Raw genomic sequence first — 55462 nt, 5'->3', positions numbered from 1 at the left:
CGATCCGGGAGTCACGGATCGCCGCCTTGTGCGCCGCGGTGAAGCGGCCCGCGATCGACGCACCCGCCAGATGGACGACCGCGTCGACGCCGTCGAGCAGGTCGGGGGCGGGCGCCGACGGGTCCCAGCGACGCTCGTCCTCGCCGGCCGGCGCATGCCGGACCAGCCTGATCACCCGATGGCCGCCCGTGGTGAGGAACGGGACCAGGGCTCGCCCGACGGTGCCATGAGAGCCGGTGACCGCGATGGTGAGCGCCCTGCCCGCTGCGTACGTCCTGCGGTGGGCCGCGAGGTCGGCGGCCAGCTGGGCGTGGCGGTAGCCGAGCATCCGGTCCACCATCCGTCCGACCACGTTGGTCTCGACCCGGTCGGTGACCAGCGTCGCCTCGCCGTCGGCGGCGAACTCGTGCCGATGGGTCCACGTCAGCGGCCGCAGCGAGGCGAGCCGGTCGGTGAACAGGTGCGGCGGATCGTAGGCGTCCGGATCGTGACGGGCGATCCAGTCCACGCCGCGCCCGAGCGAGATCACCGCCGTCCCGTCGGCGAGGTCGGTCGCCTCCACCCGCACCTCCCCCGGCGTCCACGGCGGCGTCAGCCGGTGGATCGCCCCGGGACGCCGGTGCCAGCCGAAGACCTCCTCGACCGGTGCCTCGACACGTGTCGTCAGCGAGTGGACCCGGACCAGCGGCGACCTCATGGCTGAAGCCTTGCGCGGATCGGCCGCGTGGACAACCGCCTCAGGCGCTGAAGAAGTCGGGCCGTCTGCGCTCCAGGAAGGCCGCCCGGCCCTCCGCGAACTGCGGGCCGGAGAGCAGGTCGACCTGGAGGTCGGCCTCCGCGGCGAGTACGCCGTCGAGGCTCTGGTCGGGCTGGTCGAGGAGGCGCCGGGTGCCGGCCACCATCGGCGCCGAGAGCTCGGCCAGCCGCGAGGCCAGCTCGACCGAGTGGTCGAGGGCGGTGCCGTCGTCGACGACGGTCTCGACCGCGCCGATGCGCTCGGCCTCGGCCGCGTCGAAGGTGCGTACGGTCAGCAGCAGCTCGCGTGCCCTCCCCTGCCCGACGCGCCGCGGGAGCGTGTAGGCGAGCCCGGTGTCGGGGCCGAGCCCGATCTTCCCGAACGACGTCGAGAAGGTCGCCGAGCGGCCCGCGACCACGAGGTCGCAGGCGGCGGCCAGAGCGAGCCCGAGCCCGTAGGCGCCGCCCTCGACCGCGGCCAGGACCGGCAGCTCGCCGGTGACCAGCTGGCGTACGACGGCGTTGACGACCTCGAGCCGCTGCCGGGCGACGTCACGGTCCTGCGACATCGACCGGATGTCGCCGCCGGCGGAGAACACCGGGCCGGCGCCGGTCAGGACGACGGCGCGCGCCTCCACCTCGGCGGTCCGGAGCGCGGCGAGCAGGTCGATCCGGTCGGCGAGGTCGAGCGCGTTGCGGCGCTCGGGACGGTCGAGCGTGAGGATCCGGACGTGGCCACGGTCCTCGACGCGGACCGCCTTGGTGCGCGGCGCCGAGCTCACCCCTGGAACTCCTTGACCATCTGCTTGGCGATGATCAGCTTCTGGATCTCGCTGGTGCCCTCGTAGAGCCGGAACAGCCGCGCGTCGCGGTAGAAGCGCTCGACCGGCACCTCGCGCATGTAGCCGAGGCCGCCGTGGATCTGGACCGCGCGGTCGGCGATCCGGTCGACCGCCTCGGTGCAGAACAGCTTGCACAGCGACGGCGCCGTCCGGCGGTCGCTGCCGTCGTCCCAGCTGCGGGCGGCCTCGAGCACCATGGCGCGACCGGCGTACGCCTCGGTCCGGCTCTCGGCGAGCATCGCCTGGATCAGCTGGAACTCCGCCAGCTTCTGGCCGCCCTGGCCGTTGGTCGTGGCGTGGCGCAGGCTCTCCTCGATCAGCCGGTCGGCCAGGCCGACGGTCAGCGCCGCGATGTGCAGCCGGCCCTTGGCCAGCGACCGCATCGCCGCGGAGAAACCCTCGCCCTCGACCTCGCCGACCAGGTTCGCGGCGGGCACCCGGGCGCCGTCGAAGAAGATCTCCGAGGTCACCGCGCCGCGCTGGCCCATCTTGTGGTCGCGCGGGCCGATGGTGACGCCGGGGGTGTCGGTCGGGACCACGAACACCGAGATGTTCTTCGCGCCCTCGCCGTGGTCGCCGGTGCGGGCGAAGACCATGAGCAGGTCGGCCCAGATCGCGTTGGTGATGAAGCGCTTCTGCCCGCTGATGACGTACTCGTCGCCGTCGCGCACCGCGCGGGTGCGCAGGCCGCTCGGGTCGGAGCCGGCCTCGGGCTCGGTGAGCGCGAAGGAGGCGACCAGGTCGCCGCTGGCCAGCCCGGGCAGGTACTGCTGCTTCTGCCGCTCGGTGCCGCAGTTGACCAGCACCTGGCCGGCGATGCCGTTGTTGGTGCCGAACATCGAGCGGAACGACGGCGTGGTCCAGCCGAGCTCCATCGCCAGCCGGACCTCCTCGGACATGGTGAAGCCGAGACCGCCGTACTCCTCGGGGATGGCGTAGCCGAACAGCCCCATGGCCGCGGCCTGCTGCCGGAGCCGGTCGGGGATCTGGTCGGTCTCCTCGATCTCGTCCTCCGCGGTGACGACCTCCTTGCGGACGAACGCGCGGACGGCGTCGAGGATCGAGGTGAACTCGTCGGGCTCCATGGGTGCTCCTTCGTGCGGGATCAGGGCGTGGGAACGGGTACGCCGGTGGGCCGGCCGACCACGCCGCCGACGGCGAGCCGGTCGATCGCGCCGGCGTCGAGGCCGACCTCGGCGAGCACGGCGTCGGTGTGGGCACCGAGCTCGGGGATCGGGCCCATCGGCAGCTCGACGTCACGGAACGTCATCGGCGGCAGTACGCCGCGGACCGGCCCGGCAGGGGTCTCGACCTCGCGCCACCGGTCGCGGCCGGTGAGCTGCGGGTGCTCGACCAGGCCGGACATGTCGTTGATCTGGGCCGCCGGGACGCCGGCGGCGGCGAGCCGGGCGTCGAGGTCGACGGTGGCGAAGCCGCGGGTGTGCTCGGCGACGACCGCGTCGCACTCCTCGCGATGGGCGACCCGCAGCGGGTTGGTGGCCAGCCGAGGATGGTCGGCGAGGTCGGGCCGGTCGAAGACGTCGGTCACCAGCGCACGCCAGCCGCGGTCGTTCTGTACACCGATCAGGATCTCCCCGTCGGCGGTCGGGTAGGCGTCGTAGGGTGCGATCGAGGCGTGGCTGAGCCCCATCCGCGGGATCTGGCGGCCGCCGTACATCTGCATGTACATCGGGTGCCCGAGCCACTCGACGGTGGCGTCGAACATCGAGATGTCCACGATGCCGCCCGTGCCGGTGCGCTCGCGACGGAACAGGGCCGCGACGATCGCCTGGCTCGTGTAGAGGCCCGCGGCGATGTCGGCGCTGGGGACGCCGGTCTTGGTCGCCGTCTCCGGGGTGCCGGTGACCGAGATCAGCCCGGACTCGGCCTGGATGAGCATGTCGTACGCCTTGCGGTCCCGTAGCGGGCCGCCGGTGCCGTAGCCGGAGATGCCGGCGACGACGAGCCGCGGGTGCCGTTCGGCGAGCTCCTCCGCGCCGAGCCCGAGCCGCTCGGCGGCGCCGGGCGCGGCGTTCTGCAGGAACACGTCGGCGCGGGCGACCAGCCGGCGCGCGAGCTCGGCGCCCTCGGGCGACTTGAGGTCGAGCGCGACCGACTCCTTGCCGCGGTTGAGCCAGACGAAGTGCGAGGCGAGGCCGTGCACCGCATGGTCGTAGTTGCGGGCGAAGTCACCCTCGCCCACCCGCTCCAGCTTGATCACGCGGGCACCGAGGTCCGCGAGGTGACGGGTGGCGAGCGGGGCCGCGACGGCCTGCTCGAGGGCGACCACGGTGATGCCCTCCAGCGGCAGCAGGTCGGTGGTCATGCAGCAAGCATCCCGCGACTTCTTATGCTCGTCCAATACCTAATCCTTGGATGATTGTTCCAACTGATGCAAGAGTTGTCCTCATGGACCTGCACCATCTCGAAGCGTTCCTCGCCGTGGCCGAGGAGCTCCACTTCGGCCGGGCGGCCGAGCGGCTGCACATCGCCCAGCCGCCGCTGAGCCGCACCATCAAGCAGCTCGAGCGCGACCTCGGCGCCCAGCTCTTCGACCGCACCACGCGGAGCGTCCGGCTGACCTCGGCCGGCGAGGCACTGGTCCGGCCCGCCCAGGAGGTGCTCGAGGGCATGCGCACCGCGCGCCGGGCGGTCCGCTCGGCCGGCCGGGGCGAGACCGGCCGGGTCCGGATCGGCTTCGCCGGCCCCTCCTCCCACGTGCTGGTCGGCCAGCTGGGCAGGATCGTCCGCGAGCAGCATCCCGGGATCGAGCTGATGCTGCAGAGCACGACCTACAACTACGAGGCGCTGCGCTCGCTGCAGGACGGCGAGCTCGACCTGGCGATCGCGCGGTGGCGGATCGAGCCGCAGGGTCTGGCGCACCGCGTGATCGCGGTCGAGCACTACGTGCTCGCCGTACCCGCCGGCCACCGGCTGGCCGGGCGCGAGGAGGTCAGCATGGCGGAGTGCCGTGACGAGCCGTTCGTGGCACTGCCCGCCGACCCCGGCTCCAGCGTGCGCGACGCCTTCATCGAGACGGCGTCCCAGGCCGGGTTCGTGCCCAACATCGTGCAGACCGCGCCGGACAGCTGGACCGCGGTCGCGCTGGTAGCGGCCGGGGTCGGTATCACCTTCACGCTCGACACCGCGCTCGCCAACGTCGTGCAGACCGGCATCGAGGTGGTCAGGATCAGCGAGTGCGACCGCCCCACGTTCCAGCAGCTCGCCTGGCGGCAGGAGGACCGGAGCCCGGCGCTGCGCGCGGTCCTGCGCGCCTCGGAGGAGGCGCTGCCGACGCCGGACCTGCCGAACGGCCCGCCCGCCTGACCCCCGGTCAGCCGACCGTGGAGACCTTCACCAGACCGACCTGCGACGCGGTGGCGACGTGGCGCCCGGCGGCGTCGAACAGCTCACCGACGCCGTGGGCACGGCCGTGGGAGATCGACTCGACCCGGCAGTCGAACTGGTGCCAGTCGGTCAGGTCGGAGGCGGCGTGGAAGGTCAGCGCGTGGGTCAGGCTGAGGATCCGGGCGCCGGGCCGGTGCCGAGCCGAGCCGAGGGCCAGGAACGACGCCTCGAGCACGCTCATGTCGCTCACGTACGCCACCAGCGCTGCCCGCAGGACCGGGTCCTCCGGCAGCGGGCCGGTCGCCCGGAAGAAGGTGGTCTGTCGGTCGTTCGGCTCGGCGACGGTGAAGTACGGCGGCGCCACCGCGTGGCGGAAGTGGACCGGTCGCTGCAGCCGCCACCAGGGCGGGATCCGTTCGTCCGAGCCGAACCGGTCGGCCAGGTCCGGCAGCGTCTCGGGGTCGGGAGCGGGCGCAGGCCGGGCCGAGCTGTAGGAGGGCAGGTCGGCCCGCACGGTCGCCCAGCGCGTGACCGCGCCGAAGAGCTCCTGGCCCGCCTCGTCCACCAGCCGGCTGCGCCGGGTCGCCAGCGACGGGGCGTCGGAGACGACCGTGACCTCCCAGCGCAGCGGACGGTCCGTCGGCACCCCGCCGACGAAGTCGGCCTGCAGGCTGATGACCCGCTGGTCGGCACCGACGCCGCGGCCGGCGGCGACCAGTGCCTGCGCGAGGAGCAGGCCGCCGAAGATCCGGTCGGCAGGGTGCGCCTGCGGCTTCCCGACCCAGTGGCTCACCGGTCCGGAGGGGTCGTCGGCACAGCTCAGGTCGAGCAGCTCGAGCAGCTCGTCGAGGGTCACGGCGGCACGGTCGCCGGCGGCAGGAGAGGCAGTGTCCACCCGGCTCATTGTGCCGTCGTTTGTCGTCACTTTCGATATCTGTCTCGAACTATTCATACGCATCCGTCAACAGTTGGCGGCGGAAGAAGTATTGGAGTTCGGCACGCAGCTGGCGGCAGGCTGGGACCACTGACCCACCCCGTCCCGAGGAGCACCCATGGCCGCGCCCGACAAGGTCACCGATCTCACCTCGGCGGTGGCCACCCACGTACGGGACGGCATGACGGTCGCGCTGGAGGGCTTCGGCCACCTGATCCCGTTCGCCGCGGGCCACGAGATCATCCGACAGGGCCGTCGGGACCTGACGTTCTGCCGGATGACCCCCGACCTGCTGGCCGACCAGATGATCGCCGCCGGCTGCGTCTCCAAGCTCGTGGCCTCGTTCTTCGCCAGCGGCTCGGCGGGCTCCCTGCACGAGGTCCGGCGGCGCGTCGAGAGCGCCGACCCGGAGCCGCTCGAGGTCGAGGAGTACAGCCACTACGGCATGGTCTGCCGCTACCAGGCGGGTGCCGCCGGGCTGCCGTTCTTCCCGCTCCGCTCCTACGCCGGCAGCGACCTCCCGAAGCTCAACCCGCTGATCCGCAAGGTCGCCGACCCCTACGGCGGCCCGGACATCTACGTCGTGCCGCCGCTGCGCCCCGACGTCACGATCGTCCACGCCCAGCGCGCCGACCGCTCCGGCAACGTCCAGATGTGGGGCATCGTCGGGGCCCAGCAGGAGGCGGCGTACGCGGCCGAGTCGGTGATCGCGACCGTCGAGGAGATCGTCGAGGAGGACGTGGTCCGCTCCGACCCGAACCGCACCGTCCTGCCCTCGCACGCGGTCACGGCGGTCGTCGAGTGCCCCGGCGGCGCGCACCCGTCCTACACGCAGGGCCACTACGACCGCGACAACGCCTTCTACCGTGAGTGGACGCCGATCAGCCGTGAGCGTGAGGCGGTGCTCGGCTGGCTCGACGAGTGGGTGCATCGGGTGCCGGACCGCGCCGCCTATCTCGCCAAGCTCGGCGAGGAGCGCTGGGCCGGGCTCGGTGTCGCGCCCCGGCTCTCGCAGCCCGTCGACTTCGGCCGCCGGGTCGCCCAGGAGGCGTCATGACCTTCTCGGACGTGGCTCCGTCCAGCACCGAGTTCCTCGCCGCGGTCGCCGCGCGTCAGCTCGCCGGCAAGCACCGCGTCTTCGCCGGTGTCGGGCTGCCGACGCTGGCCGTCGACCTGGCGCGGCGCACCGTGAACCCCGACGTCGAGCTGGTCTACGAGTCCGGGATCTGTGGCGCGCAGCCGGAGGGCCTGGCCGAGGGCATCGCCGACTCGGTCCTGGTCTCCGGTGCCGCGGCCGTGCTGAGCATGCCCGCGCTGTTCGGCTACGTGCTCCAGCGGGGCCACGTCGACGTCGGCTTCCTCGGCGCCGCCCAGGTCGACCGCTGGGGCAGCCTCAACACCAGCTTCATCGGCGACTGGGACAAGCCCAAGGTCCGGCTGCCCGGGGCCGGCGGCGCCGCGGAGATCATGCCGAACGCCGGCGAGTGCGTCGTGGTGCTGCGCCGCCACGACCCCGGTGCCCTGCCGGCACAGCTCGACTTCTGCACCTCGCCCAGCCCGGTGCGCGCGCACGAGGAGGACCCACGGATGGTGCCTCCCGGCCACGGGGTCTCCACCGTGATCACCCCGATGGCGGTGCTGCGCCGCCCCGACAAGCTCGGCGAGCTCGAGGTCAGCGAGGTCCACCCCGGCCTCACCGTCGACGACGTCCGCGCCGCGACCGGATGGGACATCGCGGTCGCCGATGACGTACGCGAGACCGCCCGGCCGACCGTCGAGGAGGTCAGGCTGCTCCGCGACGAGATCGACACGGTGCGGCTCTACCTCCGATGAGCATCACCAGGTTCGAACCGCGACGCTCGGCGTACGTCGCCCTGCTGGCGTGCTCCACGCTCGGCACCCTGTCGAGCACGATCATCAGCGCGCCGATCAACGTGATCGCCCACGCGATCGGGGCCTCACCCCGCGGGATCGTCTTCGCGGTCAGCGCCTTCACCCTGGCGATGGTCGTCTTCGCGCCGATCTCCGGCTGGATGTGTCAGCGGTTCGGCTCGCGCCGGGTGCTCGCCGGGTCGCTCCTGCTGATGGTGGCCGCCCAGGCGGGCGCTGCGTTCAGCCAGGGGCTCGGGTTCCTGGTCGTGATGCGTGCCCTACAGGGTGTCGCCTGCTCGGCGGTACCGCCCGCGATCCAGCAGGTGCTCGGCCGCCACTGGGCCGGCAACCGGGCCCGGGTGATGGCCGCCTGGGCGGCCGCCATCGGCGTCGGCCAGGCGCTCGGCCCGCCGCTGGGCGGCCTCGTCGCCGACACGCTCGGCTGGCGCTGGGTGTTCCTCACCCATGCCTCGCTCAGCGCCGTGCTGCTGGTGCTGTGCCTGACCGTGGTGCCCGACGTCCCCGCCTCCTACGCCCCGCTCCACGTCAGCGGCATGGCGACGCTTTTGGTCGGGATCGGCGCGCTCGTCGGCGCCGTCAGCTGGCTCGGGCAGCACGGCGAGGTGACGGTCGCCGCGGGGATGGCGGCCGTGGGCGTGCTCGCCCTGGTCGTGCACACCCGGCTCGGACGCACCAGCGCCGGACCGTTCGTCCCGCCCGGCCTCCTCACCGAGCGCAGGTTCGTCGCGAGCACGATGGCCGCCGGGACGGTGATGGGCTGCCTCGGCGTCGCGATCGTCGCCACGCCGCTGCACCTGGGCCGCGACCTCGGCCTCGGGCCGGGGAAGATCGGCGTCACGATGCTCGCGCTCGCCCTGGCGATGACGCTGGCTGCGCCGCTCTCCTCCCGCGTCACCGAGCGGTTCACCGCCCGGCGCACGCTGCGCGGCGGCCTGGTGCTGCTCGCGCTCGGCCTGCTCGCGCTGCCCCTGGCCGCGACCGCCGCCGAGCCCGGCACCGTCATCACGCTCACCGTGGTCGCGCTCGTGCTGACCGGCGCCGCGATCGGTGTCGTGCAGGCGACCTCGGCGCTCGGCCTGATGACCTCGCCGGCCGCCGCCGACGGGGTCGCGCTCGGGCTCCACAACATGCTCCGCTTCACCGGGCTCGCGGTCGGCTACTCCTGGGTCGCGATCGCCTATCCGACCGGAAATCTCACGCTCGTCTACGGCGTCCCGGTCGCCGCGGTCGCCCTGACCTGGGCGACGGCCGGCCCCTCCGCCACCTCTCGGCCCGCCACAGAAAGGGTGTTCCATGACCACCGCTGACCCCACGCCTGACCCCACGCCCGGACCGCTCGCGGGCCTGCGGGTGGTCGAGGTGTCCAGCTTCGTCGCCACGCCGCTGTGCGGCACCACCCTGGCGCAGCTCGGCGCCGAGGTGATCCGCGTCGAGCCCCTCGAGGGCGCGCCCGACCGGACCCGCTGGCCGCTGAGCGAGAGCGGTGCCAGCCTCTACTGGAACGGGCTCAACCCCGGCAAGAAGGCCATCGCCGTCGACTGCACCCACCCGGAGGGACGAGAGCTGGTCGCGGACCTGGTCGTCTCGGGCGGCCCGTCCGGCGGCATCGTGGTCACCAACACCGAGCGCTGGGCCGAGCTCGGGTACGCCGCGCTGCGCGCCCGTCGCGAGGACGTCATCCACGTGCTCCTCACCGGGCGCCACGACGGCGGGACCGCCGTCGACTACACCGTGCAGGCCGGCACCGGCTTCCCGCTCGTGACCGGCCCGGAGGAGCATGCGGCACCGGTCAACGGCGTGGTCCCGGCGTGGGACCTCGCCGCCGGGCTCCACCTCGCGACCGGCCTGCTCGCCGCCGAGCGCCGGCGCGCGGTCAGCGGCGAGGGCGCCGAGGTGCGGGTCGCGCTGGAGGACGTCGCGCTGGCCGTCGCCGGCAACCTCGGCTACCTCGCCGAGGCGCAGCTGAACCCGGCCGGCGAGCGCGGCTCGACCGGCAACCACGTCTACGGCACCTTCGGCCGCGACTTCACCACCGCGGACGGCGACCGCTTCATGCTGGTGGCCCTCACCCCGCGACAGTGGTCGGACCTGCTGGGCATCACCGGCCTCGGCGAGGCGGTCGCCGCGCTCGCCCGCGCGCTCGACACCGACTTCTCCGAGGAGGGCACCCGGTTCCGGCACCGCACCGTGCTCGGCGGCCTGGTCGCGGCCTGGTTCGAGCAGCACGACACGGCGTACGTCACGACGGCGCTGGCGCAGACCCGGATCCTGTGGTCGCCCTACCGCAGCTTCCGCGACCTCGCCGCCGACGACGCCCGGCTGCTGCGCGAGCACCCGCTCTTCTCCACGATCACCCAGCCCGGGGTCGGCGACCTGCTCGCCCCGGGCGCGCCGATCAGCGTCGACGGCCACCGGAGCGCGGCCCGACCGGCGCCCGCCGTCGGGCAGGACACCGGCGAGGTGCTCGCCGGCACCCTCGGGCTGGCCCCCGAGAGGCTCGACGACCTCGTCGCCCGCGGCGTGATCGGCACCCGAGAGGTGGTGGCCCGATGAGCACCGCCGAGACCGCGCGGACCTGGCTGTTCGTCCCAGGGGACCGACCCGAGCGGTTCGCCAAGGCTGCCGCCGCCGGCCCCGACGTCGTCGTCCTCGACCTCGAGGACGCCGTCGCCCCGGCCCACAAGGACGTAGCCCGCGACCACGTCACCGACTGGCTCCCCGGGACCGAGACGACCGTCGCGGTGCGGATCAACGCCGCCGGCACCACCTGGCACGACGCCGACGTCGCCGCGCTCGCGGCCCTCGACCTGCCGAGCCTGGTCGTGCTCCCGAAGGCCGAGAGCCCCGAGACCGTGGCGGCCGTCCTGGCGGCGCTCCCTGACGGCTCCGCCGTCGCGGCCCTGGTCGAGACCGCGCTCGGCGTCACCCGGGCGATCGACCTGGCCCGCTCCCCCGGAGTCGTACGCCTCGCCCTCGGCAGCTACGACCTGGCCGCCGAGCTCGGCGTCGACCCCGACCACGCCCCCGCCCTCGCGCCCGCGCGCGGCCACCTGGTGCTGGCCTCCGCCGTCGGCGGTCTGGCCGGCCCGATCGACGGGGTCACCGGTGACGTACGCGATCACGAGCGGCTGACCGCAGACGTCACCGCGGCGGCCGCCCTCGGGTTCGCCGGCAAGCTCTGCATCCACCCCGGCCAGGTGGCTCCGGCCGCCGCGGCCCTGGCGCCCACCCCCGACGAGGTCGCCTGGGCCGAGCGCGTCCTGGCCGCCGCGACCGAGGACGGGGTCGCGCTCGTCGACGGCCGGATGGTCGACGCCCCCGTCGTCGCCCGCGCCCGCCGCATCCTCTCCCTCGACCGACCCACCCCAGGAGCAACCAGATGAGCAGCCTGACCCCCGACGAGCAGGACATGGTCCGGCTCGTCGCCGACTTCGTCGACGAGCGCGTACGCCCCCGGGTGCGCGAGTTCGAGGCCGACGACCGCTACCCCGCTGACCTCATCGAGGAGATGAAGAAGCTCGGCTTCTTCGGCCTCCTGGTGCCTGCCGAGCACGGCGGCGTCGACGTGAGCACCGCCTGCTTCGCGCGGGTCACCGAGGAGCTCGCCCGCGGCTGGATGAGCCTGGCCGGCGCGATCGGCGGCCACTCGGTGATCAGCTACCTGGTCCGCCACTTCGGCACCCCGGAGCAGCAGCAGACCTACCTGCCCCGGATGGCCGACGGGAGCCTGCGCGCCACGATGGCGCTGACCGAGCCGTCCGGCGGCAGCGACCTGCAGGGGATGCGTACGTTCGCCGACACCGATGGCGACGAGCTGGTCATCACCGGCTCGAAGACCTGGATCTCCAACGCCCAGCACGCGGGCCTGATCGGGCTGCTCTGCATCACCGACCGCTCGGCGAAGCCTGCCCACCAGGGGATGAGCGTGGTGCTGGTCGAGCCCGGCGACGGCCTCACCGTCTCGGGCAAGATCCCCAAGCTCGGCTACCGCGGCGTCGAGGCCTGCGAGCTCACCTTCGACAAGATGCGGGTCCCCGCGACCGCCGTCCTCGGTGGCACACCCGACCTCGGCTGGGGCCACATGATGCGCGGTCTCGAGGTCGGCCGGATCCAGGTCGCCGCCCGCGCCGTCGGCGTCGGCCAGGCCGCGTTCGACGACGCGCTCTCCTACGCCCAGACCCGGGAGAGCTTCGGCAAGCCGATCTGGAAGCACCAGTCGGTCGGCAACCTGCTCGCCGAGATGGGCACCAAGATGCGCGCGGCCCGGCTGATGACCCTCGACGCGGCCGAGCGGCTCGACGCCGGCGACCGCGCCGACATGGAGGCCGGGATGGCCAAGCTCTTCGCCTCGGAGGCGGCCATGCAGATCGCCCTCGACGCGGTGCGGGTGCACGGCGGCTACGGCTACTCCAAGGAGTACGACGTGGAGCGCTACTTCCGCGACGCCCCGCTGATGATCGTCGGCGAGGGCACCAACGAGATCCAGCGCAACGTGATCGCCGCCCAGCTGGTGGCGCGCGACCAGAAGGGAAAGAACTGACATGGCACTTCTCGAGAACCGGACCGCGGTGATCACCGGCGGGGCCCAGGGCATCGGGCTCGCCGTCGCCGAGCGCTTCGTGGCGGAGGGGGCACGGGTCGTGCTCGCCGATCTCGACGGCGCCGCCGCGGAGGCAGCGGCCAAGGAGCTGGGCTCGGACGTGGCCACCGGCGTGGTCTGCGACGTGGTCAGCGGTGAGGACGTCGAGCGCGCCCTGGAGACGGCGGTCGCGACGTACGGCTCGCTCGACATCGTCGTCAACAACGCCGGCATCACCCGGGACGCGACGATGCGGAAGATGACCGAGGACCAGTTCGACCAGGTGATCGCGGTGCACCTCAAGGGCTGCTGGCACGGCACCCGGCTCGCCGCCGCCCGGATGCGCGAGCAGAAGTCCGGAGCGATCGTGAACATCTCCTCGATCTCCGGCAAGGTCGGCATGGTCGGGCAGACCAACTACTCGGCCGCGAAGGCCGGCATCGTCGGCCTCACCAAGGCCGCAGCCAAGGAGATGGCCCACCACGGGGTCCGGGTCAACGCGATCCAGCCCGGGCTGATCCGCTCGGCGATGACCGAGGCGATGCCGCAGCGGATCTGGGACGAGAAGATGGCCGAGATCCCGATGGGGCGCGCCGGCGAGCCGGCCGAGATCGCGAACGTCGCCCTCTTCTACGCCTCCTCGCTCTCCTCCTACATGACCGGCACGGTCGCCGAGGTGACCGGCGGAAGGTTCATGTGAGCTGGCGACCGCGGCGGGTGACGTCGGCCGAGACCCTCGAGGCGGGTCCGGTCGCCGCCCTCGGTGCGCTCCTCGACAGCGGCGCTGCGGTGCCGGCCGCCGGGGACGTACTGCCGCCGTTGTGGCACTGGGTCGCGCTCCCGCGCTGGCCGGCGTCCTCGGTCATCGGGGTCGACGGCCACCCGCGCCGCGGCGACTTCCTGCCCCCGATCGACCTGCCCCGGCGGATGTTCGCCGGCGGCGAGGTCACCTTCCACGGCGACCTCCGGGTCGGCGCCGAGGTCGTCCGCGAGGCCGAGGTCGTCTCCGTCGAGGAGAAGGAGGGCCGCAGCGGGAGGCTGGCGGTCGTCACGGTGGACACCCGGCTCCTCGACGCCGGCCGGGACGAGCTGCTCGTGGAGGAGCGGCAGGACCTGATCTACCGCGACGCCGCTCCGGCACCGTCGTCGTTCGCTGGTCCCGAGCCCGCCGCGGCGATCGCCCCGGCCGGCCCGCCGCTGGTCGCCGAGGACGACGGCTGGCGGCTCGTCACCGACCCGACGCTGCTGATGCGGTTCAGCGCCGCGACCGCCAACCCGCACCGGATCCACTACGACTGGCCTTACGCCACCCGGGTCGAGGGCTATCCCGGCCTCGTCGTCCACGGTCCCTTCACCACCCTCGCGCTTGTCGAGGCGCTCCGGCTGACCCACCCCGAGCGCCGCGTACGCCGCCTGCGGCACCGCAACACCGCGCCGCTGTTCTGCGGAGACCCCGCACACGTGCGGATCGACGCGCCCACCCCCGACACGGCCGAGGTGGCGCTGCGGCGCCCCGACGGCACCGCGCTGGTCGGCCTGAGGGCCGAGCTGGCCACCATCACCCCTGAAAGGCATCAACCATGAGTGACACCGCCCGCGACGTGGTCATCTGCGAGCCCGTCCGCACCCCGATCGGCCGCTACGGCGGCGTCTTCAAGGACCTCAGCCCGGTCGACCTCGGCGTCACCGCGCTGCAGGGCCTGCTCGCCCGCACCGGCATCGACCCGGAGCGGATCGACGACGTCATCCTCGGCCACTGCTACCCCAACGCCGAGGCTCCGGCGATCGGCCGCGTCGTCGGGCTCGACGCCGGGCTCCCGGTGACCGTCGGCGGCCAGCAGGTCGACCGCCGCTGCGGCTCCGGGCTGCAGGCCGTCGCCAACGCGGTGATGCAGGTGGCCTCCGGCGCCAGCGACATCGTGGTGGCCGGCGGCGCGGAGTCGATGAGCAACGTCGCCTTCTACTCCCTCGACATGCGCTGGGGCGGCGCCCGCACCGGTGTGCAGATCCACGACGGCCTCACCCGCGGCAGGCAGACCCCGGGTGGCCGCCACCACCCCGTCCCCGGTGGCATGCTCGAGACCGCCGAGAACCTGCGCCGGGAATACTCCATCGGCCGCGAGGAGCAGGACCGGCTCGCCGTGAGCTCCCACCAGCGCGCCGTCGCCGCACAGCAGAGCGGCGTCCTCGCCGAGGAGATCGTGCCGGTCACCGTGCCGTCCCGGAAGGGCGACGTCGTCGTCGACACCGACGAGCACCCCCGCGCCGACACCACCCTGGAGTCGCTCGCGAGGCTGCGGCCGATCCTCGGCTCCTCCGACCCCGAGGCCACCGTCACCGCCGGCAACGCCAGCGGCCAGAACGACGCCGCCGCGATGTGCCTGGTCACCACCGCCGAGGTCGCCGAGCAGCTCGGCCTGCGGCCGCTGGTCCGGCTCGTGTCCTGGGCAGCCGCAGGCGTACGTCCCGACGTGATGGGCATCGGCCCGGTCCCGGCCACCGAGGCGGCCCTCGCGAAGGCCGGCCTGACCCTGGCCGACATGGACGTCATCGAGCTCAACGAGGCCTTCGCCGCCCAGGCGCTCGCGGTCATGCGCGAGTGGAAGTTCACCGACGAGGACCTCGAGCGCACCAACGTGCACGGCTCCGGCATCTCGCTGGGCCACCCCGTGGGCGCCACCGGCGTCCGCATGCTCGGCACGCTCGCCCGCGAGCTGCACCGCCGTGAGGCCCGCTACGGTCTCGAGACGATGTGCATCGGCGGTGGCCAGGGTCTGGCCGCCGTCTTCGAGCGGATCGCCTGATGCGTACGTTCACCTCCGTCGAGGAGATCGAGGCCGCCGTCGGCGAGGAGCTCGGCACCACGGACTGGGTGCAGATCACCCAGGACCGCGTGGACCGCTTCGCCGAGCTCACCGGCGACCAGCAGTGGATCCACGTCGACGTCGAGCGCGCCACCGCGTCCTCGTTCGGCGGCACCATCGCGCACGGCTACCTCACCCTGTCGATGCTGCCCGCCTTCTCGACCGAGCTCTACGCGATCGCGGCCGGGTCCGCCCGGCTCAACTACGGCCTCGAGAAGGTGCGGTTCCCCGCGCCGGTCCAGGTCGGCTCGAAGATCCGGGCCACCCCGCGGATCAAGGAGGTCCGGGCGGTCCCGGCCGGGACCCAGGTGCTGGTCGCCTGGACCGTCGAGGCGGAGGGCACCGAGCGACCGGTCTGCGTCGCGGAGAGCATCACCCTGGTCCTTCCCTGACCCCCGACGAGGCCGCCGATCCTGCTCCCGAGGATCGGCGGCCTCGGCATGCCCCCGCCACGATTGGGCTCACCAGCGATATCAATGCCATCTAGATTTGGTGTTGGACGTGCAATGGCGCGGGTTCCTAGTGTGAACGCGGTCACACAGCATCTCGATGCGTGACGACACACGACCCCCGGAGGAGCAGTCCCCATGACTCAGTCAACGCGCGTCCCCGACGAACGGATGGCCCGCAAGGCGGGCATCGCCGCCTTCGTCGGCACCACGATCGAGTGGTACGACTTCTACATCTACGGCACCGCGTCCGCCCTGGTCTTCGGGCCGCTGTTCTTCAGCAACGCCGAGCCCGCGGTCGCGACCCTGCTCTCCTTCGCGACGTTCGCCGTTGGGTTCCTGACCCGGCCGCTCGGTGGCGTGGTCTTCGGCCACCTCGGTGACCGGATCGGCCGCAAGCGCTCCCTGATCCTGACGCTGCTGCTCATGGGTGTCACCACGGTCGGCGTCGGCCTGCTGCCGACGCACGCGGCCATCGGAGCCGCGGCGCCGGTGCTGCTGATCGTGCTCCGGCTGCTGCAGGGTCTCGCCGTCGGCGGCGAGTGGGGCGGCGCGGTGCTGATCGCGACCGAGCACACCCGCGCCGACCGCGGCTTCCTCTTCGGCGCCTTCGCCCAGCAGGGCTCCCCCGCCGGCCGCATCCTGGCCACCCTCAGCTTCCTCGCTGTCACCGGTCTGCTCCCCGACGACGCGCTGCTCGAGTGGGCCTGGCGACTGCCGTTCCTGGCGTCGGCCGCGCTGGTCGTGGTCGGGCTCGTGATCAGGCTCAGCCTCGAGGAGTCCCCGGCGATGAAGGACCTCCACGAGCGCAACGAGGTCGTCCGGGTCCCGGTGATCGAGCTGTTCCGCAGCAACTCCCGCGAGCTGACGCTCGGCGTCTTCGGCATCCTGTGCGTCTTCGTGGTCGTCTACGCCCGCGACACGTTCGCCCTCTCCTGGGCCACCACCCATCTCGGCTTCGGGAAGGACTCCTTCCTCACCATCATCCTGATCGCCAGCCTGGTGCAGTTCTTCGTGCAGCCGTTCGGCGCGGTGCTCGCCACCCGCTGGAACCCGCGCACCCTTGTCACCGTCCTGCTCGGCCTCGAGATCCCCGCGCTCGCGCTGATGTTCGTGCTGATGGGCACCGGGAACTGGACCCTCGCGATGATCGGCGCGGTGCTGGCCACCATCCCCGACGTGATGTTCTACGCGATCATGGCCGGCATGCTCGCCCAGGCCTTCCCGGCCCGCGTCCGCTACACCGGGATCTCGGTGACGTACGGCCTCTCCGGGGCGCTGTGCGGGACCACGCCGATGATCCTGCAGTGGCTCCTCGACACCTCCGGCAGCATCGTGGTGCCCGTCGCCTTCGGCGTCGTCACCACCGTGATCTCGCTGGTGTGCTCCCGCGCGCTGCTCGCCCGGGGCGCCGCCGAGACGGAGACCGCCGACGACGACGCGACGGTTCCCGCCGCTCGCTGAGCCGCGCTCACGGACCGATTCTCACGGCCTGATTCTCACAACCAGGTCCTCACGGCCAGATCCTCACCTGCCGGCGCCCAGCGAGCTACGCGCAAGCTGGGCGACGCGCTGGTTGCTGATCCCGGTCTCCGCCGCGATCCGCCCGAACGACCAGCCGCGTCGCCGCAACATCCGGACGGCCCGCGCGCTCTCCTCGTGCAGCTCCTCGAGATGCTGGTCGAACCTGCTGCGCTCGTGCTCGAGGTCACGGAGGATCGCGGCCGGGTCCTCCGGCTGGTCGGCACCGGCCCGGCGCGTCGGGGACCCGCCGGGCGCCAGCGCATCGGGTGGGTTGAACGCCCACAGGGTGTAGTCGTCGGCCCAGCGGATGAACCGGGCCATGCGGCTCTGACGGTGGAATCTGTTCAGGACGTCGACGTCCTCCACGGGACGTGTCACCTCAGCTGCCATCTCCGGCTCCTTCACGTGGTCGGGCACAGGCGGGGGAAGGTCCTCGGTATCCATGATCCGCGGCCGGGATGACCGAGCCGTTGAGCGCCGGTAACGGACAGGTAAGGGCCGAGACGGGATCCGTGCCCGGCAGGGCGCGTCGGCCGCCCGCTGCCACTTACCCGATCTTCGGCATGCACAAATACCCCGTGCGGGATAACGATCGAATAACGAGGACGCCCATCGAGCCCACCTGCCGATGCCCGCCCCGCTGAACACAACATCCGTCCAGGCCGCAGCCTCACGCGCCGACGGAGCCCGCACCCGGGACGCGAGCCCGCCCTCCCATGCAGACAGCGACCGCGAGGTCTCTGAAAGGGGACACGCCATGCGCTCGACACCGAGCCCACTCATGCCTCGCGCCAGTAAGCCGAGGTTCTTCAAGAGGTTGGCGGCGCTGTGCGCCACCGCCCTCGTCGTCACGACACTCGTCTCCTCAGGTGCCGCCGCGTCCCATCCCGAAGCCAGCCTCGCGGGCAGCAACTTCGAGATCGACGTCGACGCCAACCTCAAGGTCGACGACCCCTCGCCCTCGCTCGACTGGGCGAACGTCAACGAGACCCGCGCCACCGACAAGGTCAACGGCACCGGCGACGACTCCTACGCCGGCGGTGTCAAGGAGGACACCTCCTGTCCCGGCGCGGTGACCGACTCCATCCCGCCGAACAAGAGCGACCTGCTGAGCTTCCACGTCTACCGCGAGGCGGGGACGGGCAGCCACCCCGGGTTCCTGAACCTCGCCTGGAGCCGGGTCAGCGACCCGAGCGGCACCACGCTGATGGACTTCGAGTTCAACCAGTCCAGCACCAAGTGCGCCTCCGGCCCCAACGTCGTCCGCACGGCCGGTGACCTCCTCATCGAGTACGCCATCGACCAGGGTGGATCCCGCGCCGACATCACCGCACGCCGGTGGACCGGCAGCGCCTGGGGTCCGACCACCGACCTGGACGTCCCCTCCGCCACCTGCGGCGGCGCACCCTGCGCGGCCGGCACCATCAACACCTCGCCCATCCCGGCCTCGGCCTCCGACGGGCTGATCACCTCCGGGGAGAAGCAGGCACGGACCTTCGGAGAGGCGCAGATCGACCTGCGGCTCCTCTTCCAGCCGAACAAGTGCGCGTCGTTCGGCAGCGCGATGCTGAAGAGCCGGTCCTCGGACTCCTTCACCTCTCAGCTGAAGGACTTCGTGGCACCTGTCGGGATCAACCTGCAGAACTGTGGCCAGGTGATCATCCGCAAGCAGACGCTCCCGGACGAGAACCCCAACACCACCGACTTCGGCTACACCAAGTCGTTCGGCACCGATCCCACCTCGACGAACACGTTCACGCTCAGGGACGACGGCGTCAAGGACTACGGCAAGACCGTGCTCTTCGGCAGCGGCTATACGGTCGTCGAAGACGTGATCCCGTCCAACTGGGCCTTCGTCAGCGTGAACTGCAACGCGAGCACGGGGGTCACGCCGAGCATCAACGGTGCGACGGTGACGTTCGCGATCGACAGCGACGCCGATGTGCTCGACTGCACCTACACCAACCGGCTCGAGCTCGGGGCACTGAAGATCCTGAAGAACAGCACCAAGGGCGGAGCCGTCACCAACGCGGGAGCGGTCTTCTCCTACGACGGCGCCAGCGTGACCGACAACGGGGCCGGCGACCAGGATCCCGACGTCGGTGAGGTCTGCGTCTCCGGGCTCTCGCTCGGCGACTACGACGTGACCGAGACCTCGCCGCCTCCGGGCTACGACGACGCTCCCGGAGGTCCGCAGACCGTCACCGTGGTCAGTGGCACCAACTGCACCGACAACCAGCCGACCGGTACGGCGGTCGCGACGTTCACCAACGCACCGCTCGCCGACATCCAGGTCAACTTCCGTGACGGCGGCTCGGGCGAGACCAGCCTGACGTCGATGACCTGCGAGAACACCGGGACGACACCGGACACCGGCGCGGCCTCCGGATGGGACGACACGGTGACCCATGAGGGCATCCCGGTCGACCCGTCGCCGAGGACGATCACCTGCACCATCGTGATCGACCCCTGATCCCCCACCACCACCCACCACGGGGCCGTCCGGTTCACCGGGCGGCCCCGTCGCGTGCGGCCACCGGCGCGGCTGCAACATGCTCGAAATCCGTGGCGACTAACGTGCGGTCATGGCGCGGGCGATAGTGCAGCAGTCGCGGATGGTCCACGGCTACCGACGTGCGTACCGCATCGGTGGCGACGGCTCCGCGATCATGTTCATCCACGGGATCGGCGACAGCTCGCGGACGTGGGACGAGGTGCTCCCGCTGTTCGCCGAGAACCATCTCGTCATCGCCCCCGACCTCCTCGGTCACGGCGACTCCGACAAGCCCCGTGCCGACTACTCGGTCGGCGGGTTCGCCAACGGCATGCGCGACCTCCTGGCGGTGCTGGACGTGGAGCGCGTGACTCTCGTCGGCCACTCGCTGGGCGGAGGGATCGCGATGCAGCTCGCCTACCAGTACCCACACCTGGTCGAGCGGATCGTGCTGGTCTCCAACGGTGGCTCCGGGCGGGGTGTCTCGACCTGGCTGCGACTGGCGACGCTGCCGATGGCACCGGAGCTTCTCCAGCTGCTGCGGCTGCCGATCTCCCGAACCGGGTTGTCCGCCTCCCTCGCCCTCCTGCGCCGCATCGACCACGACCTCGGTGTCGACACCCTCGACCTCATCCGGATCGTCGACGCGCTGCCCGACGCCCGGTCCCGCCAGGCCTTCGCCCGGACGCTGCGCGCCGTCGTCGACTGGCACGGCCAGGTCGTCACGATGCTCGATCGTAGCTATCTGGTCGAGAACATCCCGACACTGATGATCTGGGGCGACCGCGACGGTGTCGTCCCGTTCCGCCACGCCGGACAGGCGCGGCTAGCGATGCCGTACGCATCTCTCGACGTGTTCCACGGTGCCGGCCACTTCCCGTTCCGGTCCGACCCCGAGCGGTTCGCGATGACGGTCGAGAGGTTCATCCGCGGCACCACGCCGGCGACGTGGGACCAGCGGACGTGGCAGACGCGGCTGCGCACCGGACCCGAGGTCCACGCCGAGCACGCGCAGGGCGAGTAGGACGGCCACACCGTCTTCATATGTGGACGGGCATCTGACCTGCGCATTAGCCTGCGCACATGAACGACGCTGCCGCGCCCGAGACGGGCGCCGTCACGACACCCACCGGAGGAGTCCGGGAGGTGAAGTCGGCCGCCCGCACGGTCGAGATCCTCGAGTTCCTCGCCGCCCGCCAGAACCGCCCGGTGCGACTACGCGAGCTGAGCGAGGCACTGGGCGTCCCGCGCAGCAGCCTTCACGCCCTGCTCCGCACCCTCGCCAAGCACGGCTGGGTACGCAGCGACACCACCGGCACGCTCTACGGCATCGGCATCCGGGCCCTGCTGGCCGGCACCAGCTACCTCGACACCGATCCCTATCTCCCCCAGGTGACCCCGTTCCTCGTCGAGCTGCGCGAGCAGCTCGACGAGACGTTCCACTTCGGCCGGCTCGACGGCACCGACGTGGTCTACCTCGCCACGCGTGAGTCGTCGCAGTACCTCCGCCCCTACAGCCGCGTCGGTCGCAGGCTGCCCGCCTACTCCACCTCGCTGGGCAAGGCGGTCCTGGCCGCGCAGCCCGAGGACGAGGTCGCCGACCACCTGCCGGCAGAGCTCGCACCACTCACTCCCCACACGCTCACCGACCAGGACGCGCTCGCCGCCGAGCTCGACGCGACCCGCCGGCGCGGCTACGCGATCGACAACGAGGAGAACACCCTCGGGCTGCGCTGCATCGCGGTCGCTCTGGACTACGACGAGCCGGTCTCCGACGCGATCAGCGCCTCCATCCCGATCGCCCGGCTCACCCCCGAACGGGAGGCCGAGGTCATCGCCGCCCTGCGCCAGGCGGCGGACCGGATCGTCCGCGTGGTCGGCCCGATCCGCAACTCCCTCACCTGGGGCTGACTTCATACGGAGACCTTGTCCACGGATGTAGACGCTGACAGAATGCGTGGGTGACCTCGACTCCCCCACCCACGCCGTTGCACGTGCTCGTGACCGAGCCGATCATGGCCCGGTTCACCGACGTGCTGACCCGCGAGGGCGCCTCGCCCCACGAGTGGACGTTCGCGTGGGGCGAGGACCCCCGCCTCGCCGAGGCGGCCGCGAGTGCCGAGGTGCTGGTCTGCTCCTCCACGACACCGGCGCTGCTGGCCGCGATGCCCCGGCTCCGGCTGGTGCACGTCACCGGTGCCGGCGTGGACAAGATCCCGCTCGACGCGCTGCCCGAGGACGTACGACTGGCCAACACCTTCCATCACGGCCGCTCCATCGCCGAGCACGTGATGATGGTGTCGATGATGCTGCTGCGCGGCGTCCTGCGATCCGAGGCCGACATGCGCCGCGGGGTGTGGAGCAACGCGATCGTGTCCGGCGACTACCCGTTCGGCGGGGTCCTGGCCGGCCGCACCCTCGGCATCGTCGGCTTCGGCGAGATCGGCTCGAGCGTGGCCCGGCTCGGTGCCGCGATGGGGATGAGGGTCCGAGCCGTACGCCGCAACCCCGACGCACCGCTGCCCGAAGGCATCGAGCTGGACTGGGTCGGCCCCGACTCCGCCCTGCACGAGCTGCTGGCCGCCTCCGACGTGGTCGTCGTGACCGTCCCGCTGAGCGAGGCGACCCGCGGGCTCATCGACGCCGCGGCCCTGGCCGCGATGCGCCCCACCGCCGTGCTGGTCAACGTCGCCCGCGGTGCGGTGGTCGAGGAGCAGGCGCTCCACGACGCGCTCACCGCCGGCGCGATCGCCGGTGCCGGCATCGACGTGTGGTGGCGCAACCCCCGTGACCCCGACGCTCCCCCGCCCTCCCACCTCGACTTCACCGACCTGCCCAACGTCGTGCTCACCCCGCACCAGTCGGGTCACACCGCCGAGGTCTTCGCCGGCCGCGCGCAGGACATCACCGACAACGTCGACGCGCTGGCCGAGGGCCGTCCGCTGCGCAACCAGGTGACGCTGTAGGGCCTACCCCAGGAGCTGGTCGACCACCAGCACGACGGCACCGAAGATCGACACCGCGATCGCCGTACGCCGCAGCCGCACCGGCGACATCACCCGGTTGAGCAGCAGCGACAGCCCCCAGCCGGCGAACGGGGCGGGCACGAGCGCCGCGGTGACCAGCAGGGTGCGCTCGTCGACGGACCCGGTGGCGGCCAGGGCGAGGAACGACAGCACCGAGCCGACGAGGAAGAACGTGCTCATCGAGCTGCGCAGCACCGCGCCGTGCTTCTGCTGCCAGACCAGCGCCATCGGCGGACCTCCGATCGAGGTGGCCGTGCCGAGCAGCCCCGAGGCCGCACCGGCGGTGACGAGGTTGCGACGCACCGGCCGCGGCTGCCAGCCGAGCGAGTTGAGCGCGACACCGACCAGCACGACGCCGGCCAGCAGCAGGGCGAGACCCCGCTCGGGCAGAGCCGCGACGAGCAGCGCTCCCGCGACCGTCCCGGGCACCCGGCCGAACAGCGCCCACCCCGTGCCACCGAGGTCGATGTGCTGCCGTTCGGTGACGACGACCATGACCGTGACCACGAAGGCGAGCATCACCAGGGTGCCGGGCAGCAGCCCCGGATCGACCAGGGCGACGACGGGGGCGGCGAGCATGCCCATGCCGAAACCGATCGAGGCCTGGAGCGCCGAGGCCAGGACGACGGCGACGGCCACGAGCGCGAAGGACCCGATCGAGATCCCCATCAGCCCACCTGCGCCGCGGCCAGCTCCTGCTCCGGCGACCCCAGTGGATGGAAGCACTCGGCCGTGTGGGCGCCGTCGACCGGGTCGACGGCGAGCGGAGGAAGTGCGGTGGCGCACTCGTCGGTCGCCTTCCAGCAGCGGGTCCGGAACCGGCACCCGGACGGCGGGTTGAGCGGCGAGGGGATCTCCCCCGACAGGATGATCTGCTCGCGCCGGCGCTCGTGGTCGAGCGAGGGCGCCGCCGACAGCAGCGCGCCGGTGTAAGGATGCTGGGGCCGCTCGAACGTCGACTCGGTCTCCCCCTGCTCGACGATCCGGCCGAGATACATCACCACGACCCGGTCGGCGACGTGCCGCACCACCGACAGGTCGTGCGAGATGAACAGGTACGCCACCCCGAGCTCCCGCTGCAGGTCGTTGAGCAGGTTCAGCACCTGTGCCTGCACCGAGAGGTCGAGCGCGGAGACCGGCTCGTCGCAGACGATCACGTCGGGGTTGAGCGCGAGCGCGCGGGCGATACCCAGGCGCTGCCGCTGGCCACCGGAGAACTCCTGCGGATACTTCCCGGCGTCGCCCGCCCGCAGCCCGACGAGGTCCAGCAGCTCACGCACCCGGGCCGTGCGCTCCCGCGAGGTCTTGTGGAGTCCCCGGTGCGTACGCCACGGCTCGCTCACGATGTCGCCCGCCGACATCCGGGCGTTGAGCGAGGCGAACGGGTCCTGGAAGACCATCTGCACCCGGCGCCGGAACGCCAGCAGGTCCGCGCCCCTGGTCGTCGTCGGGTCGACCCCGTCGAAGCGTACGGAGCCGCCGTCCGGGGTCTCCAGCATGAGCAGCGTGCGGGCGAGGGTGGACTTGCCGCAGCCGGACTCCCCCACCAGGCCGAGCGTCTCGCCCCGGTGCAGGTCGAGGCTGACGCCGTCGAGGGCGCGCAGCTCCTTGCGCTTGCCGGCGTGACGTACCGGGAAGATCTTGGTGAGGTCGCGGACCTCGAGAAGCGGTGCGTTGCTCATCGGTTCACCTCGTCGGGGAAGTGGCAGGCGGACAGATGACCGGGGGCGACCTCACGGGCCGCGGGCCGCTCCTCGCGGCAGCGGTCGCGGGCGATCGGGCAGCGGTCCTGGTAGACGCAGCCGGCCGGGATCGCGGCCAGCTCCGGCGGCGAGCCGCCGATCGACCTCAGCTCCGCACCGCGCTCGGCGTGCACCGGCACCGACTCCAGCAGGCCGGCGGTGTAGGGGTGCTTCGGGGCGCCGAAGACCTCCTCGACCAGGCCCTGCTCGACCACGTTGCCGGCGTACATCACCACGACGCGGTCGGCCTGCTCGAAGACCAGGGCGAGGTCGTGGGTGATCAGCACGACCGCCATGTCGCGCTCCTCGCGCAGGTCCTTGAGCAGGCTCATGATCTGGGCCTGGACCGTGACGTCGAGCGCGGTGGTCGGCTCGTCGGCGAGCAGCACGGCCGGCGAGAGCGCGACGCCGATCGCGATCAGCAGCCGCTGTCGCATGCCGCCCGAGAACTGGTGCGGGTAGGAGTCGATCCGTGTCTCCGGCTCGGGGATGCCGACCCGGCGCATCAGCTCGATGGCCTCCTTGCGGGCGGCCCTCTTGGACAGGCCGCGGTGGATCCGGAACGGCTCGGCCAGCTGCGTACCCACGGTGTAGACGGGGTTGAGCGCGGTGAGGGCGTCCTGGAAGACGATCGCCAGCTCCTTGCCGGCGATGTCGCGCCGACGCCTCGCCGAGGCGGTCCGCAGGTCGGTGGTGCCGCCCTCGCCGGTGATGCGGACGGCACCCTCGGTCACGTCGGCAACGGGCTCCAGCAGCCCGACGACCGCGGTGGCGGTCATCGACTTGCCGCACCCCGACTCACCGAGCAGCGCGAGGGTCTCGCCGCGGCGTGCCTGGAAGGTCACCTTGTCGACGGCGCGGACGACACCGTGGGGCGTCCGGATGTCGACGCTCATGCCGTCGACGTCGAGGGCGACGGCCTTCTCGGTCAGAGTGCTGTTCACTGGGCGTCCTCCATAACACTCTCGGTGACGGTCGGGGTGGCGCGGCGACGCCGGCGGCGCGGGACGGTGAGCCGCCACCGCTGAGCCGGATCGGTGGCCAGCCGCACCCAGGCGGCGAGCACGGCGGCGGACACCGTCGCGATCACGATGGCCAGGCCGGGGAAGAACGAGAGCCACCATGCGGTCTGCAGGTAGTTCTGCCCCTGGGCGACCATCAGGCCCCAGCTGACGTCGGGTGCCTGGATGCCGATGCCGAGGAAGCTCAGCGACGACTCGGCGAGCATGACGTAGCAGAAGTCGAGCGTGGCGACCGTCAGCAGAGTCGGCAGCACGATCGGGAACACGTGACGGCGGATGATGCTGAAGCTGCCCGCCCCGAACGTACGGGCGGCGTCGACGAAGACCCGGCTCTGCAGCTCGGCCGACTCCGCCCTCGCGGTGCGCAGGTAGATCGGGATGCGGGTGATCGCCAGCACGATGACGATGTTGCGCGGGCTCGGCGAGTAGACGTAGAGCACGACGACCGCCATCAGCAGCGACGGGAAGCTCAGGATCACGTCGGCGATCCGCATCACGACGGTCTCCCGCCAGCCGCGGTGGTAGCCGGCCCACATGCCGACCACCGAGCCGATGACGAGCGAGATCAGCACCGCCGGGACGGCGACGCCGAGGGTCGTGCGGGTCGCGACGACGATCCGGGCCAGGACGCTGCGCCCGAGCGAGTCCGTGCCCAGGACGTAGAGCCAGCCGTCGAGCTCGAGCGGTGCCCGGTTGCCTCGGGTCAGGTCCTGGGCGTTGGCCTCGCTGCCGAGCAGGACCGGCCCGAAGACCGCCACGAGCAGGATGAAGCAGAGGATCACGGCGGCCACGGTCGCGACCTTGTCGCGCAGCAGCATCCGCCAGTAGCTGGTGCTCATCAGTTCTCCTCCTTCACACCATCGCCTTGTCGCGCACACGGGCGTCGAGCAGGGCGTAGCAGATGTCGATGGCGATGTTGAGCAGGAAGATCGTCACCGCGGTGAGCAGCACGGCCGCCTGCAGGATGGCGAAGTCGCGGCCGGTGATCGAGTCGATCATCAGCTTGCCGATGCCGGGCCAGCCGAAGATCGACTCCACGACCACGGCACCGTTGACCAGCCCGACCGCCAGGTCACCGGCCACGGTCAGCGCCGGGGCGGCGGCGTTGCGCAGGGCGTGGTGAGCCACGACCCGACGGCTGTCGGCACCCTTGCTGCGTGCCAGCCGGACGTACGGCGCGGACAGGGCCGCCACCATCGCGCCCCGTACCACCTGGGTGAGCACGCCGACGGGGCGCAGCAGCAGCACCGCGATCGGCAGGACCCACGACAGCAGGCCGGCGTCGACGCCCGAGGTCGGCAGCACCCCGAGCATCACCGCGAAGACCCAGACCCCCATGATCGCGAGCCAGAAGTCGGGCACGCTCGCGGCGGTCATCGAGAGGAACGACGCGAACCGGTCGGCCAGCGAGTTCGGACGGTACGCCGCCCACGAGCCGATCACGACGGCGAGGACGACCGCGATGAGCATCGTGGTGATCGCCAGCTGGAGCGTCGCGGGGAAGGCCCGCAACGCCATCGCGGCCGCGGACTCACCCGTGCTCAGCGAGGTGCCGAAGTCGAGGCGGAGGATGCCCTGGAGGTAGTCGACCAGCTGCTGCCAGACCGGCAGGTCGAGGCCGTTGACCGCTCGGAAGGTCTCCTTCTGCGCCTCGGTGGCGTTCTCCGGCAGGTACAGGCTGGCCGGGTCGCCGGTGAGGCGGGCCAGGAAGAACACCCCGAGCAGCACCACGACGAGCGGCAGCAGCGAGGTGAGGGCTCGCTTGCGGAGGAACGTCACCATCGATGACCTCCTGGGTGAGTCGCGGCCGGGCTCACTCGGCCGGCTTCATCTCGGTCACGCGCATCTCGTCGCCGGTCGCCGAGTTGGGCTCGTACTCGACGTTGTCGGACTCGCCGATGATGCCGGTCATGTGCGCGATGTAGGCGAACTGCGAGACCAACTCCGGCTCGTCGGCGAAGATGTCGGCGAACGCGGTCTGGCGGTCGTCGCCCTCGGCCTTGTCGGCGGTGGCGATCTGGGCGTCGAACTCGGGCGTCCCGAACGTCGACTGGGCGCCGTCGCTGAGCATGTACTGGTCGACGGAGAACTGGGCGTCGCCTGCCTGGTTACCGTGCTGGACGAGGATGATGTAGGGCCCGGTGTTCTTCGGGAACGGGCGGGACTGGTACTCGACCGACGCGGCGGTGTCCATCATCTCGATCGAGACGTTGAGGCCGATGTCCTCGAGCGCCTTCTGGACGACCTCGACGGTCTCGCCGACCTTGGGGAAGAGGCCGTTGCGGGAGATCAGCCGGATCTTGGTGTCGGTCGGCACCCCGTCGGCCTTGGCCTCGGCGATGAGCGCGGTGGCCTTCTCCGGGTCGTACGGCCACGCCTCGAGGTCCGGGTTGTGGCCCACGACGCCCTCGGGCACCAGCTGGGAGGCGACGTCGGCGTAGCCCTCGAAGAGGCTGTCGACGATGGACTCGCGGTCGATCGCGTAGTTGATCGCCTGCCGCACCCGGATGTCGTCGAGCGGGGCGTACGTCCCGGTCGAGCGCAGCGCGGTCGTCTCGTTGTTCGGGTAGCGGACCGCGGCGTCACCGGAGAGGTCCTCGGGCGCGAGACCGGTGGCGATGTCGGCCTCGTCGTTGGTGATCATGGCGGCGCGGACGCTGCCCTCCTCACGCCACTGGTACTCCGCCTTCTTGAAGGCGGGGGCCTCGCCCCAGTAGGTGTCGTTGACCGCGAGGGTCAGCTTGGTGCCGTTCTGCCAGTCCTCGATCTTGTAGGGGCCGGTGCCGATCGGCTCGCGCACCTTGGCGGTGTCGCTCGTCGAGGCGGGCACGACCTCGATGAACGAGAGGCGCAGCGGAAGGATCGGGTCGGCCTCGGCGGTGGTCACCTCGAGGTGGGTGGCGTCGACGGCCTCGGCCCGGAGGTCGTCGTCACCGAAGACGTACCCCTCGACGTTGCAGCCGAAGGTGCCGTTGACCGCGCGGTCGATGGAGTGCGCGGCGGCCTCGGCGTCGAAGGCGGAGCCGTCGGAGAACGTCACGCCCTCGCGGAGCGTGAAGGTCCACTTCGTCGGCTCGGTCTGCTCCCACTCGGTGGCGAGCAGCGGCTGGAGCTCGCCGGAGGCCGGGTCGCGCTCGACCAGCGGCTCGGTGATGTTGGAGCGCACGACGACGCCCGTGGAGGTCAGGTTGGCATCGCACGGTTCGAGGGTCGGCGGCTCCTGCGGGAGCACGATCCGGACCGTGTCGGTGGCGGCGCCGGCGCTGTCGGAGTTGGCGACACCGCAGGCGGAGAGGGTGAGCGAGACAGCCATGAGCGCGGCGCCTGCGAGACCGCAACGAGACCGCAACGAGGGACGAAAGTTCATGCGACTGTTCCTCCAGTCGATCGGCGACATCTACATATGTGGACGTCGTTGTCATTCGTGGATGAACCGTACGAGCGAGTTTTGTGTGACGTCAAGCACGTCAGGCAATGCCCATAGGGCATCGAGCGATGCCGTCACGATGTTGGACGCGTATCGCATCGGCTACCTAGCCTCGGGATCTCCGACGTCGTCGAAACCCCTGAGGAGACCCCATGGGCCGCTACTCCCCCACCGAGCTCCGTGACGCCCTCGGCGCCGGTCTGCTGTCGTTCCCGGTGACGCACGCGACCGCCGACTACGCCTTCGACGAGGACGGCTACCGCACGCACCTGCAGCACCTCGACGGCTTCGACGTCGCCGGCCTCTTCGCGGCCGGTGGCACCGGTGAGTTCTTCTCGCTGACCCACGACGAGGTGTCCCGCGTCCTCCGGGCCACCGTCGAGGAGGTCAAGGACGGCACCCCGGTGCTGGGCGCGGCCGGCTACGGCACCTCCCAGGCCGTCGCGATGGCGCAGCGCGCCGAGGCGGACGGCGCCGACGGCGTGCTGCTGCTGCCGCCCTACCTCACCGAGCTGCCGGGGCGGGGCCTGTACGAGCACGTCGCCCGCGTCTGCTCCGCCACCTCGCTCGGCGTGATCGTCTACCACCGCGCCAACGCCCGCTACGACGCCGCCACGATCGTCCGTCTCGCCGAGGAGTTCCCGAACCTCATCGGCTTCAAGGACGGCGTCTGCGACATCGACCTGCTGGCCACGCTGAACGCCCGCCTCGGCGACCGCCTGCTCTACGTCGGCGGCCTGCCCACCGCGGAGACCTATGCCCTCCCCTATCTGGAGCTCGGGGTCAGCACCTACTCCTCGGCGATCTTCAACTTCGCCCCGCAGTGGGCGGTCGAGTTCTACACCGCCGTACGCAACCGCGACCGCGACGAGGTGCTCGCCCGGCTCCGCGACTTCGTCGTCCCCTACATCGCGATCCGCGACCGCGAGGCCGGCTACGGCGTCTCGATCGTCAAGGCCGGGCTCACCGCGGCCGGCCGTCCGGCCGGACCCGTACGTCCCCCGCTGACCGATCTCACCGAGCAGGACCTGGCGGAGCTGACCGCCCTCGTCAAGACCGTCATCTGACGGCCACCCGAACGACAGGAGAAACCGTGACCCGCCGCATCCTCCAGGTAGGACCGCTCAAGCCGTCGCTGGCTGCCACCCTCACCGACCGCTACGACTCGCTGGTGCTGCCCGAGGACGAGACCCGCACCGCGTTCCTCGCCGAGCACGGGCCCTCGATCGGCGCCGTGGTGACCACCGGACGCACCGGCGTACCGGCCGAGCTGATGGCGCAGCTGCCGGCGCTCGGCGCGATCATCAACTTCGGGGTGGGCTACGACACCACCGACGTCGAGACCGCCGCCGCACGCGGGGTGCTGGTCTCCAACACCCCCGACCTGCTGACCGACTGCGTGGCCGACACCGCGCTCGGGCTCGCCATCGACACCTTGCGTGGCCTCAGCGCCGCCGACCGGTTCGTCCGCCGCGGCGACTGGCCCGAGGTCGTCACCTACCCGCTGACGCGCAAGGTCTCCGGCAAGCGGGTCGGCATCCTGGGTCTGGGCCGGATCGGGCAGGCGATCGCGACCCGCTTCGAGGCGTTCGGCTGCCCGATCTCCTATCACTCCCGCCGCGAGGTCCCCGGCTCCGCCTACACCTACGCCGCCTCCCCCGCCGACCTCGCCGCCGACGTCGACATCCTGGTGCTGGCCACCTCCGGCGGCAGCGGTACGCAGCGCCTCGTCGACCGCAAGGTGCTCGAGGCGCTGGGACCCGACGGCTACCTCATCAACATCGCGCGTGGCTCCGTGGTCGACCAAGACGCCCTGGTCGAGCTGCTGCTCGAGGGTGGCATCGCCGGCGCCGGCCTCGACGTCTACACCGAGGAGCCCACGGTCCCGGCGGAGCTGATGGCCCTCGACAACGTGGTGCTCCTCCCCCACCTGGCCAGCGGCACCGTCGAGACCCGTGCCGCCATGGAGCAGCTGACCCTCGACAACCTCGATCGCTGGCTCGCCGAGGGCACCGTCCTCACTCCGGTGCCGGAGGTGTCACCTCGGGGCGCAGCGCGATCTCGGTGATCCGGTTGCCGTTCCGGGCGGCCACCTCCAGGGTGCCGCCCGGGAGGGCCAGCACCTCGCCGACCTGTGGGATGTGCCCCAGCCGGGAGATGAGGTAGCCCGCGACGGTCTCGTAGCCGCCGTCCTCGAGCTCGATGCCGGTGGTGTCCGCGAAGTCCTCGATCGTCATCGCACCGTCGATACGGGACAGGTCGCCGTGATCGCGGATACGCGCCTCGCCGTGGTCGTACTCGTCGCGGATGTCGCCGATCATCTCCTCGACGAGGTCCTCGAGGGTCACGATGCCGTCGGTGCCGCCGTACTCGTCCACGACCATCGCCAGGTGGGTGCCGCCCTCGCGCATGGTGGCGATCGAGGGGATCACGCGCTTGCTCCCGGGCAGTGCGAGCACCGGACGGCAGACGTCGCGGATGGTGCGCTGGTCGGTCGCGTGGACACCGAGCAGGTCGCGTACGTGCAGGAAGCCGAGGATGTCGTCGAAGCCCTCACCGGTCACCGGGTAGCGCGAGTACGGCAGGTCGCGGACCATCTCGGCGGCCTCGGGAAGCGGCATCGAGGCGGGCATGAAGGTGACGTCGCCGCGTGGGCGCATCACCTCCTTCAGGCTCGTCTCGGTGGTGCTGAAGACGTCGCGGAGGATCCGGCGCTCGTCCTCCTCGAGGTCCCGGTTCGTCGAGACCATCTCGCGCAGCTCCTCCTCCGAGACCTCCTCGGCCGAGGCCTTGGGATCGCCGCCAAGCAGCCGTACGACGGCGTTGGTGGAGACCGAGAGCAGCCAGATGACCGGCCGCATCACGTTGGCGAACTTGTCCAGCACGGGCGCGACCGCTAGCGAGATGCCAGCGGCCTTCTGCAGCGCCAGCCGCTTGGGCACCAGCTCGCCCAGCACCAGGGAGAGATAGGCGATGAACAAGGTGAGCACGATCAGCGCCGTGGTCTCGGCGAGCGCCTCACCCAGGCCGAGGCGCTCGAGGTAGGGCGCGACGTCGGGAGCGATCGCCGACCCGCCGTAGGCCGCGGAGAGGAACCCGGCGACGGTCACGCCGATCTGCACCGCGGCCAGGAAGCGGTTGGGGTCACGGGCGACCTCCGCGACGCGTGCCCCGCGGGGCCCCTGACGCTGGAGCGCGGCCAGCTGGCTCTCGCGCAGCGACACCAACGCCAGCTCGGTCGCGGCGAAGACGCCGCCGACCAGCACGAACACCAGCACCAGCCCGAGACTGAGGAATGTCTGGCTGTCCATCAGGCCCGCTCACCCCTGGTATCGATCCGGGATGAGCGGTAAGAACTTCGAGGCCTCTTCACACGGATGAATCTACCTGCCGACCCACGAAGCGACGCCTTCCCGGGCCGAGTCGGACGTACGAGGTCGTCCGGCGTGCCGTGGGCCGGCGGCGCCGGCCCACCACCTGTCCGGCTGTCGATCAGCCGCCGGCGAGCTGGGAGTCCAGGTCCTGGATCGCGGTCGCCATGTCACGCAGAGCCTGCGCCATGTCCTCGACACCGGCGATGGCGTCCTTCAGACCGGTCGTCATCTCCGAGTAGCCGTCCTGGAACTTGCCCGACGCCTTCTCCGTCTTGAACCCGTCCTGAACCAGCTCGTCCACATAGCCCTGGCACTCGTCCAGCGCCGACTCGATGGTGTCCTTGCCCTGGTCGAGCTTGTCGGCAGTGCCGGTCATCTCGTCGTACGTTGCCCCGAAATCACTCATCGATCATGCCTTCCCGAGTTTGTCGATGCACCGCGCCTCGTCCGGGCGCTGGCGGCAACGATAGTGCAGTCCACGGTCAGCGGCGAGGTAAAGCCCGGGGTTCGTCGGCACGTCACCGAGAGTTCTCGAACGGGCTTGCCGCCCCGTCGCCCGGGCCGGCGAGCTCGAAGCGGACCACGACCCCCTTCGACGTCGGGGTGTTGCTGCCCTCGGCGACGCTGTCGAGCGGCACCAGGACGTTGGTCTCCGGATAGTACGCAGCCGCCGACCCCCGGCTCGCCGGATAGGCGACCAGGGTGAACCCGGGCGCGCGCCGCTCGATGCCGTCCTCCCAGACGCCGACGATGTCGACGCGGTCACCGTCGGCCAGCCCCAGCTCGTCGAGGTCGGCCGGGTTGACCATCACCACGCGGCGGTCACGGTGGATCCCGCGGTAGCGGTCGTCCAAGGCGTACGGGATGGTGTTCCACTGGTCGTGGGAGCGCAGCGTCTGCAGGATCAGATGGCCCGGCGGGGCCTGCAGCCAGGTCAGGTCGTTGCGGGTGAAGACGGCCTTGCCGCTCGGCGTGCGATAGACACCGGAGTTGACCGGGTTCGAAAGCACGAAGCCGTTCGGGTCCCTGATCCGCGCGTTGAAGTCCTCGAAGCCCGGCACCACCCGGGCGATCCGGTCGCGGACCCGGTCGTAGTCCGCCTCGAAGTCGCCCCAGCGGATGCCGTGCCGGTTCCCGATGGTGGCCCTGGCCAGGCGCGAGACGATCGCGACCTCGCTGAGCAGGCTCGCCGAGGCCGGCGGAAGCTTCCCGCGGGTGGCGTGCACGGAGCTCATCGAGTCCTCGACGGTCACGAACTGCTCACCGGTGGCCTGGACGTCGACGTCGCTGCGGCCCAGGGTGGGCAGGATCAGCGCCGTCTCGCCGACCACCGTGTGGGAGCGGTTGAGCTTGGTGGAGACCTGCACCGTCAACCGGCAGCTCCTCAGCGCGGCCTCGGCGACGTCGCTGTCCGAGATCGCCCGGACGAAGTTGCCGGCGACGCCGATGAAGACCTTCGCCCTGCCGTCCCGCATCGCCCGGACGCCGTCGACCGAGTCGTACCCGTGCCTGCGCGGCGGGGCGAACCCGAACTCGGCGCCGAGCGCGTCGAGGAAGGAGTCGGGCATCTTCTCCCAGATGCCCATCGTCCGGTCGCCCTGCACGTTGGAGTGACCACGCACCGGGCACACGCCGGCGCCGGGCTTGCCGATGTTGCCGCGCAGCATGAGGAAGTTGACGACCTCACGGATCGTCGGCACCCCGTGCTTGTGCTGGGTCAGCCCCATCGCCCAGCACACGATGACCGAGCGGCTCGCCAGCACCTGCTCGTGGACCGCCTCGATCTCCTCCCGGGTCAGCCCGGTCGCCTCGAGCGCCGCCTCCCAGGTGATCGTGCGGGCGTGCTCGGCGAAGGCGTAGAACCCGGTGGTGTACTCCGCGATGTACTCCCAGTCCAGCACGCCACCGCCCGCGTCCTGGTCGGCCTCGAGCAGGCGACGGTTGAGCATCTGGAACAGGGCGAGGTCACCGCCGGGGCGGATCTGCAGGAACTGGTCGGCGATCTCGGTGCCCCGGCCCACCACGCCGCGGGCCTTCTGCGGGTTCTTGAACCGCATCAGGCCCGCCTCGGGCAGCGTGTTCACCGCGATCACCCTGCCGCCGCGCTGCTTGGTCTCCTCCAGCGCGGACAGCATCCGCGGGTGGTTCGTGCCCGGGTTCTGGCCGACCACGAACACCAGGTCGGCGTTGTAGATGTCCTCGAGCTGGACGCTGCCCTTGCCGATCCCCAGCGTCTCGTTGAGCGCCGAGCCGCTCGACTCGTGACACATGTTGGAGCAGTCGGGCAGGTTGTTGGTGCCGTACGCCCGGGCGAAGAGCTGCAGCAGGAACGCGGCCTCGTTGTTGAGCCTGCCCGAGACGTAGAACATCGCCTCGTCGGGAGAGTCCAGAGCGTTGAGCTCGCGGCCGATGGTCTCGAACGCGTCCTCCCAGCTGATCGGCTCGTAGTGGGTTCCGCCGGGACGCTTGACCATCGGCTCGGTCAGCCGGCCCTGCTGGTTGAGCCAGTAGTCCGACCTCCCGTCCAGCTCCGCGACCGGGTGCCGCGCGAAGAACTCGCGCGTCACCCGGCGCGACGTCGCCTCGTCGGCGATGTGCTTGGCACCGTTCTCGCAGTACTCGTTCCGGTGCCGGTGTCCCGGCTCCGGCCACGCACACCCCGGGCAGTCCATCCCGCCGGCCTGGTTGAGGTTCAGCAGCGTCAGCGCCGTACGCCGCACCGAGGTCTGCGTCAGCGAGTACTCGAGCGCCTTCCGCACCGCCGGCACGCCGGCGGCCCAGGTCTTCGGCTCGGTGACGCCGAGCGCGTCCACCGGTTCCTCCACGGGGTACGCGCCGTCCGCGTGTGGCTTCACCACGACCGCTCCTTTCGCGACTCGAGCTAGCTGGCCGACCTCGGCAGCTCGGCCTCCTCGTCATCGACCGGTTCACCGGCCCACTCCTCGGCTGATCCGTCGGCGGGCGCATCGGGATCGCGGGAGACCCGGAGGACGAAGTCGTCACCGTGCTCAGAGACGCCGTAGACGACGGCCTGCTCGACGGCCTTGGAGGCGTACTGGGCGCGCACGACCAGCGGGTCCTCCCGCAGGTCCTTCACCAGAGATACGCACAGGGCAACCATCACCAGCACGAACGGAACCGCGGCGACGATGGTGATGGTCTGCAGCCCGCTCAACGCGTCGGAGCCGCCGACCAGGAGCATCACGGCGGCGACCGCTCCCGTCGCGACACCCCAGAAGATCACCGTCGGCTTCCCCGGCTCGATGGACCCACGCTCGGAGAGCGTGGCCATGACGATCGAGGCCGCGTCCGCCCCCGAGACGAAGAAGAGCGCGACCAGGAGCATGACCACCACGCTCGCCACCGTGGCGAGCGGGAAGGACTCCAGCGTGGTGAACAGCTGGGTCTCCACCCCGCCCGCGCCGGCGATGTCCACGCCCTTCTGCTGCAGGTCGATGGCGGCGCCACCGAAGATGGCGAACCAGGCCAGGCTCACCAGCGACGGCACCAGGAGCACGCCGATCACGAACTGGCGAATGGTCCGGCCGCGCGAGATCCGGGCGATGAACATGCCGACGAAGGGCGTCCAGGAGAGCCACCAGGCCCAGTAGAAGACCGTCCAGCTCGACAGCCAGGAAGCCGTCTCCGACCCCTCCGCCGAGGTGCGCGCCGACATCATCGCGACCTCCTGGAAGTAGCTCCCGACAGTGGTCGGGACCAGGCTGAGGATGAACACGGTCGGACCGACGAGGAAGACGAACAGGGCGAGCCCGACGGCGAGCACCATGTTGATGTTCGAGAGCCACTGGATCCCCTTGGCCACGCCCGAGACCGCCGAGAAGACGAAGGCCACCGTGAGCACCGCGATGATGGCGACCAGGATCCCGTTGCCCATCTGGCTGAACCCGCCGACGATCTCGAGCCCGCTGCGGATCTGGAGCGCCCCCAGGCCCAGCGACGCGGCCGACCCGAAGAGGGTCGCGAAGATCGCGAGCATGTCGATGACCTTCCCGCCGGCGCCCTGCGCGTGGCGCCCGAGAAGCGGCTCGAACACCGAGCTGATGAGCAGCCCGCGGCCCTTGCGGAAGACGCTGTACGCGATCGCGAGGCCGACCAGGGCGTAGATCGCCCACGGGTGGATCCCCCAGTGGAAGAGGGTCGTGGCCATGGCCGTCTGGACCTTCTCGGCCTCTCCGTCGCCGACAGCGCCCGGCGGGGGCGAGATGTAGTGGCTGACCGGCTCGCTGACGCCGTAGAAGATCAGGCCGATCCCCATGCCGGCACTGAACATCATGGTGATCCACGAGACCGTACGGAACTCGGGCTCCTCACCGTCCCTGCCGAGCGGGATGTTCCCGAACTTGCCGAAGGCGAGCCACAGCACGAAGCCGACGAAGGTCGACGCGGCGGTGACGAAGAGCCACCCGAGGTTGCCCATCACCCAGGACAGCGACGCCCCCGAGACCGATGCCAGCGACTCCGTGCTGACGAATCCCCAGGCGAGGAAGCCGAGCGCGATGACCGCGGTCACCCCGAAGACGACGCGATCGAGTCCTCCGGCGTTCTTGGCCGTCTCCTCGGGAGGACAGTCGAGAGCCGGATGGGTGGGGCTTCCGTTCTGGCCGGCGGACCTGTGGCGTGGCGACGCCAGCGGCGAAAGGTCGCCGCTACCTGCAGATGATCTCATGACGCACTCCGATCGAGAGCTCTTGGGATGAGCAGCATCCGTCGGTGCCACAAGGGGCTCCGGGTGGCGGCACTTCAGTGGGGCACCACTCGATCAGACGCTGATATACTAGTTACCTTATATGTGATGCATCACACGGGCAAGAGTCAGATCTCGACGACGAGATCGACCTCGACAGGCGCGTCCAGGGGCAGCACCGAGACGCCGACCGTGGAGCGCGCATGCTGCCCCGCCGTGCCGAAGGCCCGGCCGAGCAGCTCCGAGGCACCATTGGCGACGAGGGCCTGATCGGTGAAGAGCGCACCCGAGGCGACGTAGACCACGGCCTTCACGACGCGCTTCACCTGCCCGAGATCACCGACCTCGGACCTGATCGCGGCCAGTGCGTTGAGCACGCACCACTGCGCGCAGGCCTGACCGTCCGCGACACCGACCGTCTCCCCCAGCCTGCCCGTGGCGATCAGCTCGCCCGCCCGGATCGGCAGCTGCCCCGAGGTGAAGACGAACGCCCCCGCCCGAACCACGGGGACATGGACCGCTGCCGGCGGCACGACCTCGCGCACAGGCAGGCCGAGCTCGGCCAGCACGGCGTCCGGCGCCGGCACGGCCGTGCTCGATCTCCGCGGGCCCAGCAGCCGCACCACCCGGTTCGCACGCTCCGACATGCCCGGACAGTAGCACTGATATACTAGTTGTCGACACCCTCTCCGGGCGATCGTCTCGAACGCACCGGAGCCGGGTTCGGGACGCGGCCGACCCGGCCGTCGCGTACCGACGCCTGCGGCACGCCGCTACCCGTCGACTGATGTATCAGTCTAGGATGGTAAAAAGCGCATTGGCCGGACGGACAAGTGGGGCACGACTCGATGACGGTTGACGAGATCCTGGCAACGACGGCGAACCCGCCCGCCGGCTCACTCGCCGAGCAGGCCTACCAGTACATCCGCGAGCGCCTGGTGATGCTCGACATCCGGCCGGGGGCGCCGATCAACGACGGTCAGATCGCGACGGCCATCGGCATGGGCCGCACCCCTGTCCGCGAGGCGATCAAGCGCCTCGAGGCCGACCACCTGGTCCACTCCTTCCCGCGCCGCGGCACCTTCGCGACGACGATCGACGCGACCGAGCTCAGCGCGATCGCCGAGATCCGGCGCCAGCTCGCACCGTACGCGTCCCGCGCGGCCGCGGAGCGCGCGACGGCCGATCAGCGCGAGCAGATGCGCGCCCTCGCGGCCCAGATCGGCGAGGGCAGGCTCCCTGACGGCGACCGCACCTCCCTGATGCAGGTCGACAAGGCCGCACACGGCCTGATCTACCGGTCGAGCGGCAACGCCCACCTCGAGGACATCCTGATCAGGTACGACAACCTGGCCATCAGGATCTGGTGGATGGTGATCGACCGGCTCCCCGACCTGGCCCACCACGTCGTCGAGCAGGCCCAGCTCCTCACCGCCGTGGCCGACGGTGACGCCGACCGGGCCGAGAAGCTCACCCTCGAGCACATCGGCGGCTTCGAGCGCGAGATCCGCCAGGTCCTCTGAGACTCCTCTGAGAGCCGGGTGGCTGCCGGGTCTGACCCGGCAGCCACCGGCGCCGCGTACGGCTCCGACTCAGCAGTCCAGCTGGATGTCACCCAGCGGCTTGGAGCAGCAGATCAGCACCTTCTGGTTGGCGATCTCCTTGGGCCGGATGCCGCCGTTGTGCTTCATGTCGACCTCTCCGGAGAGCATCGACACCTTGCAGGTGCCGCACATGCCCTGACCGCAGGCCGCCATCGGTCGCATGCCGGCGGCCATCGCCGCCTCGAGGATGGTCTCGTCCGGACCGCACGTGATCATCCGCCCGCTGCGCGCGAACTCGACCGAGAAGCCGGCCGCGGCCTCCTCCTCGGAGTCCTGCTCGGCCGGCGGCGCGGCCGCCGGCGCGGGCACCCCGGGAGCACCGAGGTCGAAGCTCTCCTCGTGATACTTCCCCATGTCGTAGTCGAGCTCTTCGAGCAGGGACTTCGCCGCGGCCATGTAGCCCGCGGGACCGCAGATGAAGGTCTCCCGGTCGTTGAGGTCGGGAGCCAGGATCTCGAGCACCGGCTTGGAGATGCGTCCCTGCAGCCCCATCCACCGCTCGGTGGGGGCATCGCCCTCACAGATCTCCACCACTCGCAGATTGGGCATCAGCCGGGCCATCGCCTCGAGCTCACCGCGGTAGATGATGTCGGCCGGCGTCCGCGCGCTGTGGACGAAGAGGATGTCCGCCTCGGAGCCGAGGTCGTACAACGTCCGCGTCATCGACAGCACCGGGGTGATGCCGCTCCCGGCCGAGAGGAACAGATACTTCGGCGCATCCTCCTCCGGCAGGACGAACGCACCCGCCGGCGCGTGCATCGAGATCCAGTTCCCGGGCTCGAGGTTGTCGTGGAGCCAGTTCGACACCACACCGTCGGGGACCCGCTTGACCGTGATGGCGAGCCGGTCGGGCCGGGTCGGCGGCGAGGCGATCGTGTAGCAGCGGGTCATCAGCTCGCCGTCGATCTCGACCCGAATGGTGATGAACTGGCCGGCCTCGAAGTCGAACGGACGCCGGTCGGGGGTCGTGAAGACGAAGGTCTTCACGTCATGGGTGACCGCGAGCACCTGGCTGCACACCAGGTCCATCACGTCGCTCTCGGCCCAGCAGGGCTCCAGCGTCCGCCTGCTGCGGACGGCCGCCGGGCGGCCGTTCTGCAGACCGAACGAGTTGGGCTCCGACACCGCGGGGATGTCGGTCTCCAGGATGGTCATGTCTCCTCCCGTGCTCCGGCTAGGCGTTGGCTTGGACGCGTTGGACGTACCAGGTGATGAAGGCATCGACCTCACCCTCGACCTCTGAGTACGGACCAGGTACGTAGCCCGGGTCCGTCACTCCTCGCTGGGTGCCCTCGACCAGGACCCGGTCCTGGTCGTTGGTGGCACGCCACACGGAGGTGAGCGACTCGACCGAGTAGTCGACACCCTCGACGGCCTCGGGGTTCACCAGCCAGGTCGTCCGGACCAGCGTCCGGTCGACCGCGAGCGGGATCACCGAGAAGACGACCGCGTGGTCACCGAGGAAGTGGAACCACGAGTTGGGCTGCATGTGCAGCGACAGGTCCCCGAACCGAGGGTCCTCGATGGAGCCCATCAGCTTCGCGCAGAGCTGCTGCCCGTCGGGGCCGAACGAGGCGCCCGCGCCGTCGAGCGGCAGGTGGGAGATCTGGAACCCCGTCGCCTTGCCTTCCAGCTGGCACAGATCCCCGTTCGGGAAGCCGATCACCTCGCGAGCCTTCTCCAGCTCGGCCTGAGCCTCCTGGTAGCGCTCGTAGACCTGCTGCAGTCGCGGCGGCACGTCCTCGGCCTCGTAGCGGCTGATCGGGAAGTACGCCGTGAGCAGCTCGGGGTGGGAGGCGTCGCAGTGGTGACACTCGCGGTTGTTCTCCATCACCAGCTTCCAGTTGCCCTCCTCGACGATGTCGGTCTGGTGGGCGACCTTCGCCGAAGCGAGCGAGTAGGGCTCGAGGTAGGGCTCGATGAGCTCGCTGACCTCGTCGAAGTCGGCGGGCGGCTCATCGGCCAGGCAGAGGAAGACCAGCCCGCCGACGGCGCGGACGTTGACCGGCTTGAGCCCGAACCTGTCGTACTCGAAGGTGGCCGCCTGCGACTCCGCGAAGATGAGGCTGCCGTCGACCCGGTAGGTCCACTGGTGGTAGGGACACACGATGTTGCCGATCGAGCCGCAGGCCGACTCGAGCAGTCGCGATCCGCGGTGCCGGCACACGTTCCGGAAGGCGCGAACGTTCTCGTCGTCGTCGCGGACGACGATCACGGAGTGGGCACCCAGATCGACGGTGACGTAGTCACCGGGGTCGGGGATCTCTGCCTCGGCGACGGCGAAGATCCAGTGCTGGCCGAAGATGATGTCGAGATCCTGCTCGTAGATCTCCGAGCTGGTGTAGAAGGGTGCCTCCAGGCTGTAGCCGGACGCTCGCCTATCCGCCAGGGACGCCAGATCCTCAGGCGCCGTTTCGATGCTCATTCGCGTCACGATGATGTCTCCCACGCTCAAACCGGGCAGATTCCGGGTTCAGATACGGCGGTCCGCCAGACGGCGGGTTGTTTCACTCTGCACAACTACTGCGTAGCGCGAAACGATTCTGCCGCGCGCAAGAAGACGCTGTCAACGGATCGATCTGGATTCGTCCGCAGGATTTACACACGCTTTACGACGTACGCGACGTGGCCCGCATGCACGAGGCATGCGGGCCACTCGAAGGTGCCGATTCGTCGCCTCGACAGGCGGAGCTCACTCGGCCTTGGGGAAGCCGTTGCGCTCGGAGATCGCGGCGGCGGCGGCGAGCACGTGCTCGGCCAGCTCGGGCGCCTTCTCGGGGGTGATGCGGAACGACGGACCGGAGGCCACCACGGCAGCGATCACCCCGCCACCCAGCGAACGGATCGGCGCGGCCACGCCGGTGAGGCCGATCTCGTGCTCGTCGACCGAGAAGGCGTACCCCAGCTCTCTGACCTCGGCGAGCTGTGCCTCGAGCTTGTCCGGGTCGACGACGGTCTCCTCGGTGTAGCGCTCGAGGCCACCGGCGAGGATCCGCCGGCGCTCCTCGGCCGGCATGGTCGCCAGGAACACCTTGCCGGAGGCGGTGGTGTGCAGGGGGCTCCGCTGACCGACCCAGTTCACCGAGGTGATCTCGGCGCTGCCGATCACCTGGTCGATCGTGATGGCCTCCTCGCCGTCGTTGATGACGATGTTGACGGTCTCGCCGACCGCGTCGGCCAGCGCCATGCAGATCGGCCGGCTCGTGACCGAGATGTCGTGCTTGCGGGTCGCGCCGGCGGCGAGCTGGATGACGCCGTAGCCGAGCTGATAGTGACCGCGGCTCGCGTTCTGCTCCACCAGCCCACGAGCCTCGAGCGTGGCCAGCAACCGGAAGACGGTGGACTTGTGCACCCCCAGCTCCTCGGAGATCGGAGTGACACCGACAGCCCCCCGACGGGCGAGCACCTGGAGGATGGAGATGGCTCGGTCAACTGAGTGAACGGTCGTGCTCCGTGTTTCGCTCGTGTTGCTCATGCTGAAACAGTATGCCTCCTGTGCAGATCCGCCCCGCGCCCGCCCACGGCCGGACCGGGGCGGCGCGCGCGATCAGACGCCGCCGCACGAGCCTCGAAATCAACCGAACCAGGGTCTTGATGCCGACGCCGCCGACGGTCTAGTTTGTTTCATATAGCGCTCTTGTTTCGCTATGAGAAACATCCCTGCAACCCGAGTACGCCGGACGCCCCCATCCGGGGGCAGGAAGAAGAGACGCCATGGCAGACAACAGAGTCGTCGTCTACAAGGGGCCGGGCGAGGTGGCCGTCGAGTCCATCGAGTACCCGAAGCTGGAGCTCCCCCAGGACGTCGTCAGCGGCCTGGGCATCAAGCGGGCCGCACCGCACGCCGTCATCCTCAAGCTCGTCACCAGCAACATCTGCGGTAGCGACCAGCACATGGTCCGCGGCCGGACGACCGCCGCCATCGGTCAGACGCTCGGCCACGAGATCACCGGTGAGATCGTCGAGATCGGCGACGACGTCCTCTTCCACGAGGTGGGCGACATCTGCTCGGTCCCGTTCAACATCGCCTGCGGCCGCTGTCGGATGTGCAACGAGGGCAAGACCGGCATCTGCCTCAACGTGAACCCGGCCCGGGCCGGCGCGGCGTACGGCTACGTGGACATGGGCGGCTGGATCGGTGGCCAGGCGGAGTACGTCATGGTGCCGTTCGCCGACTTCAACCTGCTGAAGTTCCCCGACCGCGACCAGGCCCTGGAGAAGATCCTCGACCTGACGATGCTCTCCGACATCTTCCCGACCGGCTACCACGGTGCCTACACCGCGGGGGTCACCACCGGGTCGACCGTGTACGTGGCGGGTGCGGGCCCGGTCGGGCTCGCCGCGGCGTACTCGGCGCAGCTGCTCGGCGCCGCGACCGTCATCGTCGGCGACATGAACGCGGACCGGCTCGCACAGGCCGCCAGCTTCGGCTGCGCGACCGCGGACCTGTCCACCGGTGACGCGCTGGCGGACATCATCGCGGACATCGTCGGCGAGCCCGAGGTGGATGCGGCGATCGACGCCGTCGGGTTCGAGGCCCGTGGCCACGGCCGCGACGCCGCCGAGCAGCCCGCGACCGTCCTCAACGACATCATGGACGTCGCCCGCGCCGGTGCCTCCCTCGGCATCCCCGGCCTCTACGTTACCGGCGACCCGGGTGCCGTCGACGACGCCGCCAAGCAGGGGCAGATCGGCGTACGCCTCGGCCTCGGCTGGGCCAAGTCGCACACGTTCGTGACCGGCCAGTGCCCGGTCAAGCAGTACAACCGCCAGCTGATGAACCTGATCCTCGCCGACAAGGCCCACATCGCCGACGCCGTCAACGCGAAGGCGATCAGCCTCGACGAGGCACCGGAGAGCTACGCCGCGTTCGACCAGGGCGCGGCGACCAAGTACGTCATCGACCCGCACGGCATGGTGCGCTGACCTGCCACCCGCTGGACGAGCCGCTGGTCGAGCCGGGGTCGTGAGGAACGAACCCGCTCGACCGGCGGTGGGCCGATCAGCGGGCAGCGCGGTCAGAGACCCAGCAGCCGGCGCGCCTCCCCGACGGTGACGACGGAGCCGGTGACCAGCACCTGACCACGGTCGTTCGCGGACGCGGCTTCGGTCGCCTCGCCGAGGGCCTCGGAGAGGGCGTCGACCGCGACGACGCGATCCGCGCCCAGGACCTCGCGCGCCGCAGCGGCGACGTCCTGTGAGGACAGCGACCTCGGGCTGCTGTTGCGGGTGCAGACCATCGTGGTGACGACGGGCTCGAGCGCGGCCAGCATGCCGGCGAGGTCCTTGTCGCCCATCGCGGCGAACACGGCGACCGTCGGGCGCCGGCCCCGGTCGGAGAGAGCGGCCGCCAGGGCCCGGGCACCGTCGGGGTTGTGGGCGGCGTCGAGGATCACGGCCGGGGTGCCTGGCAGCACCTCCAGCCGGCCGGGCGACCTGACCGAGCCCAGCGCCCGTCGCAGTACGTCCAGCGGGACGGCGTCCTCCAGAAGGGCCTCGACGCTCGCGACGGCGAGCACGGCGTTGTGCGCCTGGTGGCGCCCGTGCAGGGCCAGCGGCACCTCCGGATAGTCACCCGCGAGGCCGCTGACCGAGATGATCTGGCCCGCGTCGAGCGCGCGGCGGCCGCTCAGGCCGACGTCGCGCCCCTCGACCACGAGCCGCGCCAGATGCGCGTCGGCGTGGGCACGGAGGAGCTGCTCGACCTCGGGTGTCTGCCGGGCCGTCACGGCGAGCGCTCCGGGCTTGATGATCCCGGCCTTCTCGGCGGCGATGTCGAGCCTGGTCGGGCCCAGGTGGTCGACGTGGTCGAGGCCGATCGGGAGGATCGCGGCGACCTCGGCGTCGATGACGTTGGTCGCGTCCCACATGCCGCCCATGCCGACCTCGACCGTCGCCACGTCGATGTCGACGGCCGAGAAGGCCTGGTAGGCCATCGCGACCGTCATCTCGAAGAACGAGAGCGGCGTCGGCCCCTCGCGGTCCACGTCCTCGGCCGCGGGCAGGACGTCGCGGTAGGCCCGGACGAACGCGTCCGGCGAGATCAGCCGGCCGTCGATGCTGATCCGCTCCCGGATGTCGGCGAGGTGGGGGCTGGTGAACCTGCCGACGCTCGAGCCCAGCTCGAGCAGGATCGCCTCCACCATCCGCGCGGTGCTGGTCTTGCCGTTCGTACCGGTGATGTGGATCGACCGGTAGCGACGTTGCGGATGGCCGAGCGCTTCCATCACCGCCCGGATGCGCTCCAGGGACGGGGCGATCCTGGTCTCGGGCCAGCGGGCGAGGAGCCGGCGCTCCACCTCGGTGACGTCGAGGTCGATGGCGGTGTCCGTCACCGGGGGTCACCACCCAGGCGGGCCAGCAGGTCGCGGCGCCAGCTCTCGGTCTCGGCGACCTGGTTGAACGTGAACAGGTGCAGCCCCGAGACCGCGGCTTCGGCCCCCTCCAGGCCCGGGGCGGCGCGCATGAGGAACCGCTCCGGCGAGTAGCCGCCGGGCGCAGCGATGCGCGCGAACATCCCCGTGTTCTTGGCGAGGAACCTCGTCGACTCCCCCACCCCGATCCGGGTGGCCATGGCGAGGAGCTTGGCGCGCTCGACCGGGCCCGGCAGACCGACGATGATCGGCGTCGTGACACCTCGCGCGCGCACGCGGCGTACCCAGTCGGTGAGGGCACCGGGATCGAAGGTGAGGTTGCTGACGATCTCGGTGGCGTGGTGGCGCTTGTCCCACATCGCCTGGACCAGGCGGTCGTGGATGATCGTCGGATGATCCTCCGGGTAGCCGGCGACGCCGACGTGGCGGAACGGGTCGCCGAGATCGACCAGGGCCTCGAGGAGCTCCAGCGCGCCGGGGAACTCGCCAGGCCGCTCGGCGTCGCCGGCGGGCACGAAGATCTTCTCGATGCCGGCGGCCCTCAGCCGACCGGTGATCTCGCCGAGCTCGGCCCGGCTCGAGACCATGCGCGCGGCGAGGTGCGGCACGACGTCGTAGCCGTGGCCGGCGAGCCGGACCGAGAGGTCCACGGTCCGCTCCAGACCCTTGGCCGGAGACGCGGTCACCGTGACGGTCCGGCCGGCAGGTAGCGCGGAGGTGACGACCTCCTCGATCGAGGCGGTGGGCAGGACCTCGTAGCGAGCCTCGAGCAGCAGCCGGCGTACGGTCACGGCGGCCGAGCGACGGCTCATCGCCGCCCTGCTCCGACGCCGACCGGCTCGGCTGCGACCGTGGCCCCGGTGGCGCCGCGCAGGCGCGCGGCCACCCGGGAGGCGGCCGCGGCGCCGGAGACCGAGTGCACGCGCACGCCCCAGGCACCGTGCGCCGCGGCGATGGCCGCGACGGCGTCCGAGGCCTCGTCCCGGTCGGCCGGGACGTCCGGTTCACGCCGCCCGTACGCCGCCGCCTCGGCGAGGAACCGCTTGCGGGAGGCGCCGACGAGGAGAGGGAAGCCGAGATCTCGAAGCGCGGGGAGGGCGGCGAGCAGCTCCCAGGACTGGGCGGCGGTCTTCGCGAAGCCCAGGCCGGGGTCGAGGATGATGCGCTCGGGACGTACTCCTGCCGCGAGAGCGGACTCGACCCGGCCACGGAGCTCGGTGCGGACGTCGTCGAGGACCGAGTCGTAGAAGCAGAAGTCGTCCATCCGCGTGGAGTGCGCCCGCCAGTGCATGAGTACGCAGGTGACGTCCGCCTCGGCGAGGAACGGCAGCATCTCGGGGTCGGCGAGCCCGCCGGAGACGTCGTTGACGATGGCCGCGCCGGCAGAGACCGCCTGCCGGGCGACCGAGGCGCGCATGGTGTCAACCGAGACCGGGACCCCGGTTCGGGTCAGCGCCTCGACGACCCGGATCACCCGGGCGATCTCCTCCCGCTCGCTGACCCGCTGCGCGCCCGGCCGGGTGGACTCGCCACCGACGTCGAGGATGTCGGCGCCGTCGCGGACGAGCTCGAGCCCACGGCGTACGGCTGCGTCGACCTGGAGGAACCGGCCGCCGTCGGAGAAGGAGTCGGGGGTGACGTTGATGATGCCCATCACCTGGCAGCGCTGAGCTGCTCCGGTCGACAGCTGGGTGGCGCTCATGCCGCCTCCCTGGCGGCCAGCTGCTGCTCGGCGATCTCGACGATGTTGGTCAGCAGCATGGCGCGGGTCATCGGGCCGACCCCACCGGTGGCGCCGCTCATCTTGCCGGCGACGACGTCCACGTTCGGGTCGACGTCGCCCAGGATGCCCTCGATGGTGCGGGTGATCCCGACCGAGAGGACGGTGGCGCCGGGGCTGACCCAGTCGGGCTTGACCAGGTGCGCGACGCCCGCCGCGGCGACGATGACGTCCGAGGCCCGGGCATGGGCGGCGACGTCACGGGTCTCGATGTTGCACAGGGTGACGGTGGCGTGCTCGGTGGGACGCGTGAGCATGAGCCCGAGGGGCCTGCCGACGGTCAGCCCGCAGCCGATGATGCAGAACCGCTGCCCGGTGATCGGCACGTCGTGCTGCCGCAGCAGCTCGATGATCCCGCGCGGCGTGCACGGCAGCGGAGCCGGAGTGCCGAGCACCAGCTTGCCGAGGTTCGTGGGGTGGAGACCGTCGGCGTCCTTGTCCGGGTCGATGAGCTCCAGGACGCGGTGGGTGTCGACGTGCGGCGGCAGCGGCAGCTGCACGATGAACCCGGTGCAGTCCGGGTCGTCGTTGAGCTGTCGCACCGCGGCCTCGATGTCGGCCTGCGAGGCGGTGGCGGGAAGCTCGATGCGGATCGAGGCGATGCCGACCTCGGCGCAGTCACGGTGCTTGCCCGCGACGTAGGAGCGGGAGCCGGGGTCGTCGCCGACGAGGACGGTGCCGAGACCGGGGTCGATCCCGGCCTCGTTCAGTGCCTTCACCCGCACGGCGAGCCCGGCCTTGAGATCAGCGGCGACGCGCTTGCCGTCGATCCTTGCTGCGGTGGTGGTCATGCCCTTCTCCTTCTCGCGAGACCCTGACGTCAGCACTCGATGACGTTGACGGCGAGGCCTCCGCGGGAGGTCTCCTTGTACTTGACCTTCATGTCGGCCCCCGTCTCGCGCATGGTCTTGATCGCGGCGTCGAGGGAGACCCGGTGGCTGCCGTCGCCGCGGGCGGCGATCCGGGCGGCGTTGATGGCCTTGTTGCTGGCGATGGCGTTGCGCTCGATGCACGGGATCTGCACCAGGCCGCCGACCGGGTCGCAGGTGAGGCCGAGGTTGTGCTCGATGCCGATCTCGGCCGCGTTCTCCACCTGCTCCGGGGTGCCGCCGAGCACCTCGCACAGGGCACCGGCGGCCATCGCGCAGGCCGAGCCGACCTCGCCCTGACAGCCGACCTCGGCACCGGAGATCGAGGCGTTGATCTTGAACAGGATCCCGACCGCGGCGGCAGCGAGGAGGAACCTCACGATCCCGTCCTCGTCGGCGCTGGGCACGAACTTCTCGTAGTAGTGGAGCACCGCCGGGACGATGCCCGCCGCGCCGTTGGTCGGCGCGGTCACGATCCGCCCGCCCGAGGCGTTCTCCTCGTTGACGGCCAGCGCGAAGAGGTTGACCCAGTCCATCGCCCGGAGCGGATCGGTCTCGTCCGTGACGGCGTGGAGGTGGGCGTACAGACCGGGGGCGCGACGGGGCACCTTCAGCCCGCCGGGGAGCGTGGGCTCGACGCGGGTGCAGCCGTTGTGCACGCACTCCTGCATGACCGACCAGATGTGCAGCAGCTCGGCGCGCACCTCCTCCTCCGTACGCCACGCCAGCTCGTTGGCCAGCATGACGTCGCTGATCCGCTTGCCCGACTCGGCGCAGACCGCGAGCAGCTCCGCCCCGGTGGTGAAGGGATACGGGATCGGGGTCGCGTCCTCGACGATCCGGTCGGCACCGGCCGCGTCCTCGTCCACGACGAAGCCGCCGCCGACCGAGTAGTAGGTGTTCTCCGAGAGCACCTCGCCGGTGGCGCCGAAGGCGCGGAAGACCATGCCGTTCGGGTGTGCGGGCAGGGTGCGGGTGCGGTGCATGACGACGTCGTCCGCGTCGAACTCGATGTCGCGGGCACCGGCGAGCCTCAGCCGCCGGGTGGCCCGGACCTCGGCCACCCGGGCGTCGGCGTTGTCGGTGTCGACCGTCTCGGGCCGGTTGCCCTCGAGGCCGAGGACGACCGCCTTGTCGGAGCCGTGGCCGTGGCCGGTGGCACCGAGCGAGCCGAACAGCTCCACCTCGACCCGGGCAACGGTGTCCAGCAGAGAGCCCGCCTTCAGGGCGTCGGTGAACTGCACCGCCGCGCGCATCGGACCGACCGTATGGGAGGACGAGGGCCCGATGCCGACCGAGAACATGTCGAACACGCTCAGTGCCATCAGCCGGATCCCAGGAGCTTGAACTCGGCCATGGCGTCGATCAGCCAGCGGCCCAGGTAGTCGGCGAACGAGGCCCGCGGCAGGATCCGGTAGGAGTCGGCCTCGATCTTCCAGAGCAGCACCGGGACGCGTCCGATGGTGGTGACGACCGCCGTACCGGCGGCGAAGGCCCTCGGGTGGAGGTCGAGCGGACAGCCCTTCTCGAGGACTGCCCGGGCCGACGGACCCTCGAGCCGGAAGGTGGTGCGGTTGGCCGACAGATCGACGACCGCGGCACCGTCCGCCGAGACCCCTGCGCGCAGGTAGGACACCAGGGTGGACCCGGCCACGCTCTGCGAGATGACCAGGAACTCGTCGGGCGAGAGCCACAGGACGACCACGTCGTGGCCCGTGGCGACCTCGCCGCACCGGCCGGGCAGCTCGGCGCCGAGGATCTTGGCCAGCCGGGCCCGGTCGGGCGAGCCGGCCGGCACCCGCAGACCGACCATGGTCAGGAACTGCTCCTCGCGCACCCGGACCCCGAAGGCCCCGGTGACGCCGGCGTCGACGAAGGCGCCGTGGAGATGCTGGGCCGGGCTGACGCGCAGCCCTCCGATCAACTTGTCGAGCGGCTCGATCGTGGTCTCAACCATCGCGGCGGGTTCCTTCCGGGTCGTAGAGGACGGTTTCAGCGACGACGACGTCGACCAGGCGGTCCCCGACCGGCGCGACGAGGGTCTGGCCGATGCGGTTGCGGCCATCCTTGATCAGCGCCAGCGCGAACGAGCGTCCGAGCGCGGCGCTGTGGTAGCTCGACGTCACGTGGCCGAGCATCGGCACCGGTCCCTCGGCAGGGGTGATCGGCGTACCGGCCTCGACGAGCTGGGTGCCCTCGGGCAGCCGGAAGCTCTTGTCGACGGGCAGCACCGAGACGAGGTGCTTGCGGTCGGTGCGGGAGGTGTCGGCCCGGCCGTAGGAGCGCTTGCCGACGAAGTCCTTCGCCTTGGAGACGATCCACTCCATCCCGGCGTCCTGGGGCGTGACCGTGCCGTCGGTGTCCTGGCCGACGATCGGGTAGCCCTTCTCGGCGCGGAGCACGTGCATGGTCTCGGTGCCGTACGGGGTGATCGCCCAGTCCTGGCCGGCGGCGTGGATCTCCTCCCACACCCGCTGGCCGAACCAGGTCTCGACGTTGACCTCGAAGGCGAGCTCTCCGGAGAAGGAGATCCGGCACACCCGTGCCGGGATGCCCGAGGCGAGCGTCGTCTCCCGGAAGGTCATGAACGGGAAGGCGTCGTTGCTGACGTCGAGCTCCGGGGCGATCCGAGCGATCACCTCGCGCGACTTCGGGCCGACGACGGCGACGGTGGCCCATTGCTCGGTGACCGAGGTGAAGCTGACGTCGAGGGTCGGCCACTCGGTCTGGTGCCACTCCTCGAGCCAGTCGAGGACCTTGGCGGCGCCGCCGGTGGTCGTCGTCATGAAGTAGCGGCCCTCCTCGACGCGGAGGGTGACGCCGTCGTCGAAGATCATCCCGTCGGGGGTGCACATGACGCCGTAGCGCGCGGATCCGGGGGCGAGCTTCTTGAAGGCGTTGGTGTAGATGCGGTTGAGGAACTCACCGGCATCGCTCCCCCACACCTCGATCTTGCCCAGGGTGGTCGCGTCCATCATGCCGACGGACTCGCGGACGGCGGCACACTCGCGGAGCACGGCCTCGTCGAGCGACTCGCCGTCCTGCGGGTAGTACCAGGGCCGCAGCCACTGCCCGACGATCTCCATCTCGGCGCCGTGGGCGACGTGCCACGGGTGGATCGAGGTCAGCCGGGCCGGGTCGAACAGGTCGCCCCGCTCGCGACCGGCGAGCGCGACGAACGGGATCGGAGCGTACGGCGCCCGGTACGTGGTGGTGCCGATCTCGCCGGGGCTGCGACCGTCGTTGAGCGCGGCCGCGATGACCCCGATGGCGTTGACGCCGGAGGTCTTGCCCTGGTCGTTGGCGGTGCTGATCGAGGTGTAGCGCTTGATGTGCTCGACGCTGCGCATGCCGGCCCCGGTCGCCCGCAGGACGTCGTGCACCGTCTGGTCGCGCTGGAAGTCGACGAAGTGGTCGACCAGATCCTCGAGCGCGACGCCGTCCTCGGCGGCGAGCCACAGGCTGCGGGTCGTACCGTCGCCCGTCGCGGCCGGGAGGGGCCCGGCCGGGGCCTCGCTGATGAAGCCGGTGGCGAGCAGCGCAGCCTCTGCGGCGTACCGGCCCTCGGCGAGGCACGCGTCGAGGGTGTAGCTGCCGCGGGCCGATCCCACGATCTGCTGACCGGCGACCTCGCCGTCGGGGACGAACCCGGCCAGGTCCTCGTCCCAGCGGACCTTGCCCTGCCGCTGGCTGTGCAGGTGGACCACCGGGCTCCAGCCGCCGGCGACGGCGACGAGGTCGCAGGCGATCTCGCGCCGCTCGCCGACCGCGGCGCCGTCGGCGTCGATCGCCGAGACCGTCGCGGCGGTGACCCGCGGGTCACCGGCGGTGCCGAGGACGGCGGAGCCGAGGACGACCTCGATGCCGGCCGCCTCGGCCCGGCGCGCGGCCTCGGACCGTTCGGGGCGGGCGTCGACGACGGCCGCCACGGTGACCCCGGCGGCGGCCAGGTCGGCGGCGACCTCGTAGGCGCTGTCGTTGGTCGCCGCGAGCAGCACGTTGCTCCCGGCTGCCACGCCGTAGCGGTTGAGGTAGGTGCGGACCGCGGAGGCCAGCATGACACCGGGCCGGTCGTTGTCGGCGAAGACGAGGGGACGCTCGTGGGCGCCGGTGGCGACGACGACCTGCTGGGCCCGGATGTGCCACAGCCGCTGTCGTGACAGGCCGGTCAGCGCCGCCTTGGCGGAGGCGTCGAGGTGGTCCAGCCGGCTCTCGAGCGCGATCACGTAGTTGGCGTCGTAGCTGCCGAAGGCGTTGGTCCGGGTCAGCACCGTGACCTCCGGAGCGGCGGCGAGCTCCCCGGCGACATCGCGCAGCCAGGTGTCGCTGTCGACACCGTCGACGGCGAGGTCGCGGGCGGCGAGGAGGGATCCGCCGAGCTCGGGCTGGTCGTCGACGAGGATCACCCGGGCACCGGTCGCGGCGGCGGTGCGGGCCGCGGCCAGCCCGGTCGGGCCGGCGCCGATGACGAGCACGTCGGTGTGGACGTACTTCTTGTCGTAGATCGCGGTGTCGTCGGCCGGGTCGAGCTCACCGAGGCCGCTGAGGTAGTCGGCCTCGAGACCGTCGACGAGCTCGACGGTCGTGGCCGGAAGCATCGACTCGGTCACCGAGTCGCCGGGACGCCTCACCTTGACCAGCGCGTTGGACTCCTCCAGCCCGGCGGCGAGGACGCCGCGGGGACGCTGCCGGTAGAGCGAGGGGCCGCACTCGAGCACGCCGTTGGCGATCAGGGCCGAGGCGAGGGTGTCACCGTCGTGGCCGACGTACTCCTGGCCGTCGACGCTGAAGGTGAGACGGGTCGACCGGTCGATGCGGCCGCCGTCGGTGAGGCGGTGCGACGTCGTGCTCACTGCGGGCCTCCTTCCAGGGTGGGGCGCGGTTCGCCGGCGCGGTAGACGGCGGCGATGCGGTAGGTGACGGTGTCGCGTAGGACGTTGAACCACTTGCGGCAGCCGGAGCTGTGGACCCAGCGCTCGGCGAAGATGCCCTTGGTGTTCTCGCGGTAGAAGAGGTAGCGACCCCACTCCTCGTCGCTGAGGGCGTTCGGGTCCTCCGGGTAGGGGACGTGCGCCTGACCGCCGTAGTGGAACTCGGTCTCGTCGCGGGGCCCGCAGTCGGGGCAGCTGATGAGGATCATCGTCGGCTCCTTTCAGTGGGCCATTTCAGTGGGCCACGGCGGCGGCGCCGTGCTCGTCGATGAGGGCACCGGTGCTGAATCGCTCCAGCGCGAACGGTGCGTTGTACTCGTGGGGCTCGTCGTGGGCGATCGTGTGGGCCATCGTCCAGCCGGCACCGGGAGTGCCCTTGAAGCCGCCGGTGCCCCAGCCGCAGTTCACGTAGAGCTGGTCGATCGGCGTCTTGCTCACGACCGGGGAGGCGTCCGGGGTGACGTCGACGATGCCGCCCCAGGTCCGCAGCAGATGCGCGCGGGCGAAGATCGGGAACAGCTCGACGGCGGCCGCCATCTGCTCCTCGATCACATGGAACCCGCCGCGCTGGCCATAGCCGTTGTACGCGTCGACGCCCGCGCCCATGACCAGCTCGCCCTTGTGGGCCTGGGAGACGTAGACGTGGACGTGGTTCGACATCACCACTGTCGGGTGGACGGGCTGGTGGAGCTCGGAGACGAGCGCCTGCAGCGGGTGCGACTGGATCGGCAGGTCGAAGCCGGCCATCTCGGCCAGGACGCTGGAGTGTCCGGCCGCGCAGAGCGCGACCTTCCCGGCCGCGATCGTGCCGCGGCTGGTCTGCACGCCGATCACCCGGTTGCCGTCCTTGACGATGCCGGTCACGTCGCAGTCCTGGATCAGGTCGACGCCGAGCTCGTCGGCCTTGCGGGCGAACGCCCAGGCGACGTGGTCGTGCTTGGCGATGCCCGCGCGCGGCTGGTAGGTCGCGCCGAGGACCGGGTAGCGGATGTTGTCGCTGGTGTTGATGATCGGGCAGACCTCCTTCACCTGGTCGGCGTCGAGCCACTCGGCGTCGATCCCGTTGAGGCGGTTGGCCTCGCAGCGCCGCACCGAGTCGCGTACGTCCTGCAGCGTGTGGGCGAGGTTGAGCACGCCGCGCTGGCTGAAGAGGAAGTCGTAGTCGAGCTCGTCGGGGAGCACCTCCCACTGCTTGAGGGAGTGCTCGTAGATCGCCGCGGACTCGTCCCACAGGTAGTTGGACCGGATGATCGTCGTGTTCCGCGCCATGTTGCCGCCGGCGAGCCAGCCGCGCTCGAGGACGGCGACGTTCGTGATGCCGTGGTTCTTCGCCAGGTAGTACGCCGTGGCCAGGCCGTGGCCGCCGCCGCCGATGATGACGACGTCGTAGGACGACTTGGGCTCCGGGTTGCGCCAGAGGAAGTCGGGGTGCTCGGGCAGCAGGTCTGCCATCACACGGCTCCGTTCGACTCGAGGAGGTGGGGGTAGAGCGGGTGCTTCTCGGCGAGGTTCGTGACCCGCGCGCGCAGCGCGTCGGCCGTCTCCTCGGTGAAGTCGTCCTTCAGCGCGGCCGCGATGATGTCGGCCACCTCGCCGAAGTCGGTGTCACCGAAGCCGCGCGTGGCCAGGGCGGGCGTGCCGATCCGCAGGCCGGAGGAGACCATCGGCGGGCGCGGGTCGAACGGGACCGCGTTGCGGTTGACGGTGATGCCGATGCGGTGGAGCCGGTCCTCGCCGTCCTGGCCGTTGAGCTCGGAGTCGCGCAGGTCGACCAGCACGAGATGGACGTCCGTGCCGCCGCTGACCACCGAGACGCCTGCGGCCGCGACGTCGTCGGCGAGCAGCCGCTCGGCGATGATGCGGGCACCCCGCAGCGTACGCTCCTGGCGCTCGCGGAACTCGGGCTCCGCGGCGACCTTGAAGGCGACCGCCTTGCCGGCGATGACGTGCTCGAGCGGGCCGCCCTGCTGCCCCGGGAAGACCGCGGAGTTGATCTTCTTCGCGATCGCCGCGTCGTTGGTGAGGATGACGCCGCCGCGCGGGCCGCCGAGGGTCTTGTGCGTCGTCGAGGTGACGACGTCGGCGAACGGCACCGGGCTCGGGTGCAGGCCCGTCGCGACCAGGCCGGCGAAGTGGGCCATGTCGACCATCAGCCGCGCGCCGACCAGGTCGGCGATCCGGCGGAACTCGGCGAAGTCGAGCTGGCGGGGGTAGGCGGACCAGCCGGCGACGATCAGCTTGGGCCGGTGCTCGAGGGCGAGGCGCTCGACCTCGGCCATGTCGATCAGGAAGTCCTCGCGGGAGACCTCGTACGGCACGACCTGGTAGAGGCGGCCGGAGAAGTTGATCTTCATGCCGTGGGTGAGGTGGCCGCCGTGGGCCAGCGAGAGACCGAGGATGGTGTCGCCGGGCTCGAGGAGGGCGAACATCGCGGCGGCGTTGGCCTGGGCACCCGAGTGCGGCTGCACGTTGGCGTGCTCCGCGGAGAAGAGCGCCTTGAGACGGTCGATGGCGAGCTGCTCGATGACATCGACGTGCTCGCAGCCGCCGTAGTAGCGACGGCCGGGGTAGCCCTCGGCGTACTTGTTGGTGAGGACCGATCCCTGGGCCTCCATGACGGCAGCGGGAGCGAAGTTCTCCGAGGCGATCATCTCCAGCGTCGTCTGCTGGCGGCTCAGCTCGGCGTCGATCTGCTCATGGACCTCGGGATCGAGGTCCGCGAGCGAGGCGGTCAGGACGTCAACCACGATGAACTCCCAAACTCTTGAAGTACGATTGATATATTAGTTCCTGATGACCAGTATGCTTGGTGGCGAAGACGCCTGTCAACGGCCCGGATCAGAAAGCGGTGACATGAAATGACCGACGTCCAGACGCCCGTCAGGACGACGAGCGACCCAGGGCTCAGCCCCGTGACCTCCCTGGCGTACGCCGCCTACGAGCGCA

The 55462-nt window shown here is 71.0% G+C and carries 52 protein-coding genes (2 of these 52 running past the window's edge); 22 read left to right on the top strand and 30 right to left on the bottom strand.

Annotated features, from left to right (window positions below; genetic code table 11):
• The 4 genes in view from ACZ6WN_RS22390 to ACZ6WN_RS22375 are tightly spaced (at most 40 nt apart) and all read right to left on the bottom strand, a layout consistent with a single transcriptional unit that may run on beyond the window.
• Window positions 1-697, bottom strand: partial view of a TIGR01777 family oxidoreductase gene (locus tag ACZ6WN_RS22390; protein ID WP_465867719.1) — the 5' portion only. It extends 623 nt beyond the left edge of the window; only the first 697 of its 1320 coding nucleotides appear in the window; its start codon is at window positions 695-697; its stop codon lies off the left edge, out of view.
• Window positions 698-737: 40 nt separating this feature from the next.
• Window positions 738-1517, bottom strand: a complete 780-nt coding sequence (locus tag ACZ6WN_RS22385) for an enoyl-CoA hydratase/isomerase family protein (RefSeq protein WP_465867718.1) — start codon at window positions 1515-1517, stop codon at window positions 738-740.
• Window positions 1514-2662: an acyl-CoA dehydrogenase family protein gene (locus ACZ6WN_RS22380; RefSeq protein ID WP_465867716.1), complete on the bottom strand. Its 1149-nt coding sequence runs from the start codon at window positions 2660-2662 to the stop codon at window positions 1514-1516. Before ACZ6WN_RS22380 ends, ACZ6WN_RS22385 begins: the two co-directional genes overlap by 4 nt.
• 20 nt (window positions 2663-2682) lie before the next feature.
• Complete coding sequence (locus ACZ6WN_RS22375; protein ID WP_465867714.1) at window positions 2683-3903, bottom strand: CaiB/BaiF CoA transferase family protein; 1221 nt, start codon at window positions 3901-3903, stop codon at window positions 2683-2685.
• 83 nt (window positions 3904-3986) lie between these two features.
• Here ACZ6WN_RS22375 and ACZ6WN_RS22370 point away from each other — a divergent pair, with 83 nt between their 5' ends.
• Window positions 3987-4904 carry a LysR family transcriptional regulator gene (locus ACZ6WN_RS22370; RefSeq protein ID WP_465867712.1) on the top strand — a complete coding sequence of 306 codons (918 nt, stop codon included), beginning with the start codon at window positions 3987-3989 and terminating at the stop codon, window positions 4902-4904.
• A gap of 7 nt (window positions 4905-4911) precedes the next feature.
• On the opposite strand, the gene ACZ6WN_RS22365 is transcribed toward ACZ6WN_RS22370, so the two are convergent.
• Window positions 4912-5820 carry an acyl-CoA thioesterase gene (locus ACZ6WN_RS22365; RefSeq protein WP_465867710.1) on the bottom strand — a complete coding sequence of 303 codons (909 nt, stop codon included), beginning with the start codon at window positions 5818-5820 and terminating at the stop codon, window positions 4912-4914.
• On the opposite strand from ACZ6WN_RS22365, the gene ACZ6WN_RS22360 reads away from it, so the two are divergent.
• The 12 genes from ACZ6WN_RS22360 to ACZ6WN_RS22305 all read left to right on the top strand — a co-directional run bounded on the left by ACZ6WN_RS22360 (window position 5813) and on the right by ACZ6WN_RS22305 (window position 17108).
• Window positions 5813-5953: a hypothetical protein gene (locus ACZ6WN_RS22360; RefSeq protein WP_465867709.1), complete on the top strand. Its 141-nt coding sequence runs from the start codon at window positions 5813-5815 to the stop codon at window positions 5951-5953. The genes ACZ6WN_RS22365 and ACZ6WN_RS22360 overlap by 8 nt on opposite strands.
• Window positions 5954-5977: 24 nt before the next feature.
• Entirely contained in the window at window positions 5978-6916 is a 939-nt protein-coding gene (locus tag ACZ6WN_RS22355; protein ID WP_465867708.1) for a CoA transferase subunit A, read from the top strand.
• Window positions 6913-7692 (top strand): CoA-transferase subunit beta, encoded by a 780-nt coding sequence (locus ACZ6WN_RS22350; protein WP_465867706.1) that lies wholly within the window; start codon window positions 6913-6915, stop codon window positions 7690-7692. Before ACZ6WN_RS22355 ends, ACZ6WN_RS22350 begins: the two co-directional genes overlap by 4 nt.
• Window positions 7689-9059, top strand: coding sequence for an MFS transporter (locus tag ACZ6WN_RS22345; protein WP_465867704.1), 1371 nt, complete (start codon window positions 7689-7691; stop codon window positions 9057-9059). The genes ACZ6WN_RS22350 and ACZ6WN_RS22345 overlap by 4 nt, the downstream gene beginning before the upstream one ends.
• Window positions 9046-10305 carry a CoA transferase gene (locus ACZ6WN_RS22340; protein WP_465867703.1) on the top strand — a complete coding sequence of 420 codons (1260 nt, stop codon included), beginning with the start codon at window positions 9046-9048 and terminating at the stop codon, window positions 10303-10305. Before ACZ6WN_RS22345 ends, ACZ6WN_RS22340 begins: the two co-directional genes overlap by 14 nt.
• A complete protein-coding gene (locus ACZ6WN_RS22335; protein ID WP_465867701.1) occupies window positions 10302-11135 on the top strand; it encodes an HpcH/HpaI aldolase/citrate lyase family protein in 834 nt (277 codons plus the stop codon). The genes ACZ6WN_RS22340 and ACZ6WN_RS22335 overlap by 4 nt, the downstream gene beginning before the upstream one ends.
• Window positions 11132-12292, top strand: a complete 1161-nt coding sequence (locus ACZ6WN_RS22330; RefSeq protein ID WP_465867699.1) for an acyl-CoA dehydrogenase family protein — start codon at window positions 11132-11134, stop codon at window positions 12290-12292. The genes ACZ6WN_RS22335 and ACZ6WN_RS22330 overlap by 4 nt, the downstream gene beginning before the upstream one ends.
• Before the next feature lies 1 nt (window position 12293).
• Window positions 12294-13031, top strand: coding sequence for a 3-oxoacyl-ACP reductase FabG (fabG, locus tag ACZ6WN_RS22325; protein ID WP_465867698.1), 738 nt, complete (start codon window positions 12294-12296; stop codon window positions 13029-13031).
• Window positions 13028-13915: an HTD2 family dehydratase gene (locus ACZ6WN_RS22320; protein WP_465867696.1), complete on the top strand. Its 888-nt coding sequence runs from the start codon at window positions 13028-13030 to the stop codon at window positions 13913-13915. The genes fabG and ACZ6WN_RS22320 overlap by 4 nt, the downstream gene beginning before the upstream one ends.
• The gene (locus tag ACZ6WN_RS22315) at window positions 13912-15135 is read left to right on the top strand and encodes an acetyl-CoA C-acetyltransferase (RefSeq protein ID WP_465867695.1); all 1224 of its coding nucleotides are present in this window, start codon (window positions 13912-13914) and stop codon (window positions 15133-15135) included. Before ACZ6WN_RS22320 ends, ACZ6WN_RS22315 begins: the two co-directional genes overlap by 4 nt.
• On the top strand, window positions 15135-15587 hold the full coding sequence (locus ACZ6WN_RS22310; protein WP_465867693.1) for a MaoC family dehydratase: 453 nt from the start codon (window positions 15135-15137) through the stop codon (window positions 15585-15587). The genes ACZ6WN_RS22315 and ACZ6WN_RS22310 overlap by 1 nt, the downstream gene beginning before the upstream one ends.
• 195 nt (window positions 15588-15782) lie before the next feature.
• On the top strand, window positions 15783-17108 hold the full coding sequence (locus ACZ6WN_RS22305; RefSeq protein WP_465867691.1) for an MFS transporter: 1326 nt from the start codon (window positions 15783-15785) through the stop codon (window positions 17106-17108).
• Between the two features lie 63 nt (window positions 17109-17171).
• Here ACZ6WN_RS22305 and ACZ6WN_RS22300 read toward each other — a convergent pair whose 3' ends face one another.
• The gene (locus tag ACZ6WN_RS22300) at window positions 17172-17558 is read right to left on the bottom strand and encodes a hypothetical protein (protein ID WP_465867689.1); all 387 of its coding nucleotides are present in this window, start codon (window positions 17556-17558) and stop codon (window positions 17172-17174) included.
• A 391-nt stretch (window positions 17559-17949) separates the two neighbouring features.
• Here ACZ6WN_RS22300 and ACZ6WN_RS22295 point away from each other — a divergent pair, with 391 nt between their 5' ends.
• From ACZ6WN_RS22295 to ACZ6WN_RS22280, 4 genes are all read left to right on the top strand, one after another.
• Window positions 17950-19641 (top strand): MSCRAMM family protein, encoded by a 1692-nt coding sequence (locus ACZ6WN_RS22295; protein ID WP_465867687.1) that lies wholly within the window; start codon window positions 17950-17952, stop codon window positions 19639-19641.
• A 112-nt stretch (window positions 19642-19753) separates the two neighbouring features.
• On the top strand, window positions 19754-20686 hold the full coding sequence (locus tag ACZ6WN_RS22290) for an alpha/beta fold hydrolase (protein WP_465867685.1): 933 nt from the start codon (window positions 19754-19756) through the stop codon (window positions 20684-20686).
• 59 nt (window positions 20687-20745) lie between these two features.
• Window positions 20746-21573, top strand: coding sequence for an IclR family transcriptional regulator (locus tag ACZ6WN_RS22285; RefSeq protein ID WP_465867683.1), 828 nt, complete (start codon window positions 20746-20748; stop codon window positions 21571-21573).
• A 50-nt stretch (window positions 21574-21623) separates the two neighbouring features.
• On the top strand, window positions 21624-22628 hold the full coding sequence (locus ACZ6WN_RS22280) for a 2-hydroxyacid dehydrogenase (RefSeq protein ID WP_465867681.1): 1005 nt from the start codon (window positions 21624-21626) through the stop codon (window positions 22626-22628).
• Between the two features lie 3 nt (window positions 22629-22631).
• Here ACZ6WN_RS22280 and ACZ6WN_RS22275 read toward each other — a convergent pair whose 3' ends face one another.
• Genes ACZ6WN_RS22275 through ACZ6WN_RS22250 form a run of 6 tightly spaced genes read right to left on the bottom strand, consistent with a single transcriptional unit; the run spans window position 22632 to window position 28765 of the window.
• Window positions 22632-23357, bottom strand: coding sequence for a sulfite exporter TauE/SafE family protein (locus ACZ6WN_RS22275; RefSeq protein ID WP_465867680.1), 726 nt, complete (start codon window positions 23355-23357; stop codon window positions 22632-22634).
• Window positions 23357-24370: an ABC transporter ATP-binding protein gene (locus tag ACZ6WN_RS22270; protein ID WP_465867679.1), complete on the bottom strand. Its 1014-nt coding sequence runs from the start codon at window positions 24368-24370 to the stop codon at window positions 23357-23359. Before ACZ6WN_RS22270 ends, ACZ6WN_RS22275 begins: the two co-directional genes overlap by 1 nt.
• Window positions 24367-25326, bottom strand: a complete 960-nt coding sequence (locus ACZ6WN_RS22265) for an ABC transporter ATP-binding protein (protein WP_465867759.1) — start codon at window positions 25324-25326, stop codon at window positions 24367-24369. Before ACZ6WN_RS22265 ends, ACZ6WN_RS22270 begins: the two co-directional genes overlap by 4 nt.
• 44 nt (window positions 25327-25370) lie before the next feature.
• Entirely contained in the window at window positions 25371-26291 is a 921-nt protein-coding gene (locus ACZ6WN_RS22260) for an ABC transporter permease (protein ID WP_465867677.1), read from the bottom strand.
• A gap of 13 nt (window positions 26292-26304) precedes the next feature.
• Window positions 26305-27234, bottom strand: a complete 930-nt coding sequence (locus tag ACZ6WN_RS22255; protein ID WP_378725705.1) for an ABC transporter permease — start codon at window positions 27232-27234, stop codon at window positions 26305-26307.
• 31 nt (window positions 27235-27265) lie between these two features.
• On the bottom strand, window positions 27266-28765 hold the full coding sequence (locus tag ACZ6WN_RS22250) for an ABC transporter substrate-binding protein (RefSeq protein ID WP_465867674.1): 1500 nt from the start codon (window positions 28763-28765) through the stop codon (window positions 27266-27268).
• 266 nt (window positions 28766-29031) lie between these two features.
• Between ACZ6WN_RS22250 and kdgD the strand changes: the two genes are divergently transcribed.
• Both kdgD and ACZ6WN_RS22240 read left to right on the top strand, forming a co-directional pair.
• Window positions 29032-29946 carry a 5-dehydro-4-deoxyglucarate dehydratase gene (gene kdgD, locus ACZ6WN_RS22245; RefSeq protein WP_465867673.1) on the top strand — a complete coding sequence of 305 codons (915 nt, stop codon included), beginning with the start codon at window positions 29032-29034 and terminating at the stop codon, window positions 29944-29946.
• Window positions 29947-29972: 26 nt separating this feature from the next.
• Window positions 29973-30947: a 2-hydroxyacid dehydrogenase gene (locus tag ACZ6WN_RS22240; protein ID WP_465867672.1), complete on the top strand. Its 975-nt coding sequence runs from the start codon at window positions 29973-29975 to the stop codon at window positions 30945-30947.
• On the opposite strand, the gene ACZ6WN_RS22235 is transcribed toward ACZ6WN_RS22240, so the two are convergent.
• The 5 genes from ACZ6WN_RS22235 to ACZ6WN_RS22215 all read right to left on the bottom strand — a co-directional run bounded on the left by ACZ6WN_RS22235 (window position 30898) and on the right by ACZ6WN_RS22215 (window position 37605).
• Window positions 30898-32190 (bottom strand): hemolysin family protein, encoded by a 1293-nt coding sequence (locus ACZ6WN_RS22235; RefSeq protein WP_465867670.1) that lies wholly within the window; start codon window positions 32188-32190, stop codon window positions 30898-30900. The two genes, ACZ6WN_RS22240 and ACZ6WN_RS22235, sit on opposite strands and share 50 nt — an antisense overlap.
• Before the next feature lie 181 nt (window positions 32191-32371).
• Window positions 32372-32659: a WXG100 family type VII secretion target gene (locus tag ACZ6WN_RS22230; RefSeq protein ID WP_141791345.1), complete on the bottom strand. Its 288-nt coding sequence runs from the start codon at window positions 32657-32659 to the stop codon at window positions 32372-32374.
• 112 nt (window positions 32660-32771) lie between these two features.
• A complete protein-coding gene (locus tag ACZ6WN_RS22225) occupies window positions 32772-35111 on the bottom strand; it encodes an FdhF/YdeP family oxidoreductase (RefSeq protein WP_465867668.1) in 2340 nt (779 codons plus the stop codon).
• A 23-nt stretch (window positions 35112-35134) separates the two neighbouring features.
• A complete protein-coding gene (locus ACZ6WN_RS22220) occupies window positions 35135-36940 on the bottom strand; it encodes a BCCT family transporter (RefSeq protein WP_465867666.1) in 1806 nt (601 codons plus the stop codon).
• A gap of 146 nt (window positions 36941-37086) precedes the next feature.
• On the bottom strand, window positions 37087-37605 hold the full coding sequence (locus ACZ6WN_RS22215) for a RidA family protein (RefSeq protein WP_465867664.1): 519 nt from the start codon (window positions 37603-37605) through the stop codon (window positions 37087-37089).
• Window positions 37606-37806: 201 nt separating this feature from the next.
• Between ACZ6WN_RS22215 and ACZ6WN_RS22210 the strand changes: the two genes are divergently transcribed.
• Window positions 37807-38481: a GntR family transcriptional regulator gene (locus tag ACZ6WN_RS22210; RefSeq protein ID WP_465867663.1), complete on the top strand. Its 675-nt coding sequence runs from the start codon at window positions 37807-37809 to the stop codon at window positions 38479-38481.
• Between the two features lie 69 nt (window positions 38482-38550).
• Here ACZ6WN_RS22210 and ACZ6WN_RS22205 read toward each other — a convergent pair whose 3' ends face one another.
• The 3 genes from ACZ6WN_RS22205 to ACZ6WN_RS22195 form a co-directional block, all read right to left on the bottom strand.
• Entirely contained in the window at window positions 38551-39717 is a 1167-nt protein-coding gene (locus ACZ6WN_RS22205) for an FAD-binding oxidoreductase (protein WP_465867661.1), read from the bottom strand.
• 19 nt (window positions 39718-39736) lie between these two features.
• A complete protein-coding gene (locus ACZ6WN_RS22200) occupies window positions 39737-40987 on the bottom strand; it encodes an aromatic ring-hydroxylating oxygenase subunit alpha (protein ID WP_465867659.1) in 1251 nt (416 codons plus the stop codon).
• Between the two features lie 267 nt (window positions 40988-41254).
• A complete protein-coding gene (locus tag ACZ6WN_RS22195; protein ID WP_465867657.1) occupies window positions 41255-42037 on the bottom strand; it encodes an IclR family transcriptional regulator in 783 nt (260 codons plus the stop codon).
• A gap of 239 nt (window positions 42038-42276) precedes the next feature.
• Here ACZ6WN_RS22195 and fdhA point away from each other — a divergent pair, with 239 nt between their 5' ends.
• A complete protein-coding gene (gene fdhA, locus ACZ6WN_RS22190; RefSeq protein WP_465867655.1) occupies window positions 42277-43488 on the top strand; it encodes a formaldehyde dehydrogenase, glutathione-independent in 1212 nt (403 codons plus the stop codon).
• 92 nt (window positions 43489-43580) lie between these two features.
• On the opposite strand, the gene ACZ6WN_RS22185 is transcribed toward fdhA, so the two are convergent.
• The 10 genes from ACZ6WN_RS22185 to glyA are packed head-to-tail and all read right to left on the bottom strand — an operon-like array spanning window position 43581 to window position 55263.
• Window positions 43581-44897, bottom strand: a complete 1317-nt coding sequence (locus ACZ6WN_RS22185; protein ID WP_465867653.1) for a bifunctional folylpolyglutamate synthase/dihydrofolate synthase — start codon at window positions 44895-44897, stop codon at window positions 43581-43583.
• Window positions 44894-45748 (bottom strand): methylenetetrahydrofolate reductase, encoded by an 855-nt coding sequence (locus ACZ6WN_RS22180; protein ID WP_465867652.1) that lies wholly within the window; start codon window positions 45746-45748, stop codon window positions 44894-44896. The genes ACZ6WN_RS22185 and ACZ6WN_RS22180 overlap by 4 nt, the downstream gene beginning before the upstream one ends.
• Entirely contained in the window at window positions 45745-46638 is an 894-nt protein-coding gene (gene folP / locus ACZ6WN_RS22175) for a dihydropteroate synthase (protein WP_465867650.1), read from the bottom strand. The genes ACZ6WN_RS22180 and folP overlap by 4 nt, the downstream gene beginning before the upstream one ends.
• Window positions 46635-47507 carry a bifunctional methylenetetrahydrofolate dehydrogenase/methenyltetrahydrofolate cyclohydrolase gene (locus ACZ6WN_RS22170; RefSeq protein ID WP_465867648.1) on the bottom strand — a complete coding sequence of 291 codons (873 nt, stop codon included), beginning with the start codon at window positions 47505-47507 and terminating at the stop codon, window positions 46635-46637. The genes folP and ACZ6WN_RS22170 overlap by 4 nt, the downstream gene beginning before the upstream one ends.
• 29 nt (window positions 47508-47536) lie before the next feature.
• Complete coding sequence (locus tag ACZ6WN_RS22165; protein WP_465867646.1) at window positions 47537-48910, bottom strand: L-serine ammonia-lyase; 1374 nt, start codon at window positions 48908-48910, stop codon at window positions 47537-47539.
• Window positions 48910-49542, bottom strand: a complete 633-nt coding sequence (locus ACZ6WN_RS22160; RefSeq protein WP_465867645.1) for a sarcosine oxidase subunit gamma — start codon at window positions 49540-49542, stop codon at window positions 48910-48912. The genes ACZ6WN_RS22165 and ACZ6WN_RS22160 overlap by 1 nt, the downstream gene beginning before the upstream one ends.
• Window positions 49535-52438, bottom strand: coding sequence for a 2Fe-2S iron-sulfur cluster-binding protein (locus ACZ6WN_RS22155; RefSeq protein WP_465867643.1), 2904 nt, complete (start codon window positions 52436-52438; stop codon window positions 49535-49537). Before ACZ6WN_RS22155 ends, ACZ6WN_RS22160 begins: the two co-directional genes overlap by 8 nt.
• Window positions 52435-52725, bottom strand: coding sequence for a sarcosine oxidase subunit delta (locus ACZ6WN_RS22150; RefSeq protein ID WP_045550067.1), 291 nt, complete (start codon window positions 52723-52725; stop codon window positions 52435-52437). The genes ACZ6WN_RS22155 and ACZ6WN_RS22150 overlap by 4 nt, the downstream gene beginning before the upstream one ends.
• Window positions 52726-52750: 25 nt before the next feature.
• Window positions 52751-53968, bottom strand: coding sequence for a sarcosine oxidase subunit beta family protein (locus ACZ6WN_RS22145; RefSeq protein WP_465867641.1), 1218 nt, complete (start codon window positions 53966-53968; stop codon window positions 52751-52753).
• Complete coding sequence (glyA, locus tag ACZ6WN_RS22140) at window positions 53968-55263, bottom strand: serine hydroxymethyltransferase (protein ID WP_465867640.1); 1296 nt, start codon at window positions 55261-55263, stop codon at window positions 53968-53970. The genes ACZ6WN_RS22145 and glyA overlap by 1 nt, the downstream gene beginning before the upstream one ends.
• Before the next feature lie 111 nt (window positions 55264-55374).
• On the opposite strand from glyA, the gene ACZ6WN_RS22135 reads away from it, so the two are divergent.
• Window positions 55375-55462 carry the start of a GntR family transcriptional regulator gene (locus ACZ6WN_RS22135; RefSeq protein WP_465867639.1) on the top strand. Its footprint extends 599 nt past the window's final position, so 88 of the gene's 687 nt are visible here — the first part of the coding sequence; it begins with the start codon at window positions 55375-55377; its stop codon lies off the right edge, out of view.

The sequence above is a fragment of the Nocardioides sp. NPDC054178 genome, from assembly GCF_055585005.1.
Note: the sequence above shows the minus strand (reverse complement) of the source record. Positions and strands in the feature narration are given on the sequence as shown.

What these genes read in the sequence shown, in the direction of transcription:
- ACZ6WN_RS22380 (WP_465867716.1), bottom strand. Translation starts at nt 2,662, where the DNA reads ATGGAGCCCGACGAGTTCACCTCGATCCTCGACGCCGTCCGCGCGTTC.
- ACZ6WN_RS22375 (WP_465867714.1), bottom strand. Translation starts at nt 3,903, where the DNA reads ATGACCACCGACCTGCTGCCGCTGGAGGGCATCACCGTGGTCGCCCTC.
- ACZ6WN_RS22370 (WP_465867712.1), top strand. Translation starts at nt 3,987, where the DNA reads ATGGACCTGCACCATCTCGAAGCGTTCCTCGCCGTGGCCGAGGAGCTC.
- ACZ6WN_RS22355 (WP_465867708.1), top strand. Translation starts at nt 5,978, where the DNA reads ATGGCCGCGCCCGACAAGGTCACCGATCTCACCTCGGCGGTGGCCACC.
- ACZ6WN_RS22350 (WP_465867706.1), top strand. Translation starts at nt 6,913, where the DNA reads ATGACCTTCTCGGACGTGGCTCCGTCCAGCACCGAGTTCCTCGCCGCG.
- ACZ6WN_RS22345 (WP_465867704.1), top strand. Translation starts at nt 7,689, where the DNA reads ATGAGCATCACCAGGTTCGAACCGCGACGCTCGGCGTACGTCGCCCTG.
- ACZ6WN_RS22340 (WP_465867703.1), top strand. Translation starts at nt 9,046, where the DNA reads ATGACCACCGCTGACCCCACGCCTGACCCCACGCCCGGACCGCTCGCG.
- ACZ6WN_RS22335 (WP_465867701.1), top strand. Translation starts at nt 10,302, where the DNA reads ATGAGCACCGCCGAGACCGCGCGGACCTGGCTGTTCGTCCCAGGGGAC.
- ACZ6WN_RS22330 (WP_465867699.1), top strand. Translation starts at nt 11,132, where the DNA reads ATGAGCAGCCTGACCCCCGACGAGCAGGACATGGTCCGGCTCGTCGCC.
- fabG (WP_465867698.1), top strand. Translation starts at nt 12,294, where the DNA reads ATGGCACTTCTCGAGAACCGGACCGCGGTGATCACCGGCGGGGCCCAG.
- ACZ6WN_RS22315 (WP_465867695.1), top strand. Translation starts at nt 13,912, where the DNA reads ATGAGTGACACCGCCCGCGACGTGGTCATCTGCGAGCCCGTCCGCACC.
- ACZ6WN_RS22310 (WP_465867693.1), top strand. Translation starts at nt 15,135, where the DNA reads ATGCGTACGTTCACCTCCGTCGAGGAGATCGAGGCCGCCGTCGGCGAG.
- ACZ6WN_RS22305 (WP_465867691.1), top strand. Translation starts at nt 15,783, where the DNA reads ATGACTCAGTCAACGCGCGTCCCCGACGAACGGATGGCCCGCAAGGCG.
- ACZ6WN_RS22300 (WP_465867689.1), bottom strand. Translation starts at nt 17,558, where the DNA reads ATGGCAGCTGAGGTGACACGTCCCGTGGAGGACGTCGACGTCCTGAAC.
- ACZ6WN_RS22295 (WP_465867687.1), top strand. Translation starts at nt 17,950, where the DNA reads ATGCCTCGCGCCAGTAAGCCGAGGTTCTTCAAGAGGTTGGCGGCGCTG.
- ACZ6WN_RS22290 (WP_465867685.1), top strand. Translation starts at nt 19,754, where the DNA reads ATGGCGCGGGCGATAGTGCAGCAGTCGCGGATGGTCCACGGCTACCGA.
- ACZ6WN_RS22285 (WP_465867683.1), top strand. Translation starts at nt 20,746, where the DNA reads ATGAACGACGCTGCCGCGCCCGAGACGGGCGCCGTCACGACACCCACC.
- ACZ6WN_RS22275 (WP_465867680.1), bottom strand. Translation starts at nt 23,357, where the DNA reads ATGGGGATCTCGATCGGGTCCTTCGCGCTCGTGGCCGTCGCCGTCGTC.
- ACZ6WN_RS22270 (WP_465867679.1), bottom strand. Translation starts at nt 24,370, where the DNA reads ATGAGCAACGCACCGCTTCTCGAGGTCCGCGACCTCACCAAGATCTTC.
- ACZ6WN_RS22265 (WP_465867759.1), bottom strand. Translation starts at nt 25,326, where the DNA reads ATGAGCGTCGACATCCGGACGCCCCACGGTGTCGTCCGCGCCGTCGAC.
- ACZ6WN_RS22260 (WP_465867677.1), bottom strand. Translation starts at nt 26,291, where the DNA reads ATGAGCACCAGCTACTGGCGGATGCTGCTGCGCGACAAGGTCGCGACC.
- ACZ6WN_RS22255 (WP_378725705.1), bottom strand. Translation starts at nt 27,234, where the DNA reads ATGGTGACGTTCCTCCGCAAGCGAGCCCTCACCTCGCTGCTGCCGCTC.
- ACZ6WN_RS22250 (WP_465867674.1), bottom strand. Translation starts at nt 28,765, where the DNA reads ATGGCTGTCTCGCTCACCCTCTCCGCCTGCGGTGTCGCCAACTCCGAC.
- kdgD (WP_465867673.1), top strand. Translation starts at nt 29,032, where the DNA reads ATGGGCCGCTACTCCCCCACCGAGCTCCGTGACGCCCTCGGCGCCGGT.
- ACZ6WN_RS22235 (WP_465867670.1), bottom strand. Translation starts at nt 32,190, where the DNA reads ATGGACAGCCAGACATTCCTCAGTCTCGGGCTGGTGCTGGTGTTCGTG.
- ACZ6WN_RS22230 (WP_141791345.1), bottom strand. Translation starts at nt 32,659, where the DNA reads ATGAGTGATTTCGGGGCAACGTACGACGAGATGACCGGCACTGCCGAC.
- ACZ6WN_RS22220 (WP_465867666.1), bottom strand. Translation starts at nt 36,940, where the DNA reads ATGAGATCATCTGCAGGTAGCGGCGACCTTTCGCCGCTGGCGTCGCCA.
- ACZ6WN_RS22215 (WP_465867664.1), bottom strand. Translation starts at nt 37,605, where the DNA reads ATGTCGGAGCGTGCGAACCGGGTGGTGCGGCTGCTGGGCCCGCGGAGA.
- ACZ6WN_RS22210 (WP_465867663.1), top strand. Translation starts at nt 37,807, where the DNA reads ATGACGGTTGACGAGATCCTGGCAACGACGGCGAACCCGCCCGCCGGC.
- ACZ6WN_RS22205 (WP_465867661.1), bottom strand. Translation starts at nt 39,717, where the DNA reads ATGACCATCCTGGAGACCGACATCCCCGCGGTGTCGGAGCCCAACTCG.
- ACZ6WN_RS22200 (WP_465867659.1), bottom strand. Translation starts at nt 40,987, where the DNA reads ATGAGCATCGAAACGGCGCCTGAGGATCTGGCGTCCCTGGCGGATAGG.
- ACZ6WN_RS22195 (WP_465867657.1), bottom strand. Translation starts at nt 42,037, where the DNA reads ATGAGCAACACGAGCGAAACACGGAGCACGACCGTTCACTCAGTTGAC.
- fdhA (WP_465867655.1), top strand. Translation starts at nt 42,277, where the DNA reads ATGGCAGACAACAGAGTCGTCGTCTACAAGGGGCCGGGCGAGGTGGCC.
- ACZ6WN_RS22180 (WP_465867652.1), bottom strand. Translation starts at nt 45,748, where the DNA reads ATGAGCCGTCGCTCGGCCGCCGTGACCGTACGCCGGCTGCTGCTCGAG.
- folP (WP_465867650.1), bottom strand. Translation starts at nt 46,638, where the DNA reads ATGAGCGCCACCCAGCTGTCGACCGGAGCAGCTCAGCGCTGCCAGGTG.
- ACZ6WN_RS22170 (WP_465867648.1), bottom strand. Translation starts at nt 47,507, where the DNA reads ATGACCACCACCGCAGCAAGGATCGACGGCAAGCGCGTCGCCGCTGAT.
- ACZ6WN_RS22165 (WP_465867646.1), bottom strand. Translation starts at nt 48,910, where the DNA reads ATGGCACTGAGCGTGTTCGACATGTTCTCGGTCGGCATCGGGCCCTCG.
- ACZ6WN_RS22160 (WP_465867645.1), bottom strand. Translation starts at nt 49,542, where the DNA reads ATGGTTGAGACCACGATCGAGCCGCTCGACAAGTTGATCGGAGGGCTG.
- ACZ6WN_RS22150 (WP_045550067.1), bottom strand. Translation starts at nt 52,725, where the DNA reads ATGATCCTCATCAGCTGCCCCGACTGCGGGCCCCGCGACGAGACCGAG.
- ACZ6WN_RS22145 (WP_465867641.1), bottom strand. Translation starts at nt 53,968, where the DNA reads ATGGCAGACCTGCTGCCCGAGCACCCCGACTTCCTCTGGCGCAACCCG.